Origin of the sequence: Streptomyces sp. LUP47B (genome assembly GCF_001746295.1) — a bacterium.
Lineage (GTDB): Bacteria > Actinomycetota > Actinomycetes > Streptomycetales > Streptomycetaceae > Streptomyces.
In genome coordinates this window covers 1374059-1430090 of the sequence record NZ_MJAH01000001.1, presented here as the reverse complement: position 1 = coordinate 1430090, position 56032 = coordinate 1374059, and the positions used below count along the sequence as shown (strand labels likewise).

At 71.9% G+C, this 56032-nt stretch carries 52 protein-coding genes and 1 pseudogene (2 of these 53 cut by a window edge); 29 read left to right on the top strand and 24 right to left on the bottom strand.

The window, feature by feature from the left end:
- On the top strand, nt 1-985 hold the end of the coding sequence (locus tag BFN33_RS06380) for a glycosyl hydrolase (protein ID WP_069758801.1). 2972 nt of this gene lie to the left of the window's left edge; only the last 985 of its 3957 coding nucleotides appear in the window; the start codon falls outside the window, past its left edge; the stop codon is at nt 983-985.
- Here the strand turns inward: BFN33_RS06380 and BFN33_RS06375 are convergent.
- Nucleotides 968-1993 carry a LacI family DNA-binding transcriptional regulator gene (locus tag BFN33_RS06375; protein ID WP_069758800.1) on the bottom strand — a complete coding sequence of 342 codons (1026 nt, stop codon included), beginning with the start codon at nt 1991-1993 and terminating at the stop codon, nt 968-970. The genes BFN33_RS06380 and BFN33_RS06375 overlap by 18 nt on opposite strands.
- A 355-nt stretch (nt 1994-2348) precedes the next feature.
- On the opposite strand from BFN33_RS06375, the gene BFN33_RS06370 reads away from it, so the two are divergent.
- The 3 genes from BFN33_RS06370 (at nt 2349) to BFN33_RS06360 (ending at nt 5142) form a co-directional block, all read left to right on the top strand.
- On the top strand, nt 2349-2546 hold the full coding sequence (locus BFN33_RS06370; RefSeq protein ID WP_069758799.1) for a hypothetical protein: 198 nt from the start codon (nt 2349-2351) through the stop codon (nt 2544-2546).
- Between the two features lie 170 nt (nt 2547-2716).
- Nucleotides 2717-3505, top strand: coding sequence for a cyclase family protein (locus tag BFN33_RS06365; protein WP_069758975.1), 789 nt, complete (start codon nt 2717-2719; stop codon nt 3503-3505).
- The gene (locus BFN33_RS06360; RefSeq protein ID WP_069758798.1) at nt 3502-5142 is read left to right on the top strand and encodes a thiamine pyrophosphate-binding protein; all 1641 of its coding nucleotides are present in this window, start codon (nt 3502-3504) and stop codon (nt 5140-5142) included. Before BFN33_RS06365 ends, BFN33_RS06360 begins: the two co-directional genes overlap by 4 nt.
- A gap of 121 nt (nt 5143-5263) precedes the next feature.
- Here the strand turns inward: BFN33_RS06360 and BFN33_RS06355 are convergent, their stop codons facing one another.
- From BFN33_RS06355 to BFN33_RS06335, 5 genes are all read right to left on the bottom strand, one after another.
- Complete coding sequence (locus BFN33_RS06355) at nt 5264-6709, bottom strand: glyceraldehyde-3-phosphate dehydrogenase (RefSeq protein ID WP_069758797.1); 1446 nt, start codon at nt 6707-6709, stop codon at nt 5264-5266.
- Nucleotides 6710-6785: 76 nt separating this feature from the next.
- Nucleotides 6786-8015 (bottom strand): DegT/DnrJ/EryC1/StrS family aminotransferase, encoded by a 1230-nt coding sequence (locus BFN33_RS06350; protein ID WP_069758796.1) that lies wholly within the window; start codon nt 8013-8015, stop codon nt 6786-6788.
- Between the two features lie 92 nt (nt 8016-8107).
- Nucleotides 8108-9250: a GNAT family N-acetyltransferase gene (locus BFN33_RS06345; protein WP_069758795.1), complete on the bottom strand. Its 1143-nt coding sequence runs from the start codon at nt 9248-9250 to the stop codon at nt 8108-8110.
- A gap of 160 nt (nt 9251-9410) precedes the next feature.
- Entirely contained in the window at nt 9411-10058 is a 648-nt protein-coding gene (locus tag BFN33_RS06340; protein WP_069758794.1) for a response regulator transcription factor, read from the bottom strand.
- Nucleotides 10055-11269: a sensor histidine kinase gene (locus tag BFN33_RS06335; RefSeq protein ID WP_069758793.1), complete on the bottom strand. Its 1215-nt coding sequence runs from the start codon at nt 11267-11269 to the stop codon at nt 10055-10057. Before BFN33_RS06335 ends, BFN33_RS06340 begins: the two co-directional genes overlap by 4 nt.
- Nucleotides 11270-11428: 159 nt before the next feature.
- Between BFN33_RS06335 and BFN33_RS06330 the strand changes: the two genes are divergently transcribed.
- The 9 genes from BFN33_RS06330 (at nt 11429) to BFN33_RS06290 (ending at nt 19817) form a co-directional block, all read left to right on the top strand.
- Nucleotides 11429-12214 (top strand): class I SAM-dependent methyltransferase, encoded by a 786-nt coding sequence (locus BFN33_RS06330; protein ID WP_069758792.1) that lies wholly within the window; start codon nt 11429-11431, stop codon nt 12212-12214.
- Between the two features lie 233 nt (nt 12215-12447).
- Nucleotides 12448-13065 carry a TOPRIM nucleotidyl transferase/hydrolase domain-containing protein gene (locus BFN33_RS06325; protein WP_069758791.1) on the top strand — a complete coding sequence of 206 codons (618 nt, stop codon included), beginning with the start codon at nt 12448-12450 and terminating at the stop codon, nt 13063-13065.
- A gap of 227 nt (nt 13066-13292) precedes the next feature.
- The gene (locus tag BFN33_RS06320; protein WP_069758790.1) at nt 13293-14405 is read left to right on the top strand and encodes a Gfo/Idh/MocA family protein; all 1113 of its coding nucleotides are present in this window, start codon (nt 13293-13295) and stop codon (nt 14403-14405) included.
- The gene (locus BFN33_RS06315; protein WP_069758789.1) at nt 14402-15328 is read left to right on the top strand and encodes a PmoA family protein; all 927 of its coding nucleotides are present in this window, start codon (nt 14402-14404) and stop codon (nt 15326-15328) included. Before BFN33_RS06320 ends, BFN33_RS06315 begins: the two co-directional genes overlap by 4 nt.
- Nucleotides 15325-16074 carry a cupin gene (locus tag BFN33_RS06310; RefSeq protein WP_256122644.1) on the top strand — a complete coding sequence of 250 codons (750 nt, stop codon included), beginning with the start codon at nt 15325-15327 and terminating at the stop codon, nt 16072-16074. Before BFN33_RS06315 ends, BFN33_RS06310 begins: the two co-directional genes overlap by 4 nt.
- A gap of 71 nt (nt 16075-16145) precedes the next feature.
- On the top strand, nt 16146-17429 hold the full coding sequence (locus BFN33_RS06305) for an ABC transporter substrate-binding protein (protein ID WP_069758788.1): 1284 nt from the start codon (nt 16146-16148) through the stop codon (nt 17427-17429).
- Nucleotides 17426-18364 carry a carbohydrate ABC transporter permease gene (locus BFN33_RS06300; protein ID WP_069758787.1) on the top strand — a complete coding sequence of 313 codons (939 nt, stop codon included), beginning with the start codon at nt 17426-17428 and terminating at the stop codon, nt 18362-18364. Before BFN33_RS06305 ends, BFN33_RS06300 begins: the two co-directional genes overlap by 4 nt.
- On the top strand, nt 18361-19227 hold the full coding sequence (locus BFN33_RS06295) for a carbohydrate ABC transporter permease (RefSeq protein ID WP_069758786.1): 867 nt from the start codon (nt 18361-18363) through the stop codon (nt 19225-19227). Before BFN33_RS06300 ends, BFN33_RS06295 begins: the two co-directional genes overlap by 4 nt.
- Nucleotides 19224-19817, top strand: a complete 594-nt coding sequence (locus tag BFN33_RS06290; RefSeq protein ID WP_069758785.1) for a hypothetical protein — start codon at nt 19224-19226, stop codon at nt 19815-19817. The genes BFN33_RS06295 and BFN33_RS06290 overlap by 4 nt, the downstream gene beginning before the upstream one ends.
- Nucleotides 19818-20035: 218 nt before the next feature.
- On the opposite strand, the gene BFN33_RS06285 is transcribed toward BFN33_RS06290, so the two are convergent.
- Complete coding sequence (locus BFN33_RS06285; protein WP_069758784.1) at nt 20036-22276, bottom strand: cation-translocating P-type ATPase; 2241 nt, start codon at nt 22274-22276, stop codon at nt 20036-20038.
- A gap of 160 nt (nt 22277-22436) precedes the next feature.
- Here BFN33_RS06285 and BFN33_RS06280 point away from each other — a divergent pair, with 160 nt between their 5' ends.
- Nucleotides 22437-23414 (top strand): hypothetical protein, encoded by a 978-nt coding sequence (locus tag BFN33_RS06280; protein ID WP_069758783.1) that lies wholly within the window; start codon nt 22437-22439, stop codon nt 23412-23414.
- 157 nt (nt 23415-23571) lie between these two features.
- On the opposite strand, the gene BFN33_RS06275 is transcribed toward BFN33_RS06280, so the two are convergent.
- Both BFN33_RS06275 and BFN33_RS06270 read right to left on the bottom strand, forming a co-directional pair.
- Nucleotides 23572-24450: a PhzF family phenazine biosynthesis isomerase gene (locus tag BFN33_RS06275; RefSeq protein WP_069758782.1), complete on the bottom strand. Its 879-nt coding sequence runs from the start codon at nt 24448-24450 to the stop codon at nt 23572-23574.
- A gap of 36 nt (nt 24451-24486) precedes the next feature.
- The gene (locus BFN33_RS06270) at nt 24487-26307 is read right to left on the bottom strand and encodes a glycoside hydrolase family 15 protein (protein WP_069758781.1); all 1821 of its coding nucleotides are present in this window, start codon (nt 26305-26307) and stop codon (nt 24487-24489) included.
- Nucleotides 26308-26472: 165 nt separating this feature from the next.
- Here BFN33_RS06270 and BFN33_RS06265 point away from each other — a divergent pair, with 165 nt between their 5' ends.
- Together BFN33_RS06265 and BFN33_RS06260 are read left to right on the top strand one after the other, a co-directional pair.
- Nucleotides 26473-27357 (top strand): SIS domain-containing protein, encoded by an 885-nt coding sequence (locus tag BFN33_RS06265; RefSeq protein ID WP_069758780.1) that lies wholly within the window; start codon nt 26473-26475, stop codon nt 27355-27357.
- An 8-nt stretch (nt 27358-27365) separates the two neighbouring features.
- Nucleotides 27366-28217: a class II fructose-bisphosphate aldolase gene (locus tag BFN33_RS06260; protein ID WP_069758779.1), complete on the top strand. Its 852-nt coding sequence runs from the start codon at nt 27366-27368 to the stop codon at nt 28215-28217.
- On the opposite strand, the gene BFN33_RS06255 is transcribed toward BFN33_RS06260, so the two are convergent.
- Both BFN33_RS06255 and BFN33_RS06250 read right to left on the bottom strand, forming a co-directional pair.
- Nucleotides 28195-28971 carry a class I SAM-dependent methyltransferase gene (locus tag BFN33_RS06255; protein ID WP_069758778.1) on the bottom strand — a complete coding sequence of 259 codons (777 nt, stop codon included), beginning with the start codon at nt 28969-28971 and terminating at the stop codon, nt 28195-28197. The genes BFN33_RS06260 and BFN33_RS06255 overlap by 23 nt on opposite strands.
- Nucleotides 28964-30106: a methyltransferase gene (locus tag BFN33_RS06250; protein WP_069758777.1), complete on the bottom strand. Its 1143-nt coding sequence runs from the start codon at nt 30104-30106 to the stop codon at nt 28964-28966. The genes BFN33_RS06255 and BFN33_RS06250 overlap by 8 nt, the downstream gene beginning before the upstream one ends.
- A 68-nt stretch (nt 30107-30174) precedes the next feature.
- Between BFN33_RS06250 and BFN33_RS06245 the strand changes: the two genes are divergently transcribed.
- From BFN33_RS06245 to BFN33_RS06225, 5 genes and pseudogenes are all read left to right on the top strand, one after another.
- The gene (locus BFN33_RS06245; RefSeq protein WP_069758776.1) at nt 30175-30816 is read left to right on the top strand and encodes an alpha-ketoglutarate-dependent dioxygenase AlkB; all 642 of its coding nucleotides are present in this window, start codon (nt 30175-30177) and stop codon (nt 30814-30816) included.
- A 36-nt stretch (nt 30817-30852) separates the two neighbouring features.
- Nucleotides 30853-32097 (top strand): ROK family protein, encoded by a 1245-nt coding sequence (locus BFN33_RS06240; protein ID WP_069758775.1) that lies wholly within the window; start codon nt 30853-30855, stop codon nt 32095-32097.
- On the top strand, nt 32090-32812 hold the full coding sequence (locus BFN33_RS06235; protein ID WP_069758774.1) for an NUDIX domain-containing protein: 723 nt from the start codon (nt 32090-32092) through the stop codon (nt 32810-32812). The genes BFN33_RS06240 and BFN33_RS06235 overlap by 8 nt, the downstream gene beginning before the upstream one ends.
- Before the next feature lies 1 nt (nt 32813).
- Nucleotides 32814-33263 carry an RpiB/LacA/LacB family sugar-phosphate isomerase gene (locus BFN33_RS06230; RefSeq protein WP_069758773.1) on the top strand — a complete coding sequence of 150 codons (450 nt, stop codon included), beginning with the start codon at nt 32814-32816 and terminating at the stop codon, nt 33261-33263.
- 114 nt (nt 33264-33377) lie between these two features.
- Nucleotides 33378-33662 (top strand): annotated as a pseudogene (locus BFN33_RS06225) (SMI1/KNR4 family protein); the annotation flags it as partial.
- Between the two features lie 6 nt (nt 33663-33668).
- Here the strand turns inward: BFN33_RS06225 and BFN33_RS06220 are convergent.
- The 3 genes from BFN33_RS06220 to BFN33_RS06210 all read right to left on the bottom strand — a co-directional run bounded on the left by BFN33_RS06220 (nt 33669) and on the right by BFN33_RS06210 (nt 35855).
- A complete protein-coding gene (locus BFN33_RS06220) occupies nt 33669-34592 on the bottom strand; it encodes a phosphotriesterase (RefSeq protein ID WP_069758772.1) in 924 nt (307 codons plus the stop codon).
- Nucleotides 34586-35170, bottom strand: a complete 585-nt coding sequence (locus tag BFN33_RS06215; protein ID WP_069758771.1) for a DUF4865 family protein — start codon at nt 35168-35170, stop codon at nt 34586-34588. The genes BFN33_RS06220 and BFN33_RS06215 overlap by 7 nt, the downstream gene beginning before the upstream one ends.
- Before the next feature lie 106 nt (nt 35171-35276).
- Nucleotides 35277-35855 carry a TetR/AcrR family transcriptional regulator gene (locus BFN33_RS06210; RefSeq protein WP_069758770.1) on the bottom strand — a complete coding sequence of 193 codons (579 nt, stop codon included), beginning with the start codon at nt 35853-35855 and terminating at the stop codon, nt 35277-35279.
- 140 nt (nt 35856-35995) lie between these two features.
- On the opposite strand from BFN33_RS06210, the gene BFN33_RS06205 reads away from it, so the two are divergent.
- Genes BFN33_RS06205 through BFN33_RS06195 form a run of 3 tightly spaced genes read left to right on the top strand, consistent with a single transcriptional unit; the run spans nt 35996 to nt 39602 of the window.
- A complete protein-coding gene (locus tag BFN33_RS06205) occupies nt 35996-36289 on the top strand; it encodes an SHOCT domain-containing protein (RefSeq protein WP_069758769.1) in 294 nt (97 codons plus the stop codon).
- Nucleotides 36286-37044, top strand: a complete 759-nt coding sequence (locus BFN33_RS06200) for an ABC transporter ATP-binding protein (protein ID WP_069758768.1) — start codon at nt 36286-36288, stop codon at nt 37042-37044. Before BFN33_RS06205 ends, BFN33_RS06200 begins: the two co-directional genes overlap by 4 nt.
- Complete coding sequence (locus BFN33_RS06195) at nt 37041-39602, top strand: ABC transporter permease (protein WP_069758767.1); 2562 nt, start codon at nt 37041-37043, stop codon at nt 39600-39602. Before BFN33_RS06200 ends, BFN33_RS06195 begins: the two co-directional genes overlap by 4 nt.
- A 152-nt stretch (nt 39603-39754) precedes the next feature.
- Here BFN33_RS06195 and BFN33_RS06190 read toward each other — a convergent pair whose 3' ends face one another.
- Together BFN33_RS06190 and BFN33_RS06185 are read right to left on the bottom strand one after the other, a co-directional pair.
- Nucleotides 39755-40276 (bottom strand): ATP-binding protein, encoded by a 522-nt coding sequence (locus BFN33_RS06190; RefSeq protein WP_069758766.1) that lies wholly within the window; start codon nt 40274-40276, stop codon nt 39755-39757.
- Between the two features lie 186 nt (nt 40277-40462).
- Entirely contained in the window at nt 40463-40786 is a 324-nt protein-coding gene (locus tag BFN33_RS06185; RefSeq protein WP_069758765.1) for a hypothetical protein, read from the bottom strand.
- A gap of 348 nt (nt 40787-41134) precedes the next feature.
- Between BFN33_RS06185 and BFN33_RS06180 the strand changes: the two genes are divergently transcribed.
- On the top strand, nt 41135-42280 hold the full coding sequence (locus BFN33_RS06180; RefSeq protein WP_069758764.1) for a PLP-dependent cysteine synthase family protein: 1146 nt from the start codon (nt 41135-41137) through the stop codon (nt 42278-42280).
- A gap of 575 nt (nt 42281-42855) precedes the next feature.
- On the opposite strand, the gene BFN33_RS06175 is transcribed toward BFN33_RS06180, so the two are convergent.
- A complete protein-coding gene (locus BFN33_RS06175; RefSeq protein WP_069758763.1) occupies nt 42856-43335 on the bottom strand; it encodes an SRPBCC family protein in 480 nt (159 codons plus the stop codon).
- A 51-nt stretch (nt 43336-43386) separates the two neighbouring features.
- Complete coding sequence (locus tag BFN33_RS06170; protein WP_069758762.1) at nt 43387-44217, bottom strand: DeoR/GlpR family DNA-binding transcription regulator; 831 nt, start codon at nt 44215-44217, stop codon at nt 43387-43389.
- Nucleotides 44218-44525: 308 nt separating this feature from the next.
- Between BFN33_RS06170 and BFN33_RS06165 the strand changes: the two genes are divergently transcribed.
- The gene (locus BFN33_RS06165) at nt 44526-46844 is read left to right on the top strand and encodes a hypothetical protein (protein ID WP_176742324.1); all 2319 of its coding nucleotides are present in this window, start codon (nt 44526-44528) and stop codon (nt 46842-46844) included.
- On the opposite strand, the gene BFN33_RS06160 is transcribed toward BFN33_RS06165, so the two are convergent.
- From BFN33_RS06160 to BFN33_RS06145, 4 genes are all read right to left on the bottom strand, one after another.
- The gene (locus tag BFN33_RS06160) at nt 46814-49249 is read right to left on the bottom strand and encodes a right-handed parallel beta-helix repeat-containing protein (RefSeq protein ID WP_069758760.1); all 2436 of its coding nucleotides are present in this window, start codon (nt 49247-49249) and stop codon (nt 46814-46816) included. The two genes, BFN33_RS06165 and BFN33_RS06160, sit on opposite strands and share 31 nt — an antisense overlap.
- Before the next feature lie 111 nt (nt 49250-49360).
- Nucleotides 49361-49966, bottom strand: a complete 606-nt coding sequence (locus BFN33_RS06155; protein ID WP_069758973.1) for a hypothetical protein — start codon at nt 49964-49966, stop codon at nt 49361-49363.
- 220 nt (nt 49967-50186) lie between these two features.
- Nucleotides 50187-51014 carry an MOSC domain-containing protein gene (locus BFN33_RS06150; RefSeq protein WP_069758759.1) on the bottom strand — a complete coding sequence of 276 codons (828 nt, stop codon included), beginning with the start codon at nt 51012-51014 and terminating at the stop codon, nt 50187-50189.
- 42 nt (nt 51015-51056) lie between these two features.
- Nucleotides 51057-51497: a DUF6643 family protein gene (locus BFN33_RS06145; RefSeq protein ID WP_069758758.1), complete on the bottom strand. Its 441-nt coding sequence runs from the start codon at nt 51495-51497 to the stop codon at nt 51057-51059.
- 296 nt (nt 51498-51793) lie between these two features.
- On the opposite strand from BFN33_RS06145, the gene BFN33_RS06140 reads away from it, so the two are divergent.
- Complete coding sequence (locus BFN33_RS06140; protein WP_069758757.1) at nt 51794-52999, top strand: TerD family protein; 1206 nt, start codon at nt 51794-51796, stop codon at nt 52997-52999.
- Nucleotides 53000-53003: 4 nt separating this feature from the next.
- Here the strand turns inward: BFN33_RS06140 and BFN33_RS06135 are convergent, their stop codons facing one another.
- Nucleotides 53004-54200: a glycosyltransferase gene (locus tag BFN33_RS06135; RefSeq protein ID WP_069758971.1), complete on the bottom strand. Its 1197-nt coding sequence runs from the start codon at nt 54198-54200 to the stop codon at nt 53004-53006.
- Between the two features lie 39 nt (nt 54201-54239).
- On the opposite strand from BFN33_RS06135, the gene BFN33_RS06130 reads away from it, so the two are divergent.
- Nucleotides 54240-55028, top strand: a complete 789-nt coding sequence (locus tag BFN33_RS06130; protein ID WP_069758756.1) for a glutamate racemase — start codon at nt 54240-54242, stop codon at nt 55026-55028.
- 90 nt (nt 55029-55118) lie between these two features.
- On the top strand, nt 55119-55667 hold the full coding sequence (locus tag BFN33_RS06125; RefSeq protein ID WP_069758755.1) for a hypothetical protein: 549 nt from the start codon (nt 55119-55121) through the stop codon (nt 55665-55667).
- 15 nt (nt 55668-55682) lie between these two features.
- On the opposite strand, the gene BFN33_RS06120 is transcribed toward BFN33_RS06125, so the two are convergent.
- Nucleotides 55683-56032, bottom strand: partial view of an O-antigen ligase gene (locus BFN33_RS06120; RefSeq protein ID WP_069758972.1) — the 3' end only. Its footprint extends 679 nt past the window's final position; the window shows 350 of its 1029 coding nt (coding positions 680-1029); its start codon lies off the right edge, out of view; the stop codon is at nt 55683-55685.

Genomic DNA, 56032 nt, shown 5'->3' with positions numbered 1-56032 from the left:
GACCGTCCTGCTCGACGGAGCCGTCGTGGCACGGCAGGAGAAGGTGGAGTACTACGAGTCCGACTGGGGCGCGGTACCGATGTTCTTCCGGCACGAACTGACGCTGAGCGGCGGCGATCACGTCCTCGACGTCGTGGCCGACAGCGTCGACGCGCGGGACGGCGTCTGTGTCGACCTCGTGGCGGGCACGACCGCCCTGGTCAGCGGCCCGGGTTGGGCGGCCGGGACGGGGGAGTGGAGCGGGCTGACCATCGAACACACGGGCCGGTGGGGGGAGTTGCAGCACTGCGGCGCGGCGGTACGGCCGCACCCGCTGCCCGAGGCCGAGTGGCTCGCCGGTGCTCCGGTGCTCGGGTCCGCCGTACTGCCGCTGCGGTCCACCGACGACCTCCGGGAGGTCGAGCAGCGCTTCCGGTTCGTCGTACCGGCGGGGACCGTGTCGCTTGACCTGCCAGTGACGCTTCCCGCACGAGTGAGGATCAGCGGCGGCCCTGAACTTCCCCTCGACGGAGATGAACTGACGCTCGATCAACCCCTGGCCGTGGCGACCGAGTTCGAAGTCGTCACCGCCGCGACGGCCGTTCTGCGCGGTGGCTCCGCCTGGCGGGGGCCGGTGCGGGTGCGCACCGTACCCGCACCCATGCCGCTGGGGGAGTGGGGTGAGCTGGGCCTGGGCGGTTGGAGCGGAGGCGTGACCTATGCGCGGACGCTGGAGGTGCCGGCCGGGCCGGATCCGGTACTGGACCTGGGGAGAGTGCGCGGCAGCGTCGCGGTGTGCGTCGACGGTGAGCTCGTCGGCGAGGCGTTCTGCGCGCCGTACCGCTTCGAGCTGCGTGGGACCGCCGGGCGTACCGTCCGCCTCGAAGTGACCGTCCACAACACGCTGGCGCCGTATCTCGCCGAAGCCACGCCGACCGCCTGGGCATTCCCCTCCCAGCTTCCCTCGGGCCTGCTGGGGCCGGTGACGCTAGAAAGGCGCGTCTGAGGAAGCCCGGGTGGAGTCCCGCATGACCAGCCCCGGCGCGAACACCCGTGCCTCGTGGGCGTGCTCCGCCCGGGCCTCCACCTCGTCCAGGAGCATCTCCACGGCCGCCCGGCCGAGCTCCTCGACCGGCTGACGGACCGTCGTCAGGGTCGTGCCCACGAAGCTGGCGATGTCCAGGTCGCCGTAACCGACCACCTGGACGTCCTCCGGGATCTTCACGCCGCGTTCGCCCAGCGCCCGGCACAGACCCGCCGCGAGGAAGTCGTTGGTGCAGAACACCCCGTCGGGCAACTCGTTGAGGCTGTGGGCTATTTCGCTGCCGTACGCCACCGTCATCTCCTCGGCGACGATCTGGTCGAGACGGGCCTCGCGCCGGGTGCGCACGGCCTGCCGGGCGCCCTGGTAGCGGTCGGCGCACTGACGGATCGTGCGCTCGCCGTTCACGACGAGGACGTCGCGCGCCCCGCGGTCCAGGAGGTGCTGCACGGCGATGCGGCCGCCGGCGATGTCGTCGACGGAGACCGAACAGCCCTCCTGGGCGGGCATCGCACGGTCCGCGAGCACCAGCGGGATACCGCGCTCGCGCAGCCGGGACAGCCGGGTGGGGTCGGCGCTGAGCGGCACCACCACCGCGCCGACCGCCCGCTGTTCGACGAGCATGGTGAAGTAGCCCTGCTCCCGCTCCGGTGCGTCCCCGCTGTCGCACAGGACGAGGGAGTAGCCGTGTTCGTACGCCGCGTCCGCGGCGCCGCGCGCGATGCGCGAGTAGAAGGAGTTGGCCACGTCCGGCAGGACCAGGCCGATCGACGAGGAATGCCCGGTACGCAGCCCGGCGGCTCCCGGGTGGGGGACGTAGTCGAGGGCGGCGACCGCGTCACGGACCCGCTCGGCGGTGCGCGCGTTGACCCGCTCGGGCCGGTTCAGGACGTTCGACACCGTGGAGACCGAGACCCCGGCGGCGGCCGCGACGTCCTGGATACGGGCGGGGCGAACCGAAATGGCGTCCACCCCCTCGCTGTTCCCCATGGGCGACGCAAGTCTACCCCGGCCGCGGTTAAAACGTTTTCCGTACCAGGGGCCGACTGGGTCGGCATCGAAAATCCGGCGAACCTGCACACCGTGGGCTCTTTGGTGGTGGAGTGTCCGTCTTCGGAACCGCACAGCGATGGAGGGCCGGTCACTGCGCCAGCAAATTCCGTGAAGGAACCGGCGGATCGGGTGACCATGTTGCGACGTCGGTGAAGCCGGGAACGGGAACGGCCTGGGGAGCGCGTCAGACTGACTGGCCGTGTTCATGCCCGGCGTGCTTCCATCCGGTGTCCCTCCTCCTCGAGGATTGCTCATGCGAAAGGAACCGCGCGCCATGAACGTCGCCCCCCACCTCGTAGCGGCCGAGATCGACGACGCCGACCTGGACAACGTCTCCGGCGGTGTCGCCGCCGCGACCTCTGCCGGTCTGCACCTCCAGGTGGCTCAGCTCGAGGTCTGCGCCGACGCCGACGCCTTCGTCTCCACCGAGGGCATCGCGGCGAGCGTCAACGCCCACGCCGGCGTCAACTGACCGAACACCTCCCAACGGGCCCCGGAGAGGACGATCCGGGGCCCGTCGTGGTCCCTGGGCCGCACCGGCGCAGCACCGGGGTGGGATCGCCGGACACGGTGCGCCAAGCCGGGCCCCGACCGGAGGGTCGGTGACATGCTGTCGGTCCCGGAGTGTTCCAGGAGGCCCTCATGCACGAGCAGCCGTCACTTCTCGCCGCGCTGGTGTCCGCCCTGCGGGCCGATTCGATCGAAGTCGTCGATCTCACCTCACCGTTGTCGTCGTCCACACCCGTGATCCAGCTTCCGCCGGAGTTCGGCCAGACGGCCGTCTTCGAGCTGGAGGAGATCAGCCGGTACGACGACCGCGGCCCGGCCTGGTACTGGAACAACTTCCGCAGCGGCGAGCACACCGGCACCCACTTCGACGCCCCGAACCACTGGGTGACCGGACGGGACCTCGCCGACGTGGCCTCCGTCCCGGCCCAGCGGCTGATCGCCCCCGCCGCCGTACTGGACTTCACCGCCGAGGTGGCCAAGGACCCCGACTTCCTCGTGGAAGTGGATCACGTCAAGGCCTGGGAGGAGCACAACGGACCGCTGCCGGACGGCGGTTGGCTGCTGTTGCGCACCGGCTGGGACGCCCGCTCACATTCCCAGGAGGCCTTCCTCAACGCCGACGAGAACGGTCCCCACACTCCCGGCCTGTCCCCGCAGTGCGCCCGCTGGGTGGCCGAGGAGTCGCCCGTGATCGGCCTCGGTGTCGAGACGGTCGGCACGGACGCCGGGCGCGGGCACTCCTTCGACCCGGCGTTCCCCTGCCACTCCCATCTGATGGGTAGCGGCAAGTACGGCCTCACCCAGCTCCAGAACCTGGCCGCGCTGCCCGCGACCGGCAGTGTCGTGGTCGCGGGACCCCTGTCCATCGTCGCGGGCTCCGGCGCGCCCGCGCGCGTGCTGGCCCTCGTGGAGCGGTCATGAAGGTCGCGGAGGCCGTCGGACGGGCCCTGTGCGCGGCGGGTGTCGAGCAGGTCTTCGGCGTCGTGGGGTCCGGCAACTTCCATCTGACCAACGCCATGGTCGCGGCGGGCGCCCGTTTCGTCGCCGCCCGTCACGAGGGCGGCGCGGCGACGATGGCCGACGCGTACGCGCGCGTGAGCGGCACGGTGGCCGCGGTGAGCGTCCACCAGGGGCCCGGGCTCACCAACGCGATGACGGGGATCGCCGAGGCGGCCAAGAGCCGCACACCGCTCGTCGTGGTGGCGGCCGAGGTGACCCGGCCGACCTCCAACTTCTATGTCGACCAGGAGGCGTTGGGGGCGGCGGTGGGCGCGGTCCCGATGCGGGTCGCGTCACCCGAGGACGCCGTAGGACAGGCGTGCGCGGCGGTGCGGCGGGCCCTGCACGAACGACGCACGGTGCTCCTCAACGTCCCCCTGGACGTACAGGCGTCGGACGTCCCCGACGATGCCCTCGCCCAGGCCGCACCGCCACCGCGGCGACCGGCGGTCGAGCCGTCCGCCGACGAAGTGGCGGCTCTGACCCAGGTGCTGGAGCGGGCCCGGCGGCCGGTCTTCGTCGCCGGACGCGGTGCGCGCTCACCCGGGGCCCGGGACGCCCTCGAAGCCCTCGCCGAACGCTGCGGGGCCCTGCTGGCGACCTCCGCCGTGGCGCGTGGGCTGTTCCACGACAACACCTGGTCGCTCGACGTGTCCGGCGGCTTCGCCTCGCCCCTCGCGGCCGAACTCATCGGCGGGGCCGACCTGATCGTCGGCTGGGGCTGCGCGCTGAACATGTGGACCATGCGGCACGGCGCCTTGATCGGTGCGGACACGACCGTCGTGCAGGTCGACGACGACCCCTCCGCACTCGGCGCGCACCGGAAGCTGCACCTCGGGGTCACCGGCGATGTCGAACTCACCGCGCGGCACGCCCTGGCGGCCCCCGGCGGGAGACGGCAGGGCCTGCGGACGCCCGACATCGCGGAGGCCGTGGCCACGAGGGTGCGCTGGCGTGACGTGCCGTACGACGACACGAGCACCCGTGACCGGATCGACCCCCGCACGCTCAGCATCGCGCTCGACGACATCCTCCCCGCGGAGCGGGTGATCGGCGTCGACTCCGGGAACTTCATGGGGCACCCGAGCATGTTCCTGTCGGTGCCCGACCAGGACGGCTTCTGCTTCACGCAGGCCTACCAGTCGATCGGCCTCGGTCTCGCCACCGCGATCGGCGCGGCCCTGGCCCGTCCGGACCGGCTGCCGGTGGCCGCGCTCGGCGACGGCGGGGCGTTGATGGGCGCCGCCGACCTGGACACGGTACGGCGGCTCGGGCTCCCCATGGTCGTCGTCGTGTACAACGACGACGCCTACGGAGCGGAGGTGCACCACTTCGGCCCCGACGGACACCCGCTCGACACCGTCGAGTTCCCGCCGACGGACATCGCGGCCGTGGCCCGCGGTTACGGCTTCGAGGGGGTGACCGTGCACACGCGCGCGGATCTGAAGGCCGTGGAGGACTGGGTCGCCGGGCCACGGTCCGTCCCGCTGCTGATCGACGCCAAGGTGGTCCGGGACCGTGGGGCGTGGTGGCTGGAGGAGGCGTTCCGGGGGCATTAGGGCCCGGAAAAGCAGGAGCGGGATCACCCCTCGCCGTGCCGGCCTGGCGGACCGTACGACCCCGTACCGGGAACGACGGCGCTGACCGAGCCGGTACCGGGGGCCTGTGGACGTGCCGGGATCAGACCGCCGGCGCCGGATACGTCGGGTACTCCACGCCGGTCACGTGCTGTACGACGCGGACCACCTGGCAGGAGTAGCCGAACTCGTTGTCGTACCAGAGGTAGAGGATCGCGTTGTCGCCGTCGACCTTGGTGGCGCCGGCGTCGACGATCGAGGAGTGGCGCGAGCCGATGAAGTCGCTGGAGACCGCGTCGGGGGCCGTGGTGAAGTCGATCTGGCGCTTGAGCGGGGAGGTCAGCGAGACGTCCCTCAGGTGGTCGAGGACCTCCTCGCGGGTGGTCTCACGGCCCAGGCGCAGGCTCAGGATCGCGATGGAGACGTCCGGTACCGGGACCCGGATCGAGCTGCCGGTGATCGGCGCCTTGAGGTCGGGCAGCGCCTTGGCGACGGCGGAAGCGGCGCCCGTCTCCGTGATGACCATGTTGAGCGGCGCCGAACGGCCCCGGCGGTCGGCCTTGTGGTAGTTGTCCAGCAGGTTCTGGTCGTTGGTGAACGAGTGGACCGTCTCCACGTGGCCGCGCAGCACGCCGTACTCGTCGGCCATCGCCTTCAGCGGCGGCACGATCGCGTTGGTGGTGCAGGACGCGCAGGAGAGGATCTGCTCGTCCGGCTTGATCGTGTCGTGGTTGACGCCGTGCACGATGTTGGGGACGTCGCCCTTGCCCGGCGCGGTCAGAACGACCTTGTCGATGCCGGGGCGCAGATGCTGGGAGAGGCCCTCGCGGTCGCGCCACTTGCCGGTGTTGTCGATGAGGATGGCGTTGTTGATGCCGTACGCCGTGTAGTCGACCTCGGAGGGGTCGTTCGCGTAGATCACCTTGATGGTGTTGCCGTTGGCGATGATCGCGCTCTCGGCCTCGTCGACGGTGATCGTGCCCTGGATCTGGCCGTGGATGGAGTCCCGGCGCAGCAGTGAGGCGCGCTTGATGATGTCCTGGTCGCCGCCCCCGCGGACCACGATCGCGCGCAGCCTGAGGCCGTTGCCGGAGCCCGCCTTCTCGATCAGCAGCCGGGCCACCAGGCGGCCGATGCGGCCGAAGCCGTAGAGGACGACGTCCCGCGGCTCACGGCGGTCGATCTTGTTGCCGCCCGTCGCGCCGGCCACGGCCTCGGCGGTGAACTCGGCCACCGACAGCCCTCGGTCGTCGGCCTGGTGGATCTCGGCGAGCCGGCCGATGTCGATCTGCGAGGGGCCGAGGTCCAGCGTCGTGAGCGCCTGGACGAAGGGCAGCGTGTCGGTGACGGAGAGCTCCTCACCGGCGATCTGCCGGGCGAACCGGTGGGTCTTGAGGATGCTGACCACCGACTTGTTCACCAGGGAACGGCTGTGCAGCAGAACCGTGACGTCCCGCTCCCTGTGCAGCCTCCCGATCATCGGGATCATCGATTCCGCGATCTCCTCGCGGTTCTTCCAGTCGGTGAACGAGTCGTCCTTGACAGTCACAGAATTCTCTTTCGAGCTAGGCGGCGCTCATATGCTAACCCCCTGATGTTTTGATCGATCGCCGGGGTGCCACAGCTCACTGCCCCAGCAAACGGGGCGGGGTGACGTCCGGAACCGGCCGCAGCAGTGAGGGGTGCGCGTCGGCCACCCGTTCCTTCGTGAAGGCGCGCACGATCCTGCGCGCCAGCAGCGGATCGGCCGGGAGCGTGTGCGCGGCGAACCAGCGGGCGGGCGCCGGATCGGGGGAGGGTTCGACGAACTCCGCACCCGCGTAGTCGTCCAGCGGCGGGTCGTAGATGTAGCCGCAGACCACGTCGTGCCGCACCAGCCGCTGGACGAGGGAATCGCGGTCGTGGACCAGGAGCGGCACCCGGAACAGGGGGAGGGGCCCCTCGTGCGCCGTCAGGTCGCGCAGCGCCGGCGAGGCCCACGGCGTGCCCGCAAGCAGGGCGACCCCGGCCCTGCGCCGGGCCAGGTCCTCGTCGAGCCGGGCCATCCGCAGCTTCAGCTGGCCGCGGACCAGCGAGCCGTGCCGGGAACGGTAGCCGTGCAGATCGACACGGACCCACCGCTCGTAGGCGGTCAGGCTCGGTGCCTCCCGCGCGGAGGCGGCGAGCCGTGGCGCGCGCAGGTCCATCCGGAACGCGTCGCGTTCCAGCAGCCCCAGACGCTCCATGGTCCGCCACACCGGGCGCACCAGATGGAGCGACCGGACGGCGGACCGGGCCAGCGGGCGCAGGGTCGTGGCCAGGTCCTCGCGCAGCCGGCCGGGGGTCAGGAGATCGTCCCGCAGCAGCTCCAGCTCCCGTCGCGTGCGCGCGTCCTCGACGGCGAGGAAACCGCCCGCCATCCCGGCCACGTGCTTGGACAGGCTGAACGCCGCCGCCCTGCCGAAGGTCCCGACCGGCCGTCCGGCCACATGGCTGCCGATCGCGTGCGCCGCGTCCTCGAACAGCGGGATCCCCAACTGCTCGCAGCGGCGCCGCAGTTCGAGAACCCGGTCGGGCACGCCGTACAGGTTGGTGGTCAGGACCGCGTCCACGTTGCGCCAGGTCGACTCCGGTACGGCGGCCGGGTCGATGTTGCCGTCCCACACGGACACGGGGGCCTGCACGGGGCGCAGCCCGGCCGCGAGGACCACGAACAGGATCACGTCGTCGTTCACCGGTGACATCAGCACCCTCGCGCCCGGCCGGCACCAGCGCCTGAGCGCCAGGTACAGGGCCAGCCGGGCCGAGGGCGTGTAGACGCACTCGCGTCCCAGTCGCCGGGTCATCGTCTCGGACAGCCGCGAGCCATAGGGCATCGGCACCCCTTGTGTCGATGGGCCACGGAAGGACCGTGGAGGAGAACACGCGTCGGCGCCACCTCCCTCGCGAACCGGAGGTGGCGGGCTCGTCAGCTCGCCGGCGGTCCCGCGCTGTCGGAGTCCGAGCGGTGCCCGGAGGTGCGCAGGGTGCCGACGGTCTTCAGGAGACGGTCGGCGGGCTCGCGCAGGGCCGGATGGGCGTTGACCGTGTTGCGCAGACCCCGCACGGGCCGGCGCCACAGACGGTGTGCCGTCGCGACCGGATGGCGACGGGTGGCGAATCCTTCCGCCACGCGCAGCTCACGGGTCTTGAGCCAGTCCTTCCACTCCTTGTCGCCGCGCCCCATGTCCATGAGCCGCGCCCCGCGCCGGCCCGCCGCCTCGGCCATCCGCAGATGCATGATCAGACCGGGGGAGTAGTAGCGCAGCTCGGGGTCGTACGCGGTGAACCAGGGGGCGAACACCGTGCGCGAGGTCGGCCCGAAGTGCGCGGCCACCGGCCGGTCACCGGCGTACACCACCGAAAGGAGCCCGGTGAAGTGCTCCTCGCGGACCTGGAAGAGGTCCTCCACCAGGCTGACGATCCACGGCCGCGCGAACCGGTCCATCCGGCCCGTCCGGCGGTACTGGGCGGACTTCCACTGCATGAGGGTGCGCAGCGCCCCCGGGTCGCGCTCGTCGAACACGAACCGCATCTCACCCAGGTCGCGCGTGAGCCGGCGTTCCTTCTTGAGGGTCGTCTTGGCGAGCCCCGGGTACGCGCCGCGCAGCCACTCCGGGTAACTGTCGCTGCCGACCTTGAGATCGATCACCGGGGAGGCGAACGTGCCGGTGACGTAGGGGGCGAAGGGCGTCTGCTCCTCGACGAGGTGGTCGAACTCGAACACCGAGAGCCGGCACGCCTTCAGCAGCGCCCGGGCGTCCCAGGTGACCCCGGGGCGGTGCACGAGGCCCTGGCAGTCGGAGAGTCCGAGTCCGATGGCACGGCCGACGCCGAAGGAACCCCGTTCGTACGGGAGGAAGCCCACGGCCTCTCCGCGCTGGTGCAGCACCGCCACCCGGGCGCCACCGCGGCGGTGTCTGCCGATCCCGGCCGCGAACTCCGGTGCCAGGAACGGGTTGGCGTACTCGGGCGACTCGTCCATCGCCCGGTGCCAGGCCTCGCGGAGCGAGGTGCCGAGCTCTTCGGGTCTGTGGATCGTTATGTCCGTGTCACTGCTCATGGATCGCATGGGCGACCGTTCCCCCCAATTCCCCCCACGACGCGGCGTCCGCGTCCCGCCGATCGAAATGTCGGCAAGGACCAAACGTCGCCAAACAGTACGCATGCTGTCAAGGGTGTCTGCCGTAACGGAAGAGTGCGGATCGGATACTCCTGGTTCCCGCGCCCGGTCAAGGCAGCAGCCGTCGTTCCTTGGCGACGGCCACCGCGCCCGCCCGGGTCTCGACGCCCAACTTGCCGTAGATCCGGCCAAGATGGGTCTTGACCGTCGCCTCGCTGATGAACAGGGCCCGGGCGATCTCCCGGTTTCCGAGGCCACGGGCGAGCTGCGCGAGGATCTCGTGCTCGCGGGCGGACAGGGCGGGGTGCGGGCTCCGCAGCCGGGTCAGCAGCCGGTCGGCCACCGGGGCGGACAGCGTGCTGCGGCCGGACGCGGCGTCGCGGATCGCCGTGAACAACTCCTCCGGCTGCTCGGCCTTGAGGAGATAACCGGTGGCGCCCGCCTCGATGGCCCGGGTGATGTCGGCGTCCGTGTCGAACATGGTGAGCACCAGCACGCGGGGACCCCCAGAGCCTCCCGCCGTCAACTGCCGGATGGCCGTCACCCCGTCCATGCCGTCGTCCAGTTGAAGATCCATCAGTACGACATCGGGGCCCAGGTGGGCCGCCATGGCGAGCGCCTCCTCACCGGTGGCCGCCTCCCCGACCACGTCGATGCCGTCCGCGCTGGCCAGCAGAGCCCGCAGTCCGGCCCGTACGACGGCATGGTCGTCGCAGAGCAGGAGCCGGACGGGGGACGAGGGCGGCGGTGTACTCACAGGGCGGCCTCCTCGACGACGAGCGGGACGGTGAGCGGGACGGCCACCGACACCACGGTGCCCTCTCCCGGCGTGGACTCCACGGTGAGCCCGCCACCGGCCTGGCGGGCCCGGATCCGCATGGCGGGAAGCCCGTGTCCACGCGTCGACGACCCGGACCCGGGGGCCTCGGCCCGCTCGAACCCCCGCCCGTTGTCCGCGACGTCCAGCGAGACCTGATCGTCCAGCCACGTCAACGTGAGCGCGGCCCGGGTCGCCGCCGCATGCTCCCGTACGTTGGCCAGCGCGCCCTGGGCGATCCGCACCAGCGCCGCCGCCACCCGCTCCGGCAGCGGACCCGGATCCCCCTCGAGCCGGAACTCCACGGTCAGCCCCGGACCGCTCTCACGCCGGGCGAGGGCACCGAGGGCCTCGGCGAGGGAACGCTCGGCGAGGTCCGCGGGAGCAAGGTCGTGCACGAAGCGGCGGGCCTCGGCGAGGCTGTGCGAGGTGATCTCCGCCGCCGCCCGGACATGGTCACGGGCCGCGTCCCGGTCCGAGCCCCACACCCGCTCCGCGGCCTGGAGCAGCATCCGCTGACTGGACAGCCCCTGCGCGAGGGTGTCGTGGATCTCCGCGGACAGCCGCTGGCGCTCCGCCAGGACACCGGCCCGCCGTTCGGTGGCCGCGAGTTCGTGCCGGGTGCGCACCAAGTCCTCGATCAGCAGGCGCTGCCGGGCCCCCTGCCGCTGCAGATGCACCAGTACGGCGGTGGCGACCGCGGCGACGGCCGGCGGGGCCACGACCATGTTCGGATTGAGCGGCCCGTCGGCCACCCGTATCTCCGAGACCACGACCAGCGCGGTGAGCACGGCCGCCACGGGCACCGCGATCCTCGGCGGCAACGCGTGCAGACCGGCGAACAACAGGGGCATCACACACCAGGTGGCGCTCGGCGCGAGGGCCAGCAGGACGACCCAGACGGCGGTGACCGAGCCCAGCCAGACCAGATGGCGCCGGGTGGGCGGCAGTCCCGGGCGGGGCGGCGGGGCCACCAGATGTCCGAGGACGTACAGCACACAGAAGAAGGCGAACAGCGCCACCACCCAGCCGGTGCGCGCTCCGCCCTGATCGCGGGTCAGGAAGCGGGCGAACGACGAGCCGAGCAGCAGGAAGAACGCGCCGTGCACGATCGCGCCCAGCCAGCGCTCGTCCGGATCGGAGTGGTTCATCCTCCGTGTCTAACGTGCCGGACGCAGGATCGCATCAACCGATCGGCTGACATGCCGGTCGCCCGAACCGCTCGGCAGCGGGAGCCCGTTGGCCGAGCCGGAGGCCCGGTCTCCGCGTCGAGGCTGGCAGCAGAGCGACGACCTGCGAAAGGCCTCACGATGCCCGCCAAGAACCTCACCGCCAACCGCGCCGCCCTCGGCCACCGCGTCGGCTACGCCCTGCGGCACCCCGACCGGGTGCCCCGCCATGTGGCCCGCGCCGCCCGCGACCTGTGGCTGCGCCGCCGGCACCCGGACCACATCTCCTACTACCGCGCGGTGATGCGCTCCGACACCCGGACCGACCCGGACGCGGCCGTCGGCAGCCGCAACCGGGAGCGCTGGCTGGCGCTCGGGGCGATGCAGTTCGACTACCTCCTCGGCCACGGGCTGCGCCCCGAGCACCGCATGCTGGAGATCGGCTGCGGCAACCTGCGCGGCGGCTGGCGGTTCATCCGCCACCTGGAGCCGGGGAATTACCACGGCATCGACATCTCGCCCGACATCCTCTTCGCCGCACAGGACACGATCGTCGACATGTCTCTTCAGAAGCGGCTGCCGAACCTCACCCCGGTGCGCGACCTGACGCTGCGGTTCCTGCCGGACGCCCACTTCGACGTCGTCCACGCGCACAGCGTCTTCTCGCACTCGCCGCTGCCGGTGATCGAGGAGTGTCTGGCCAACGTCGGCCGGGTGCTCGCCCCGGGCGGCTGGTTCGACTTCACCTTCGACCGCACCGAGGGCGAGGAGCACCACGTGCTCCGGGAGGACTTCTACTACCGCGTCGAGACGCTCGTCGGGCTGGCCGGGAAGCACGGTCTGTTGGCCCGGTTCATGGACGACTGGGAGGAACTCCCGCACGGCCAGTCCAAGATCCGGGTGACCCACGGGGAGGCGAGCAGGTGAGACGGGCGGAAACTGCCTGTCGGCGGGGGCGGTGAGGGCACAGATCCCTCATCCACGGTCCGGGTGATCCACGGCGACGCGAGCCGGTGAGGCCGGCGGAATTCGCCTGTCGGCGGGGCGGTGAGGGCGCAGACTCCTCTCATCCACGATCCGGGTGATCCACGGCGACGCGAGCCGGTGAGGCCGGCGGAAATTGCCTGTCGCCGGAGCCCGTGAGGGCACAGACTCCTCCCATGGCTGACATGGGGGAGTTCCGGGACGCGGTCACGGCGTGGGCGGCCGGTGGCCCCGGCGACCCGGCACGCGAACTGGCCGCACGGCTGTCCGTCCGGACCGTCGTCCTGCTGGAAGGGCCGAGCGACGCGGCGGCGGTCGACGCGCTGGCCGGGAGCCGGGACCGGGACCTGGCCGCCGAGGGGCTCTGCGTCCTGGCGATGGGCGGGGCGATGAGCGTCGGCCGCTTCGCGGGCCTGCTCGGCCCCTCGGGCCTGGGCCTGCGTCTGACGGGACTGTGCGACGAGAGGGAACGGCCTTTCTATGCCCGCGGCTGGGAGCGGGCCGGCGCGACACCGGACGGGTACTTCGTCTGCGCGGCGGACCTGGAGGACGAGCTCATCCGCGCGCTGGGTGTGGCACGGGTGAAGGAACTGGTGCGCGAGGAGGGCGATCTGCGGCCCCTGCAGACCTTCCTGTCCCAGCCCGCCCAGCAGGGCCGCACCGCTGAGCAGCAGCTGCGGCGCTTCCTCGGTACCAAGAAGGGACGCAAGATCCACTACGGCCGCGTCCTCGTCGAGGCGCTCGACCCCGACCGCGTACCCGCCCCGCTCGACGACCTGTTCGCGGCTCTCTGACCGGGGCTTTCGTGCACACCCGGAGCACCGGGAAGCGTGTGTGGAGGCGCACCCGCCGAATTACTTGAGTCAGGCAAGTGAACGAGCTGTGTGCGTGCCGTGTTCACCGATATCACCGCCCGGGGTCTTGTTAGGACAATCGCCGGGGATCTAGGGTCGACTCCGGGAGAGCAAGCGCTTTCCCCGCATGTCAGCGTCCCCTTGCCGGACGTCCGAGGAGGACCCGTATGCCCCGTCCAGCCCGCCGCCGCGTAGCCGTGGTCGGCACCGGCGCCATCGTCAGCGGCAGCCATCTGTCCGCGCTCAGGGCCCACGCCGAGCGCACGGAACTGGTCGCCGCCGTCGACGTGGACCAGGGCAGACTCGACGCCTTCCGGGAGCTCGCGGGCGGCGAGGTCGCCGGGTACACCTCCATGGCCGGGATGCTGGACGCCGTACGCCCCGACCTGGTCCTCATCGGCACCCCGCCGTCGCTGCACCGGGAGCAGACGGTGGCCGCCCTCAAGGCGGGCGCCTGGGTGCTGTGCGAGAAGCCGCTGACCCTGTCGCTCGCCGAGTACGACGAGATCGCGGCGGCCGAGGAGGCGTCCGGGGCCTACGCCTCCGTGGTCTTCCAGCACCGCTACGGCTCCGGCGCCGTCCACGCGCGCGAGCTGATCACGAGCGGCGAGCTGGGTGCCCCCCGCGTCGCGCACTGCCAGACCACCTGGTACCGGGACGCCGCCTACTACGCCGTACCGTGGCGCGGCACCTGGGCCAGTGAGGGCGGCGGCCCCACCATGGGCCACGGCATCCACCAGTACGACCTTCTCCTGCACCTGCTCGGCCCGTGGGCGGAGATCCGCGCGATGGCGGCCCGGCTGGTCCACGACACCGAGAGCGAGGACGTCTCCACGGCCCTCGTCCGGTTCGAGAACGGCGCCCTCGCCACCGTCGTCAACAGCGTGCTGTCACCCGACGAGGTGAGCCGCGTCCGCATCGACTGCGCCGACGCGACCGTCGAACTCACGCACCTGTACGGGCACCGCAACCAGGACTGGACCTACACCCCCGCCCCCCACGTGGCCGCCGACCGCGTCGACGCCTGGCGTACGCCCGCCGCCGACGTGCCCAGCTCGCACGCGGCCCAGCTCGGCGCGCTCCTCGACGCGTACGACAACGGTGTCAGGCCTCCCGGCAGCGGCGCCGACGCACGTGCCACCCTCGAGTTCGCCGCCGCGCTCTACAAGTCCGCGTTCACGGGCCGTCCCGTGCACGCCGGCGAGATCGCGCCGGGCGACCCCTTCTACCCGGCCATGCACGGCGACCACCCCCACTGGGCCCCCAAGGAGCGCGCATGAGCATCCGCGTCAGCCACGTCCACGGCGAGCACATCGCCGTCGAGGCGGCGAACGGCACGGAGATCCTCCGCTACGTCTACCGACCCGACCCCGAGGCCTTCGAGGCCCAGAAGCCCTACGCCCACCCGGTGCGCACCCTCGGCGGCCGCACGGTGACCGGCTACCGTCCCAACGACCACCGCTGGCACAAGGGCCTGCAGATGACCGCGAGTCATCTGTCGGGGCAGAACTTCTGGGGCGGCAACTGCTATGTGCACGGCCAGGGTTATCTGCCCCTGCCGGAGCGCGTCGGCTCGATGCGGCACGACGGCTTCACCGCGTTCACCGTCTCCGAGGCCCGGCTGGACGTCACCGAGGCGCTGACCTGGGTGGAGAACGGCGGCGAGGAGTGGGCCCGGGAAGAGCGGGGACTGGCCGTCCACTCGGTCGACGAGGCCGCCGGCTCCTGGGCGCTCGACTGGTCGATCCGGCTCACCAATCTGCGTGCCGAGCCCCTCGCCTTCGGTTCCCCCACCACCGCGGGCCGTGAGATGGCCGGTTACACCGGACTGCAGTGGCGCGGCCCCCGCGACTTCACCGGTGGCTCGGTCCTCGCCCCGGACACGGACGGCGACGCGGACAAGCTGATGGGCAGCCAGAGCCCCTGGCTCGCCTTCACCACCGAGCACGACGACGTGGACGCCCACTCCACGCTCGTCTTCGCGCACGCCCCCGAGAACCTCGACCCGCAGCACGCGATCCACGAGTCGCACTGGTTCGTGCGCTCCGAGCCCTTCCCGACGGTCGCGTTCTCCTGGGCGTTCTTCGAGGAGTTCGAGCTGCCGCCGGGGGAGTCCTTCGAATACCGCTACCGGCTGGTCGTGGCCGACGGCGCCTGGGACGAGGAACGCGTGTCCTCCTGTCTGGAAGGCCTGTCCTGGTGAAGCCCGGCCTTCCGCACCCGCTGCCGGGCGCCGTGGGCCTGTCCCACCTGAGCGCCTACGACTGGGAGGCCGCCGACGGCGTCTGCGGCGGCAGCCCGCATCTGCACCTGGTCTGCACGGAGGCCTACGTCGTCACCGGCGGCCGGGGCGCGGTGCAGACGCTCAGCCCCGACGGCTACCGGGAGATCCCCCTGGAGCCGGGCTCGATCGCCTGGTTCACCCCGGGCACCGTGCACCGTATGGTCCAGGGCGGCGATCTGCGCATCACCGTGCTGATGCAGAACAGCGGTCTGCCCGAGGCCGGGGACGCCGTCTTCACCTTCCCGCCGGAGGTGCTCGCCGACCCCTCGCGGTACGCCGAGGCCGCCCGGCTCCCATCCGGTACGGGACCGGAGACGGCCGCGGCCGCCCGCCGGCGCCGGGATCTCGCCGTCGAGGGCTACCTCGGCCTGCGCGAGGCACTGGTCGCGGGAGACAACGGCCCGTATCTGGAGTTCCAGCAAGCCGCCGCCCGCCTGGTAAGGGACAAGGTGCCCACCTGGCGCGAGCTGTGGCGGACCGGGGCCCTGGCCACCGCGGAGCGCACCGGCGCCCAGCTCGACGCGCTGGCGTCCGGCGAGCCGTCGTATCTGGGCGAGGCGACCGCCCACGAGGCCGCACCGACCCGGCTCGGCGGCTTCGGGATGTGCGGCCGACGCGACGAGTACAACCTGCCGGGGACGACGCTGCCCTACAGCGGCGAGTAACACCGCTTGTACTGGGGGGACTTCCGAGGGGGGCCGTAGAAAGTCCGAGGAAGGGATGAGGTGACCTCGGCATGCCCGGACACAGGACAAAGGGGTTCTGCGCTTCGGCCGTCGTACTCGCGCTCTGCGCGCTGGCGGCCGGCTGCGGGGGCTCCGGAGAATCGGTCGGCGGTGGCAAGGTCGTGCTCCGCTACACGTGGTGGGGCAACCCCGACCGCGCGGAGCGCACCGAACAGGCCGTCACCCTGTTCGAGAAACAGCACCCGAACATACAGGTGCAGACGTCGTTCTCGGGTTACGACGCCTACAAGCAGAAGCTCGCCGTCCAGGCCACGGGCGGCGACGCACCCGACGTGATGCAACTCGACTATCGCCAGATCGACCAGTACGCCTCCGGCGGGGTCCTGCTCGATCTGGCGAAGCAGAAGGACGTACTGCGCACCTCCGAGATCGACTCCGGGCTGCTCGCCACCGGACGCGTGGACGGCACCCAGTACGCGATCCCGCAGGGCCGGGGCACCGAGACCGTCGTCTACGACGTCAAGGCCTGGAAGGCCTCCGGGGTACCGCTCCCCGCGCAGGGATGGACCTGGGACGACTGGGCCCAGGCGGTGCGCGCGATCGAGGAGAGGACCGGTGAACCCGGCGCCACCGATCCCGGTCAGAGCGAGGACGCCTTCGAGGTGTGGCTGCGCGGACAGGGCAAGGCCCTCTACACCAAGGAGGGCGGACTGGGCTTCACCGCCGCCGACCTCACCAAGTGGTGGACCTTCACCGACCGGTTGAGGCGCGAGGGAGCCGTCTCCCCGGCCGAGCAGACCACCCAGCTCGACGGCTCCGTCGAGAACACCCCGCTGGGCCGCGGCAAGGCGGTCTCCGACACCAATTGGGACGCTCCGTCGAGCGGTTACCTCGCGATCATTCCGACGGGGATCGCGCTGGGGCCCATGCCGTCCGGCTCCGACGGCACGCCAGGGCAGTACTTCAAGCCGTCGATGTTCCTCGGTGTCTCCGCCCACACCGGCCACGCCGAGGCGGCCGCCCAGCTCGTCGACTTCCTCCTCAACGACCAGGACGCGGCGAAGATCCTCGGCGCCACCCGCGGCATCCCCGTCAACGAGACCATCCGCGAGGAGACCGCACCCCTCCTCAAGGACTTCGACAAGACCGTCGCCGACTACCAGGCCTCCCTGGAAGGGAAGCTGAAGGATCCGCCGCAGGCCCCGCCCTCCGGGGACAACGCTCTTCAGAGCACCTTCCAGCGTGACTACGACCAGGTGTCCTACGAGCGCATGACGCCCCGCGAGGCGGCCGAGAACTACGTCACCGAGGCGAAGGCGGAGCTGAGGTCATGACCACCACCGCGATCCCGACAGGGGAGAAGCGCGCCACCGCCCCCACCACCAAGCGCCGAACCAGGCGCGAACGTCAGGGCGCAGCCTGGGTGTTCCTCTCCCCGTGGGTCCTCGGCGCGTGCGTCCTCACCCTGCTGCCGATGGCCGTCTCGCTGTACCTGTCCTTCACCGACTACAACCTCTTCGACCCGCCCCACTGGGTGGGCCTGCGCAACTACACGCAGATGTTCACCGAGGACCCGCGCTACTGGCGTTCCGTCACGACGACCCTGATGTACGTCGTCATAGCCGTGCCGCTCCAACTGGCGCTCGCGCTGGTCGTCGCGCTCGCCCTGAAGTCCATGAAACGCGGCAAGGCCTTCTACCGGTCCGCGTTCTACGCCCCCTCGCTGCTCGGCGCGTCCATGTCCATCGCCCTCGTCTGGCGTGCCGTCTTCAACGACGGCGGCACCGTGGACAACCTGTTCGGCACCGGCGGCTGGGTCAACAAGCCCGGCTGGGCGCTGCTGGCCGTCGCGCTGCTGACGGTGTGGCAGTTCGGGGCGCCGATGGTCATCTTCCTGGCGGGTCTGCAACAGATACCCGCCGAGCTCTACGAAGCGGCGGCCGTCGACGGGGCCGGGACATGGCGGCAGTTCCTGTCCGTCACCGTGCCCATGCTGTCCCCGGTGCTCTTCTTCAACCTGGTCCTCCAGACCATCCAGGCCTTCCAGGTCTTCACGCCCGCCTTCGCGGTGAGCGCGGGCAAGGGCGGCCCCGCCGACTCCACGCTCGTCTACACGATGTACCTCTACGACCGCGGCTTCGTCGCCTCCCACATGGGCTACGCCTCCGCCATGGCCTGGGTGCTGCTGCTCGTCATCGGCGTCGTCACGGCGGTGCTGTTCCGCACCTCGCGTTCCTGGGTCTTCTACGCGTCCGAGGGGGACCGATGACCTCCGTATCAACTGCCGCCGCCCGCAAGCCCGTTCGCTGGGGGCGGGTCGCCCTGCACCTCGGCTGTCTGGCTGCCCTGCTTGTGATGCTCTACCCGCTGGCCTGGCTGCTCGCCACCTCGCTCAAGCCCGCCGACGAGGTGATCGCCAGCCTCGACCTGCTGCCCAGCCACCTGGAGTGGTCGAACTACGAGACCGCCTTCGAGGGCGTCAACGACGTCTCCGTCTGGCGGCTGCTGTCCAACTCGCTGTTGATCGCGGGAGGCGCGGTCCTCGGCAACGTGATCAGCTGCTCGCTCGCCGCCTACGCCTTCGCCCGGCTGCGCTTCCGTTTCCGTGGCCCGATGTTCGCCTTCATGATCGCCACGATCATGCTGCCGCACCACGCGATCCTGATCCCGCAGTACATCATCTTCAACAAGCTCGGCATGGTGAACACCTACTGGCCGCTGATCCTGCCCAAGTTCCTGGCCACGGAGGCGTTCTTCGTCTTCCTCATCGTGCAGTTCATGCGCGGTCTGCCGCGTGAGCTGGAGGAGGCCGCCCGCATCGACGGCTGCGGTCCCTTCCGCAGCTTCTTCCAGATCGTGCTGCCGCTGACCAGGCCCGCGCTGATCACCACGGCGATCTTCACCTTCATCTGGACCTGGAACGACTTCTTCACCCAGCTCATCTACCTCTTCGACCCGGACAAGTTCACGCTCACGCTCGCCCTCAGGTCATTCGTGGACGCCTCCAGCCAGTCGGCGTTCGGCCCCATGTTCGCGATGTCGGTGATCGCGCTGCTGCCGATCGTGCTGTTCTTCCTCGCCTTCCAGCGGTTCCTGGTGGAGGGCATGGCGAGCTCGGGACTCAAGGGATGAGCGGGATGCGTACTCGTGAACCGGGCGAGGTCTTCGGGCCCAGGATGACCCTGTTCGCCGACATGCTGAGCGTCGGCCTGGCAACGGCCCTGGTCTGCCTGCCCGTGGTGACGGCCCCGGCCGCGCTGTCCACGGCGTGCGCGGTCCTGCGCGGTGCGGGGGAGGGGCAACCGGCCACCGCGGGACGTTACTTCGCGGCGCTACGGCGTCGGCTGCGGGCCGGTGACCTGGCGGCGGGTGCCGTCGCCCTGGTCGGCGCGCTGCTGTTCCTGGCCGACCTGGCGCTCGCCGGGGCCGGGCTGCCCGGGGCGCCGCTGTTCGCGGTGATGGCCGCCGGCATTGGTGCGGTCGCCCTGGTGGTGGGTCTGCGGGCCTGCGCCCGCCCCGAGTCGCTCACCGACTGGCCGGCCGCCGTGCGGGAGGCCGCCCGGGACGCCGTACGGGATCTCGGCGGCAGCGCCCTGGTGCTGCTCGCCGTGGCCACGGCGGCCCTTTGTGCCTGGATGCTGGTGCCGCTGGCCTTCCTGGTGCCCGGACCGCTGGCGCTCGCGCTCACCGCGGTACAGGTCCGGCTCGCGGCCGGGCGGTGAAGGCGTTCGGTTGAGGGGCGGCTGGGCGGGAGCTCGTGGTTTCGGAGTGCCTGTTCGTCCGGTCGGCCGGGTGAGGCGGCTCGGAAGGACGGCGGCCGCAGGGAGGTGCGGTGTGCCTGGACCGTTCGGCGCTCGCGCTCACTGCTGTACATGTTCGGCTCGCGGCCTGGCGGGCAGGGGCTCCTGGTCTCGGAGTCCCTGCCCGCCGGCCGATCGGGTCAGGCGGCTCGGAACGACCGCAGCCGCAGCGAGTTGCCGACCACGAACACCGACGAGAACGCCATCGCCGCCCCCGCGAGCATCGGGTTGAGCAGTCCGGCCGCCGCCAGCGGCAGCGCGGCCACGTTGTAGGCGAAGGCCCAGAAGAGGTTGGACCGGATCGTCCCCAGGGTGCGGCGGGCGAGGCGGATGGCGTCCGCAGCCGCCCGCAGGTCGCCCCGGACGAGGGTCAGATCGCCCGCCTCGATCGCGGCGTCCGTGCCGGTGCCCATCGCCAGGCCCAGGTCGGCCTGCGCCAGCGCGGCCGCGTCGTTGACACCGTCACCGACCATCGCGACCGAACGGCCCTCCGCCTGAAGCCGCTTGACGACGTCGACCTTGTCCTGCGGCAGCACCTCGGCGATCACCTGCTCCGAGTCGATGCCGACCTCTCGGGCCACGGATTCGGCCACGGCCCGGTTGTCACCGGTCAGCAGGACCGGCGTGAGGCCGAGCGCGCGCAGGCGGACGATCGCCTCACGGCTGGTGTCCTTGACCGCGTCGGCGACCTCGAGCACGGCCCGCGCCTCGCCGTCCCAGGCGACCGCGATCGCCGTACGGCCGAGGGCTTCCGCCTCCGACTTGACCCGTCGCAGCTCCTCGGGCAGCTCCAAGGACCAGTCGGCGAGCAGGCGCTCGCGGCCGACGAGCACGGCGTGACCGTCGACGATGCCCTGCACACCGAGCCCCGGCACGTTCGCGAAGTCCTCCGGAGTGGGCAGAGAACCCAGCTTCTCCATCGCCCCGTCGGCGACCGCGCGGGCGACCGGGTGCTCCGACGCGTGCTCCAAAGCACCCGCGAGCCGCAGGACTTCGGCCTCGTCGGTACCGTCCGCCGGGTGCACGGCCAGCAGGGTCATCCGGCCCGTGGTGACGGTGCCGGTCTTGTCCAGGACCACGGTGTCCACCTTGCGGGTGGACTCCAGGACCTCGGGGCCCTTGATGAGGATGCCGAGTTGGGCGCCGCGCCCGGTCCCGACCAGCAGAGCGGTCGGCGTGGCGAGTCCGAGGGCGCACGGGCAGGCGATGATCAGTACGGCGACGGCGGCGGTGAACGCGGCGGCCGCATCGGCGCCGTTGCCGAGCCAGAAGCCCAGGGTGCCGAGGGCGAGCGCGATGACGACCGGCACGAACACCGCGGAGATCCGGTCCGCGAGCCGTTGAGCGGCCGCCTTGCCGTTCTGGGCGTCCTCGACCAGCTTGGCCATCCTGGCCAGTTGGGTGTCGGAGCCGACCCGGGTCGCCTCGACGACGAGGCGTCCGCCCGCGTTGAGGGTGGCGCCGGTGACGGAGTCTCCGGGGGCGACCTCCACCGGCACGGACTCACCCGTGAGCATCGAGGCGTCCACGGCGGAGGAGCCCTCGACGACGGTCCCGTCGGTCGCGATCTTCTCGCCGGGACGGACGAGGAAGCGGTCGCCGACCTTCGACTCCGTGATCGGGACGGTCTGTTCGTGCCCGCCCGAGTGCAGCACGGTGACGTCCTTCGCGCCCAGTTCCAGCAGCGCCTTCAGGGCCGCGCCCGCCTTGCGCTTGGAGCGGGCCTCGAAGTACCGCCCGGCCAGGATGAACGCGGTGACCCCGGCCGCGGCCTCCAGGTACAGGTTCCCGGTGCCGTCACCACGGGCGATCGTCAGCTCGAAGGGATGCTTCATACCCGGCATGCCCGCGGTCCCGAGGAACAGCGCCCACAGCGACCAGCCGAAGGCGGCCGTCGTGCCGACCGAGATCAGCGTGTCCATGGTGGCCGCGCCGTGCCGCGCATTGGTGAACGCCGCCTTGTGGAAGGGCCATCCGGCATACGTCACCACGGGCGCCGCCAATGTCAGGGACAGCCACTGCCAGTACTCGAACTGCAGCGCCGGGATCATCGCCATCGCGACGACGGGCACCGCCAGCAGCACGGCGGTCACCAACCGCTCGCGCAGGGAACGCAGTTCGTCGGGCTCTTCCTCGTCGGGTGCGGACGGCTCGGGTGGTTCCGGTTCCCGGGCCGTGTATCCGGTCTTCTCGACGGTCGCTATCAGGTCCTGGACCGAGACGCCGGCGTTGTGGGCGACCTTGGCCTTCTCGGTGGCGTAGTTGACGGTGGCGGTGACCCCGTCCATCCGGTTCAGCTTCTTCTCGATGCGCGCCGCGCACGAGGCGCAGGTCATGCCGCCGATGGCCAGCTCGGTCTCGGCTGCTGCGGTGGTGGTCATGGCTGCTCCTTGTAGATACGGGGTGGGGGTATGGAAGGTCGCGAGTCCTGTATACCCCCGGTGGGTATCTGAAGCAAGTTAATCGAGCGGTTGACTTGATACCCCCCAGGGGTATGGTGAAGTGCATCGAGAGCTGCACACCGACCCGGAGGAGCCGGCCATGCACGCTGGACTGAAGATCACCGCATTCGCCGCCGCACTGGCCGCGACGTTCGGCACCGCCTACGGCGTGGGCCAGGGCGTCGGCCCCGTGACCGAGGACGAGACACCCGCCCGCCATGACGCACACACGGAAGGCGGCGAGTCAGGACACTCGGGCCATGAGTCGCCCCCGCCCGGCGGCCTTCAGATCTCCGAGAACGGCTACACCCTCGACCTGCGGACCCCCCGCCTCGCGGCCGGACGCACCGCCGACCTCCGCTTCGCCATCCGGGGCGAAGACGGCCGTGCGGTCACAGCCTTCCGCCGGGAGCACGACAAGGAACTCCACCTCATCGTCGCCTCACGCGACCTGAACACCTACCGCCATCTGCACCCCACCCGGGCCGCCGACGGAACCTGGAGAATCCCCGTGTCGCTGCCCCGCGCGGGCGGCTACCGGGTCTTCGCCGACTTCACCCCCGAGAAGAAGGGCGCCGAGAACCTCACCCTCGGCGCGGATCTGGCCGTGTCGGGCACCTACGCGCCGCGGAACCTGCCGGCGCCGGACACCACGGCCACGACCGAGGGCTACGAGGTGAAGCTGGGCGGAGCCCTGCGCCCCGGTGCCGCCCGTGAGCTGAAGCTGACGGTCTCCCGTAACGGCAGGCCCGTCACCGATCTCCAGCCCTATCTCGGCGCGTACGGCCACCTGGTCGCCCTGCGCTCCGGCGACCTCGCCTACCTCCACGTCCACCCGGGCGGCGAACCCGGTGACGGCTCGACCGAGCCCGGCCCGGACATCTCCTTCACGGCCACGGCGCCCAGCAGCGGCACCTACCGGCTCTTCCTCGACTTCAAGCACGAGGGCAAGGTGCACACCGCCGCGTTCACGGTCCGGGCGGGCACGGCGGCGACGGAGGAAGAGGCTTCCGGACCGGCTCCCGGAGAGGTCTCAGAAGAGGCTTCCCATGAGTCTGCGGGCGAGCACGGCCACTGACCGCTCGGGGCGGACACAGATCCGGCGCAGCCGGGTGCGGTCTCGCCGGGGGCCTCACGGTCGAGGCGCAGAGCGCCGCCGTACGGATCACCACTGGGGCGGGCCCACCGTCGCCGGCCGCGGAGGCGAGCGCTCAGGTGCGAGCCCGCCCCGCGGCTCACTGGCCGATGAGAGCCCCCGCGCCCGCGACCCGGACACGGGGGTCGCCCGCGCGCAGGGTCACCGTGAGTTCGCCGGGACGGCCCAGGTCCTCGCCCTGGTGCAGGGTGAGGACGGCGTCCTCCGGGATCAGGCCGAGGTCACGGGCGTAGGCGCCGAACGCGGCGGCCGCGGCGCCCGTCGCGGGGTCCTCGACCACGCCGCCGACCGGGAACGGGTCACGGGCATGGAACACGGTGGCCGACTCCCGCCACACCAATTGGACGGTGGTCAGGTCCAGCCGGTGCATCAGGGTTTCGAGGCGCGGGAAGTCGTACGCCAGATCCGCGAGGCGTGCGCGCGTCGCCGCCGCGAGGACGAGATGGCGGGCGCCGGCGAACGCGATCCGGGGCGGAAACGCCGGGTCGAGATCGCCGGCCGGCCAGTCGAGCGCGGCGAGCGCCTCCGCGAGGTCGGCCTCGGCGACATCCTCGACGTGCGGCTCGACACTGGTGAGCGTGGCCCTGACCGTCCCGTCCTCCTCGCCCACCGACACGGGCACGGTGCCGGCCCGGGTGGCGAACACCAGCTCCCCGGGGCCGATCCGCTCGGCCAGCGCGACGGCGGTCGCGACGGTGGCGTGTCCGCAGAACGACACCTCGGCCTTGGGGCTGAAGTAACGGATGGTGAACGTCCGTCCCTCAGGGCCGTCCAGTCCCTCGGGGGGCGGGGTCAGGAACGCCGACTCCGAGTAACCGAGCTCGGCGGCGATGGCCAGCATGTCGTCGTCGTCCAGGGCGCCGGCGTCCAGGACGACACCGGCGGGGTTGCCGCCCTCGGGAGTGCTGGAGAAGGCGGTGTATCGCAGGACCTCGGGCCGCGGCGCGTTCGTCGTCATGCCGGCTGCAACGTGGGACCGGCCGACGGCTATTCCTCAGCCGAGGGCCCGGTCCAGGTTGAAGGCCGCGCTGATCAGGGCGAGATGGGTGAACGCCTGCGGGAAGTTGCCCTGTTGCTCACCGGTGTTGCTGATCTCCTCGGCGTACAGGCCCAGATGGTTGGCGTAGGTGAGCATCTTCTCGAAGGCCAGCCGCGCTTCGTCGATCCGGCCGGCGTGCACCATCGCCTCGACGTACCAGAACGAGCAGATGGAGAAGGTGCCCTCGTCCCCGCGCAGCCCGTCGGGGCTCGCCGTCGGGTCGTAGCGGTAGACGAGGGAGTCCGACACCAGCTCCTCGGTCAGTGCGTCCAGCGTGGACAGCCACTTGGGGTCGGTCGGCGCGATGAACTTGGTCAGCGGCATCATCAGCACGGCCGCGTCGAGGACATCGCCGTCCTCGTGCTGGACGAACGCCTGCCGGGTCTCCGACCAGCCCCGCTTCATGATCCGCCGGTAGATCGTGTCGCGGCACTCCCGCCAGCGGTTCAGGTCGGCGGGCAGCCCGCGCCGGTTGGCCATACGGATCGCCCGCTCGATCGCCACCCAGCACATCAGCCGCGAGTACAGGAAGTTCTTGCGGCCGCCGCGGGTCTCCCAGATCCCCTCGTCGGGCTGGTCCCAGTTCTCGCACACCCAGTCCACCAGCGCGGACACATCGTCCCACTGGTCGCTGGAGATGGGCTTGGCCCACTTGTCGTAGAGGTAGATCGAGTCGATCAGGGCGCCGTAGATGTCGAGCTGGAGCTGGTCGGCGGCGGCGTTGCCGACCCGGACCGGTGCGGAGCCCTGATGCCCTTCCAGATGGCCGAGTTCACGCTCCGTCAGATCGGTACGGCCGTCGATGCCGTACATGATCTGGAGCGGCCCGGAGGGCCCCTGGCCGTCCGGGCTGACGTGCCGGATGAGGAAGTCCATGAACGCCTCGGCCTCGCTGGTGAAGCCGAGCCGCAGCAGCGCGTACACGCAGAAGGCGGCGTCCCGCACCCACACGTACCGGTAGTCCCAGTTGCGCTCGCCGCCGAGCTGTTCGGGCAGGCTCGTCGTCGGCGCGGCCACGATGGCGCCGGTGGGCGCGTAGGTGAGCAGCTTGAGGGTGAGGGCGGAGCGGTGCACCATCTCCCGCCAGCGGCCCCGGTACTTGGAGGCGGACAGCCAGTGCCGCCAGTAGGAGACCGTGCTGTTGAACTGCTCCTCGGCCTCGGTGCGCGCGCACCGGCGCGGGGTCACCTCGCCGCCGACCTGGTCCAGCGCGAACACCGCGGACTCGCCCTCGGAGAGCTTGAAGTCGGCCCGGGCGTCCAGGCCTTGGGTCTCCAGCGGCACGGTCGCGGTCAGGCCCAGCGACAGCTTGGGGGTCTCGAAGACCGCGACGTCCCCGACCATGCGGAGCGTGTGCGGCTGGGCGCCGTAGTCGAAACGCGGGGCCACCCGGGTCCGGAACGGAATCGAGCCGCGCACGCACACCACCCGCCGGATCAGCCGGTGCCGCTCGGTCTCCACCGTGTCGCCGTCGACCGGCATGAAGTCCTGGACCTCGCCCACGCCGTCCTCGGTGTAGAACCGGGTGATCAGGACGTTGGTGTCGGGGAAGTAGAACTGCTTGGTCCGCGCCGGCACGGTCGCCGCGAGTTCGAAGCAGCCGCCGCGCTCCGCGTCCAGGATCGACGCGAAGACGCTCGGCGCGTCGAAGGACGGGCAGCAGTACCAGTCGATGGTGCCGTCGGTCCCGACCAGTGCCACGCTGCGCAGGTCGCCGATCAGACCGTGCTCGGCGATCGGCAGGTAGCCGGTGTGATCCCTGGGTGATCCGCTCATCGCAGCCTCCTGCGGATCAGCCTATGCAGGATCGACCGGAGTGTCAGGGGAACGGCCCTCGCACCGCGGGAAGACCAGCGCACCACTCCTGCGCATGAATGCTTGCTTGTGCTCGAAAGATGGCTATATCTTGCAAGAGCAATCAAAGTGACAGAGAGGTACGGCATGACTCATGTCGAGGACGAGCTGACCAGCCAGCCCGAGTGCTGGACCCGGGCGGCGGCGGAGGCCGCGGTGCACGCCCGCGCGCTTCCGGCGGCCGGGGAGCGGGTCGCGATCGTCGGATGCGGCACGTCGTACTTCATGGCGCAGGCCGTGGCGGCGCTGCGGGAGGGCTCGGGCCAGGGCGAGACCGACGCCTTCGCCGCGTCGGAGTTCCCGCACGGCCGCTCCTACGACCGCGTCGTCGCCCTCACCCGCTCCGGCACCACGACCGAAGTTCTGGAGCTGCTCGGGCACTTGAAGGGGCGCACCCCCACGACCGCCCTCACCGCCGACCCCGCCACCCCCGTCATGACCGCCGCCGACGAGGTCGTCGTCCTCGACTTCGCCGACGAACGCTCCGTCGTCCAGACGAGGTTCGCGACCACCGCCCTCACCCTGCTCCGCGCCCACCTGGGCCTGCACACCGACGCCGTCGTAGTTGACGCCCGCACCGCACTCATGACTCCCCTGCCCGAAGGCCTCGTCGAGTGCACGCAGTTCACCTTCCTCGGCCGGGGCTGGACGGTGGGGCTGGCCAACGAGGCCGGGCTGAAGATGCGCGAGGCCTCCCTCGCCTGGACCGAGGCCTACCCGGCGATGGAGTACCGGCACGGCCCCATCAGCATCACCACCCGGGGCACCGCCACCTGGATGCTCGGCACGGCACCCGAGGGGCTGGCCGACCAGGTCCGGGAGACCGGCGGACTGTGGGTGCCGGGCACCCTCGACCCCCTCGCCGAACTGATCCGCGTGCAGCGCCTGGCGGTCGCGGTCGCCGGGGCCCGCGGTCTCGACCCGGACCAGCCCCGCCACCTCACCCGCTCGGTGATCCTCGCCCGCCCCTAGGAGACGTCGTGCCCCTGGTCACCACCGGCGAACTCGTCACCCGCGCCGCCGCCACCCGCTCCGCCGTCGCCGCCTTCAACATCATCACCCTGGAACACGTCGAGGCCGTCCTCGCCGGCGCCGAGTCCCTGGACGCGCCCGTCGTCCTCCAGGTCAGTGAGAACGCCGTCAGGTTCCGCTACGGCCGCCTCCTCCCGCTCGCCCGCGCCGCCGCCGTCGCGGCCGAACGCGCCGCCGTTCCCGTCGCGTTGCACCTCGACCACGTCCAGAGCGACGACCTGCTGCGCCAGGCGGCCGACGCGGGTTTCGGCTCCGTGATGTACGACGCGGCCCACCTGCCCTACGCCGAGAACCTCGCCGCCACCCGGGCGGCGGCCGACTGGGCGCACTCCCAAGGGCTCTGGGTCGAGGCCGAGTTGGGGGAGGTGGGCGGGAAGCACGGCCGACCCCCGCTGGACGCCCACGCCCCCGGCGCCCGCACCGACCCCGCCGAGGCCCGCGCCTTCGTCACCGATGCCGGGGTGGACGCCCTCGCCGTGGCCGTCGGCAGCGCCCACGCGATGACCGAACGCACCGCCACCCTCGACCACGACCTGCTCAAACGCCTCGCCACCACCGTGGACGTCCCCCTCGTCCTGCACGGCTCCTCCGGAGTCCGCGACGACGAACTCACCGCGGCCGTCGCGGGCGGCATCGCCAAGGTCAACGTCGGCACCGCGCTGAACATCGCCATGACCGGCGCGATCCGGGAGTTCCTGGCGGCTCACCCCGAGGCGGTGGACTCGCGCAAGTACCTCGGGGTCGGGCGGGACGCCATGATCGAGGCGGCCCGGCGGATCATCCTGCTGCTCGGGCGGTGAGGACGGGCTGGTAGAACCCGCCGGCGGCCGGATCGTGCCACCGCACGTCGACGAAACCGGCCGCGGTCACGAACTCCGTCAGCTGTGAACGGGTCAGCGCCCAGGAGGTCGTACGGCGGACGCGGACGGCCCAGTCGTCCCCGCCGCCGGGCACGAGCTGGAAGTGCTCCTGGTCGTAGCGCTCGCCGTCCTCGTGCCAGTGCCACAGCTGGAAGGTGATCACCCGGCCGTCGGAGTTCTCGGAGACCTGCGGAGGCGGGGCCGCGGGCCTGGTACGGCGCATCTCGTCGTAGTCCCGAAGGGTGAGCAGCAACAGGCCGTCGTCCCGCAGCACCCGACGCATGTCCGCGAGCGCGGCCCCGACGTCCGAAGCCGTCAGCAGATGAGCCACGGAGTTGTCGGCGCAGACGACCACGTCGAAGACGTCCGGCGCGAACGGCAGCCGTCGCATGTCCGCGGCGGCGGCCGGCAACAGCGCCCCGCGAGCCGCGGCCTCCTGGGCGGCACGTGCGGCGGCCACCGGACTGAGATCGCTGCCGACGACCCGGTGCCCCGCGAGAGCCAGTCCGATCGCCTGGGTGCCGATGCCGCACGAGCAGTCCAGGACGCGCTGCGGCCCCGGCCCCAGGCCCTCCCGCACGAGCGCTCCGAGCACAGCCGCCTGACGCGCCATGCTGACGTCCCAGTCCGCGAAGATCCGGTGGTAGTCCGGAGCCAGCGCGTCGTAGAAGTCCCGCACCGAGGGATCAGACACCCGACTCCTTCACTGCCTTGAGAACCACGAACTTCGGCCCACCGGCGACCAGTTCACTGTTGCCGAACAGCTTCCGCAGCTTCACGTGATACCCGAGGTGGCGGTTCCCGACAACCCACAGTTCGCCGCCGGGCCGCAGCGCCCTGCGCGCACCGGCGAACATCCGCCAGGCCGTCGCGTCGGTCGTCGCCTGGTGGGAGTGGAAGGGCGGGTTGTTGAGGACGACGTCGACGCTGCCCTCCTGCACACCTGCCAGACCGTCCCCGACCCGGAACTCCGCATGTCCCGGCACACCGTTCGCCTTGTACGTCGCCTCGGCCGAGGCCACGGCCTGGAAGGACTCGTCGACGAACAGCACCTCGGCCTCGGGGTCGGCCAGGGCCACCGCCGTGCCGACGACGCCGTTGCCGCAGCCCAGGTCCACGATCCGCTGGGTACCCCGGCTCTTCGGGAGGTGCTGGAGGAAGAACCGGGTGCCGATGTCGAGCCGGTCCGCGCAGAAGACGCCCGCGTGATTGACGACGGCACGCCCGGAGGCGGCACCGATGCCGTCCGGGAGGGTGTAGCCGTACGGCCAGGGGTTGGCGGGCCGTTCGAGCGAGGGCTGCGGTGTGCAGAAGATGAGCCGGGCCTTCTTCTCGGCCAGCGAGGTGCGGGTCGGCCCGAGGATCCGCTCGAACAGCTGGAGTGTCGAGGTGTGGATCTCCTTCACCATGCCGGTGCCGACGACGAGCGTGCCCTCGTGCACCGCGGGCGCCAGCCGCAGCAGCTGGTCCTCCAGCAGCGCCAGGCTCTTCGGCACGCGCACCAGCAGGACGTCGACGCGGCCGGGCGGCGGGTCCTGTGTGGTGAGCAGCCGGACGGTGCCGGGCTCGACGCCGGCGCGTTCGAGGTTGGCGCGGGTCGCCTCCTGGCTGAGGAAGGAGTCGGTGATCTGGACCGGCCGGTGCGGCGCCAGCGCGGTGGCCAGCGCGCCCCAGCGGTCTCCGACCACCACGACCGTGCCGGACAGGGCCACGCCCTCCGCCGCGAGATGCCTCAGCAGATACTCGTCGGAGGCGTCCCAGGCGCGCAGCAGGTCACGCGGGTCCTCGGGGAAACGGGTGAGTGTCAGCTCGCCCCAGGGGGTCGTCATACGGTCGTCCATCGTGCGTCCAGGCTATCGGAGGCGCAGCTCAGGCCCGCTCGGGCAGGATGGAACCCATGGATGCCGAGCTGTTCCCCCGACCCCGAGCGGAGGTCGCGCCGGGTGCGGTGCACGTCCCGGACTGGCTGGAGCCGCGGCGGCAGCGCGACCTGCTGGACGCCTGCCGGGAGTGGGCCCGCCCGCCCGCCGGACTGCGCACGGTCCGCACCCCGGGCGGCGGCACGATGACCGCGCGGCAGGTCTGCCTCGGCCGCCACTGGTACCCGTACGGCTACGCCCCCACGGTCGTCGACGGCGACGGGGCACCAGTGAAGCCCTTCCCGCGCTGGCTGGGCGAGCTGGGCCGGGAAGCGGTGCGCGACGCACTCGGTCCGCAGGAGGTGTCGTACGACATCGCACTGATCAACTTCTATGACGGCGACGCCCGCATGGGCATGCACCGCGACAGCGACGAGAGGTCGGACGCTCCCGTGGTCTCCCTGAGCCTCGGCGACACCTGCGTCTTCCGCTTCGGCAACCCGGAGACCCGGACCCGGCCCTACACGGACATCGAACTGCGCAGTGGTGACCTGTTCGTGTTCGGCGGCCCGTCGAGACTCGCGTACCACGGGGTTCCCCGTGTGCATCCGGGCACCGCGCCGCCCGAGTTGGGGCTGACGGGACGGCTGAACATCACGCTGCGGGTCAGCGGGCTCTGAGCTCGATCGCGAACGGATCATGGGAGACTCGCCCTCATGAGCGGCAAGGCGGACCCCCGGCCGGCGGGGGAAGGAACCACCTCGAGGACGCGGCTGGACCGGGGGCGCGGTGCGCTCGGGCCCGCGTTGGAGCTCGTGCACACCGGCCGCGCGCCCACCCGGGCCGTGCTCACCGCCGAACTCGGGGTGACGCGGGCGACGGCGGGCGCGGTCGCCGCCGAGCTGGAGGCGCTCGGGCTGATCCGCGTCGACGCCCGGCCCACCGCGGCCGCCGGTTCGCAGGGCCGGCCCTCGCATCGCCTCGCGGTCGCCGAGGACGGTCCCGTCGTGCTGGCCGCGCAGGTCCACGCCGACGGCTTCCGGGCCGCCCTGGTCGGTCTGGGCGGCCGTATCGTCGCCACCGCCCCCGGCTGCGAGACGGTCGACGCCGACCCGGCGAAGGTCCTCAGCTCCGTCGTCGAGGCGGGCGCCGACCTGCTGCGCACCACCGGCAGACGCTGCGTCGGCGCCGGACTCGCCGTGCCGTCCGCGGTCGCCGAACCCGACGGCCTCGCCCTCAACCCCCTGCACCTCGCCTGGCCCGCGGGCGCCCCCGTCCGCCGAATCTTCGACGAGTGCGTGCGTGCCGCGGGCATCACCGGACCGGCCTTCGCGGCCAACGACGTCAACCTCGCCGCGCTAGCCGAGCACCGGCACGGCGCGGGCCGCGGTGCTCGGGACCTGCTGTGCGTGGCGACCGGACACCGGGGCGTGGGCGGCGCGCTGGTGCTCGACGGGCGTCTGCACACGGGGAGTTCGGGCCTGGCCCTGGAAGTCGGCCACCTCACCGTGAACCCCGAGGGCCGCCCCTGCCACTGCGGCAGCCGGGGCTGTCTGGACGTCGAGGCGGACCCGCTGGCGTTCCTCACGGCGGCGGGACTCGCCCCCGGCCCCGAGCTCTCCCTGCTCCAGCAGGCCAACGACCTCGTCCGGCACCACTACGACGATCCCGCCGTCCGCACCGCCGCCGAGGCCCTCATCGACCGCCTGGGCCTCGGTCTCGCCGGCCTGGTGAACATCCTCAACCCGGACCGGATCATCCTCGGCGGCCTTCACCGCACCCTGCTGGACGCCGACCCCGCGCGTCTGCGCGCCGTCGTCGCCGACCGCAGCCTGTGGGGGCAGAGCGGCGGCGTGCCCATCCTGGCCTGCACCCTCGACCACAACAGCCTGGTCGGGGCGGCCGAGTTGGCGTGGCAGCCGGTCCTCGACGATCCGCTGGGGGCACTGAGCCGTGGCTGACCTGCTGGAGGCCGGGGGACTCCGCCTGGTCGAGGTGGCGCCCCCGGTGGTCCCGGCCGAGCTGCGGACAGCCATGGACCGCGAGTGGGACGCGGCCGTCCTCGCCAACCCGGCCCTCTTCGACGGTCCGGTGGCGGTGTGCGCGGGCCTCTCGCGGGAGGCCCCGGACGGCCTGCTCGTCTCCTGGTCCCGGGTCACCTATCGCTACTTCGCCCTGCGCCGCGTCCCGGGCGCCACCGCCCCGCGGTCCCTCTTCGTCAGCGTGGTGCAGCCGGCGCACGACGGGCGCGTGCTGGTGGGCCGTATGTCCTCGTCCACCTCAGCGCCCGGCCGCTGGCAGTTCCCCGGCGGATCGGTGGAACCGCCCACCGGCGACGAGCCCCTGGACGAGCCCGCACTGCGCCGCCACGCGGCCGTGGAGCTGGCCGAGGAGACGGGCGTCGACGTCCCGGCCGCCGACCTCACCCGGTGCCTGGTGACGCACGGCGAGGACGGCCAGGTCGGTGTCCACTACCTGGCGCCGCCGTTGCCCGCCTCCTTCCTGCAGGACAGCTTCACGGCGCTGGTGGCCGCTGAGACGGCACGAGGACGCGCGTCGGAGTTCGACCGGCTCGCCTTCGTCGGCTCACCGGCCGACCTGCCGGACCTCGCCGGTCCGCACGTGGGCTACCTGGATCCCGTCGTCCGTTGGGCGAGCCGCCGAGTAGGCTCGTGACATGCGGATCTCCGTCTCCTCGGACATGGACGAACCAGTCGCGCGCACCCTGGTCGACGAACTGCGCGCGCGTGGCCACGAAGTGGTGCCGTACGGCGCCCTGAGCCCCGGCGCCGACCCCCAGTGGGCCGTCTGCTCCGAGGCCGCGGCCCGTGAGGTGGCCGCGGGGACGGCCGACCAGGCGGTCGTGTGCTGCTGGACCGGCACCGGCGCGTCCATCGCCGCGAACAAGGTCCCGGGCGTACGGGCCGCCCTGTGCACGGACGCCTACACGGCGGACGGCGCCCGCCGCTGGAACGACGCCAACGTCCTGGCCCTCAGCCTCCGCCTCACCTCCGAGCCACTCCTCAAGGAGATCCTCGACGCCTGGTTCACCGCCGAGGCGAGCGAGGACGCCGAGGACCGGGACAACGTGGCCCGGGTGGGACGCCTGGACGCCGACTGGGCCTAGCGGCGCGCGTCCGGTCAGGCGCTGAGCGGGCCGGCCACCTTCAGCTCCTCGTGGTCGATCAGCCACCGCACCGACTCCAGTACGGCGGTCTCCGGTTCGTGGCGCGGCGCGTAGCCGAGGAGGGTCCTCGTCGAGCAGCCCGTGGTGTTCCTGGGCTCGGAGGGCGAGCGCGGTGTGGTGGCGGCGAACCTGTCCGACTTCCTGTGGGTGCTCGCCGACGGCCTCGGGCCCTTGGAGGTCGTGGATTTCGAGCAGTACGAAGGCACTCCGAGCGAGACGCTGACCGCGCTCGCCGAACGCCACGCGACCACCTCGCGCCGCACCACCCGGGACATCGTCACCACCGCCCGGGCGGAGTTCCCGACCTTCTCCGAGGACATCGACGCGTTCTGCCGGTGAGCGGCGTCATGGCCGGCTCCACTCCACGGCCAGGGCTCGGCCGGGGTTGTCGGTGAGGATGCGCCGCACCAGTTCCTCACCCAGGTCGGCCGCGAGCCGCGGCCGCAACCGGCGCAGCAGAAACGGCATCCCCGGGCCGCCGTTGACCGAGCGGGCCGCCGCGGTCGTGGTGTCGCCGCCGAGCAGCAGTCGGTCGCCGTGCCCCGCGTCCGCGAGCTCCCGCACCGCGTCGGGCATGCGCCAGTCCGTGGCGTGGTTCGCGCGTGAGGGACCGTCGAAGGCGAGATAGCAGCCCGACGCCGCGGCCTGGCGGTGCGTTGTGAAGTCGGGGGAGCGGTTGAGGTGCCCGAGGATCACTCGCTGCGGCGGCACCCCCAACTCGCCGCACAGCAGCTCCAGTACGTCCAGTGCACCGGTCCCCAGCTCCAGGTGGACGGCTATCGGCGCCCCCGTCGCGTGATGCGCCTGCGCCGCCGCGGTCATCGTCCAGCGGGCGTGCGCGTCGAGCGCGTGGAAGCCGCCCGCCACCTTGATCAGCCCCGCGCGGACCCCCGACGGCCCGATGCCCTCGGTCAGTTCGGTGACGAACACGTCGGCCAGCCGGCCGCGCAGCCCGCCGAGTGTGGCGTCGTCGTAGTGGACGGCCTGGTGCAGCCCGGTCGCGGCGACGATCCGCACGCCGGTCTCCCGAGACAGCGCCGGCAGTTCGTCGGCCCGCCGCCCCAGCCCGTACGGCGTCCACTGCACCACGGCGCCACCGCCCTGCGCGGCGAACGCCGTCAGCTCGGCCCGCGCCGCCGAGACACTCCGCAGCTCCTGCCCGGGCAGTTGGCGGCTGCCGAAGAACAGGTGGTCGTGCGCGTCGCACACGCCGAGCTCCTCGGCGGGGACGTCCCCGGCGACCGTACGGACCGCGACCGCGCTCACCACTGACGCCCCCGCGGCAGCTGTTCCCGTCCCGGCGCCGACACGTGCAGCACCTCGAACAGGTCACCGTCCGCCTTCGGTGATGCGTGCGCCCACAGCGAGAAGTGCACGAGCTCCCAGCGGGCCGTGTCCACAGCGGCCGCCGCGAACACGGCACCGTCCTCCCCGGCCAGCCGCTCGGTCTCCTCCACCGCTTCCACCATCACGTCCCCCAACTCCACTCCCTCGGGCACCGGTTGACGCCTGCGGACCGCGGACCTGGCTGGTGGGCCTACGGCGCCGCCCTCCTCGTACGACAGACCTGTCCACTGCCGCACCGACGGCCGCCCGAAATCGTTGCTGAGCCGCTGGAAAGCGCCTCCCCAGAGGAAGGTGTTCATGCCCGCCACGCTGTCCCAGAGGTAGAAGGGGGCGTACTGGTTGACGGGCGAACCGTTCACCCCGCGCTCGCGCATCAGGTACGTCTTGAAGCCGAGCCCGTCCCAGTCGTCCAGCAGATGCCCGATCCGGGCCACCCGGGCGCGGATGACGGCCATGTCGTAGTCGGCGGGCAGGGTGAGCTCGTACTGCATGGCGTGCATCGGATGCCTCCTCAGGCGGAGTGGTCCTCGGGGACGACGTGCGCCCCAGGCGGCGGTCGTGCCGTCGTCGACGACCGCGAGATGCGTCAGCGCGCGGGTCGCTTCCTCACGGCGATGGTGGGGTGAGCAGTGAGAGCAGACCCCGCAAGCCCATGTCGAACGCGGCGGGCGAGCCGGACGCACGGGCGAGGACATAGCCGCCCTGGACCGTCGCGAGAACGGTCGCCGCGATCTCCTCACCGTCCAGCCAGGACGCGAACTGGCCCTGTTCCTTGCCCTCTTCGACGATCCCGGCGATACGCTCCCGGATCCAGTCGATCGTCTCGTCGACGGGCGCGCGCAGTTCGTCGCTGGCGATGACGTCCGGATCCATCGTGAGCCGGCCGATCGGGCACCCGCGCAGCACGTCCCGCTCGCGCCGCAGATACGCCGCGACGCGCTCGTACGGAGTGCCGGGCCCGCCGAGTACTTCCTCCGCGGTAGCCCGCAAGTCCTCGGCGGTCCGCCGGATCGCGGCCAGTGCGAGGTCGGGCTTGCCCTTGAAGTGGTGGTACATGCTGCCCTGGCCGGCCCCCGCGCGCTCCAGGATCGCCTTGGGGCTGGTCCCCACATAGCCGCGCTCCCACAGGAGCTCACGGGTGGACTCGATCAGTCGGTCCGAGGTGCTCATGCACGCACTGTACATACTAGTAGTTACAGAAGTCGAGCCCTTCTCGTACTCCCCGGGAGGTATCCGCGGTGCCGCTGTCCGTACGACGACCCGGCCCCCTCTCCCGAGCCAGTCTCGAGTCATCACGGCAGGACCCATCAAGGAGATGACTCAAGATGCAGACACTCGCGAACTGGGACGGCGGCCCCGGCCCGTGGATCCTCTTCTTCCCGCTGATCTGGGCGGCCGTCGTGCTCGGCGTCGTCACCGTCCTGCGCCGCGCCGTCTGGCGCGGGCGCCGTGGACCGTGGCGCGCCATGGCCGACGCCGGCCCCTCCGGCGACTCACCCATCGCCATGCTCGGCCGCCGCTTCGCCGCGGGTGAGATCGACGAGGACGAGTACTGGCGCCGGCTGTCCGTCCTGGACGAGCAGTTCGGCCGTACGGCGGGCAAGGGCGGTGCGGCATGACCGCCACGACCGTCTCGACGAGGACGCTGCCGGCCGCCCGGGTGGTCGACGCCGTGAAGGTGTACGGTAGCGGCGACACCGGCGTGCGGGCCCTGGACGGGGTGAGCGTCGACTTTCCGGCCGGCCGCTTCACCGCGATCATGGGCCCCTCGGGCTCCGGCAAATCCACCCTCATGCACTGCGCGGCCGGCCTCGACACGCTCACCGAGGGCGCCTCCTACATCGGCGACACCGACCTCGGCTCGCTCGACGACCGCCGTCTGACCCTGCTGCGCCGGGACCGCGTCGGCTTCGTCTTCCAGGCGTTCAACCTGGTGCCGACGCTGACCGTCGAGGAGAACATCAGGCTGCCGCTGGACCTCGCGGGAGGCAAGGGCGACCCGGAGTGGATCGACGCCCTGATCGAGGTCGTCGGCCTGCGCGACCGGCTCCGGCACCGGCCGGCCGAGCTGTCCGGCGGACAGCAGCAACGCGTCGCCGTGGCCCGGGCGTTCGCCGGCCGACCGGACGTCGTCTTCGCCGACGAGCCCACCGGGAACCTCGACTCCCGCTCCGGCGGCGAGGTCCTCGGCCTCCTCGGCAGGACCGTGCGGCAGACGGCCCGCACGGTCGTCATGGTCACCCACGACCCGGTCGCCGCCGCCCACGCCGACGAGGTCGTCTTCCTCGCCGACGGGCGCCTGGTGGACCGTATGGCATCCCCCACCGCCGACCGGGTCCTGGACCGCCTGAAGGCCTTCGAGGTGCCCTCATGAACGCCTCCGTACGGCTGAGCATGTCCTCCCTGCGCGCCCACAAGCGGCGCTTCGCGGGGACCTTCCTCGCGGTGTTCCTCGGTGTGGCGTTCCTCGCCGGGACGCTCGTCATGGGCGACACGCTCCGCGCCGGCTTCGACACCATGTTCGGCAACGCGACCAGCGGCACCGACGCCGTGGTCCGCAGTGCCGGGGCCATCACCACGCCGGGGGAGAGCCAGGGGGTGCGCGAGCCGGTCGACACCGATCTGGTCAGGACCGTCGAGCAGGTCCCCGGTGTCGCGGCGGCCGCCCCCGACATCCAGGGCGCGGGCCAGCTGATCGGCGCCGACGGCAAGCCCATCGGCGGGCAGGGCCCACCCACCGTGGCCGGCAACTGGATCGACGACCCCGAGCTCAACCCGTACCGACTCGCCGAAGGACGGGCACCGAAGAAGTCCGGCGAGGTCGTCGTCAACCGCGGCACCGCCGACCGGGGCCATCTGAAGATCGGCGACACGACGGTCCTGCGTACGCCCGACCCCGTCGAGGTGACGATCGTCGGCCTCGCGACCTTCGGCGGCGAGGACGGCATGGCCCAGGTGACCTTCACCGGCATGACGGTGTCCGACGCCGAGAAGTACCTCACGGCCGGGCCCGGGGAGGCGTCGAGCATCCAGGTGCGCGCGGGCCCGGGCGTCGGTCAGCAGGAGCTCGTCGACCGGCTGACCCCCGTGCTGCCCAGGGGTGTCGAGGCCATCACCGGTCAGGAGTCGACCCAAGAGAACACCGACATGATCTCCAGCCAGTTCCTGGACATCTTCACGACCTTCCTGCTGGTCTTCTCGGGCGTGGCCCTCCTGGTCGCCACCTTCTCCATCCACAACACCTTCGCCATCGTCGTGGCCCAACGCACCCGTGAGAACGCCCTGTTGCGAGCCCTCGGCGCCTCCCGCCGTCAGGTCACGGCAGCCACCCTGACCGAGGCGAGCGTGGTCGCGGTGACCGCGTCGGCCGCGGGTCTCGCGGGCGGCATCGGCATCGCTGCCGGGCTCCAAGTCCTGTTCCCGGCGATCGGATTCCCCTTCCCCGAGGGCGACTTGGTGATCGGCGTGCTGTCAATGGTGCTGCCGCTGGCGGTCGGTGTCATCGTCTGCCTGGGCTCCGCGCTGCTGCCCGCCGTACGCGCGGGCCGCACCGCACCGCTCGCCGCACTGCGCGAGACGGCCGTCGACCAGTCGGGCGCATCCCGTCTCCGAGCGGTCGTCGGCGGGGGACTGGCGGCGCTCGCGGTGGCCGTGACGCTCACCGGCGTCCTGGTCTCGCCGTCCCTCTGGCTCGCCGGAGCCGGTTCCGTAACGGCGCTGGCCGCGTTCGTGGTCCTCGGCCCGGTCGCCTCCACGACTGCCGTGCGGGTCATCGGTGGCCCCCTCGACCGGCTCCGCGGCGTCACCGGCTCCCTCGCCCGGCGCAACGCCCTGCGCAGCCCCAGGCGGACGGCCGCCACCGCGAGCGCGCTGATGATCGGCGTGGCCGTGGTCTGCCTGTTCACGGTGTTCGGAGCGTCCCTGAAGGCCACCATGGACCAGACCGTGTCCCGGTCTTTTGCGGGCGATGTCGCCGTCAGCACCCCCTCGTTCGGCGCGGGCGGCAGCGGCCTCAGCCCACGGCTCGCCGGAGCGGTCCAGCGACTGCCCGAGGTGGACACGGCGGTGGGCCTCGGTCGCGGTGTCGCCGAAGTCGACGGCAAGGGGCGGGCCTTGACCGTCACCGACCCGCTCGCACTGGAGCGCACCTTCGATCTCGGCACGGTCCGGGGCTCCCTGAGCGACCTCGGCACCGACGGCATCGCCATCACCGAGAAGGAAGCGGAGAAGCAGGGCCTCACGACCGGCGACAAGGCCCGGCTCACCTTCACCGACGGCGCGCGGAACACCTTCACGGTCCGCGCGGTCTACGGGCAGTCCGAGCTGGCGGGGGACTACGTCATCACCCGCGCGGCCTGGGCCCCGCACCGAACCCAGGACTCCGACACGCTCGTCGCGGTCTCCTTCAAGGACGGTGTGAGCACGGGCGCGGGCAAGGCGGCCGTGGAGAGGGTGGCGGCGCGGTACGGCGATCCCGAGGTGCAGACCCGCGACGAGTACGCGCAGTCCTCGGCCGGCGGCATCGACATGATGCTCACGCTGGTCTACGCGCTGCTCGCCCTCGCGGTCCTCATCGCGCTGCTGGGCATCGCCAACACACTGACGCTGGCGATCCACGAACGCACCCGCGAACTGGGCCTGCTGAGGGCCGTGGGCCAGACCCGGTCCCAGCTCCGGGCCATGGTCCGCTGGGAGTCGGTCCTGGTCGCCGCCTTCGGCACGGTCGGCGGACTCGCCCTCGGCGCCTTCCTCGGCTGGGTTCTGGTCAAGGCCTCGGACGGCGCGAGCGACAGCGCCTTCGCCTTCGCGATGCCACCCCTGCAACTCACGGTGGTGGCCCTGGTGGGCCTCGCCGCGGGAGCCCTCGCGGGCCTGCGCCCGGCCCGGCGCGCGGCCCGACTGGACGTACTGCGGGCGATCGCCACCGAGTGACGGGCAAGGGCCCGTGGCTGAGCCGGAGGGGCGCGCCGGTGCCGGGACGACGAACGCGTGCGGGCCCGAAGGGCTGAGCACGATCGTCGACCCGGCACCGCTGGAGGTGCGCGGGCGCGAGCGAGCGAAAAGAAGGAGTCGTCACCGCCCGGTCAGCCGGCAACGGCGGACCGGGCGGGAGCGTGTTCGGGCCTGCGGCCTTCGACCCGCACCTCGGCGTACCGGAGCGCGGTCTTGTCAAGGACGGTCCGCCGCTGGGGCCGCGCGGCGGAGGGTGTCGGCAGTGTGAACCACACGGCCTTTCCCGACTCGCCGTCCGGCCGCACGCCCCAGCTCTCGCTGACCGCGGCGACCATCGCGAGCCCTCGCCCGCACGTGGCGAGCGGCTCGGTGTCCTTGAGGTCGGCCACGACCGGCAGACGCGGGTCGTGGTCGTGCACCGAGACCGTGAGCCGGTCGAGCAGCAGCTCGATCTCCACGGTGCACGTCTTGTCGGGCTGGGCATGGCGGTGGACGTTGGTCAAAAGCTCCGTCACACCGAGCACGGCCCGGTCGATGAGGGGATCCATATGCCAGTAGCGCAACTGCGCAGAAAGGATTCTGCGGACCTGGCCGATCCGCGACGGCAGGGCTTGAAGCTCCACCGTGCAGTGCCTGCTCGGATAACTGATCACGGCTGCGACTCCCCGACGTGAGGTCCGGAAGAACACGGAGTTCGGATCGATCCAGCAGGTGCCTGCGTGAAAACGGCCGCCTGCTGTCGTGCCCGGCGGGCTGGTTCGCAGCGTGATCGCCGGTTAACCCAGAGTGATGTGAGATCAGCGTGACTCAGGAGGTGGGATACCGCAACTCGCGGTGATTCAGCGGCTACGACCCGCAGCCCTGCGTACGGCCTCGATGAACCGGCGTGCGGCGGGCGGCCCCGGTTCGCCCGGAGCGGGGTCGTGCTCGCCCAGGGTCAGCAGATACCGGTTGCCGTTGAGGTCAGCGAGGGCTCGGTCGTCCGCCGCGAACCAGGGCTTGGAGGCGCGCACCGCCTGTACGGGCGCGCTGTCGATCTCGCTGCCGTAACTGGTGAGCAGTTCCAGTCTGCCGTCGTTGATCCGGACCTGACCGGCCCGGGTGAGCGAGCGCAGCCTCTTCCCGATCCGCACGCCCGTAGCCGTGAACTCCGGCTCCGCCATGCCGCCCCGCCCCCTTGTGCGCGTGGGTGTGCCGGCCCGTGGCTCCCGTTTGGGCCGAGAGCCGGCTCCTGTCGTGATCCAGTGTGCGCCCCCGTGCGAGACATCCGTCCCGTCCGGTGCAGTCTGCCCGCCACGGGCGTCCAGCACCAGTGCGCATGACATCTCGCCGGGGGCGCCCGGAGCACTCGTCCGAATGCGCCCCCGTGGCCGCCTTCCGATGTGACCCCAGGGGTGTCTTTGGGGCTCTCAAAGGTGTGTTTATGCAGGTGAGAAGCGTGCGGAAGGTGTCTATGATCGAGCCATCGGCCGCGCGACGCGCCGTCGGCGCGAAGTGTTAGGAGCCCCGCCGTGAGCACCCCTCAGCAGACCCGGACCGGCGAAACCCTCGATGTCGACCGCAGCGACACCGGCTATCGCGGCTGGCTGAAAGAAGCCGTCCGCAAGGTCCAGGCCGACGCCAACCGCTCGGCCGACACACATCTTCTGCGCTTCCCGCTCCCGGAGATGTGGGGCATCGACCTGTACCTCAAGGACGAGTCGACCCACCCGACCGGCAGCCTCAAGCACCGGCTCGCCCGTTCGCTCTTCCTCTACGGCCTGTGCAATGGCTGGATCCGGCGGGGCCGCCCGGTGATCGAGGCGTCCAGCGGCTCGACTGCCGTGTCCGAGGCGTACTTCGCGAAGCTGATCGGTGTGCCCTTCATCGCGGTCATGCCGCGCACGACGAGCGCCGAGAAGATCCGCCTCATCGAGTTCCACGGCGGCCGGTGCCACTTCGTCGACGACCCGCGCACGATGTACGAGGAGTCGGCCCGTCTCGCGGTGGAGACCGGCGGCCACTACATGGACCAGTTCACCTACGCGGAACGGGCCACGGACTGGCGCGGCAACAACAACATCGCCGAATCCATCTTCCGCCAACTGGAGTTGGAGCGTTTCCCGGAGCCCGCGTGGATCGTCGCCACGGCCGGCACCGGCGGCACCTCGGCGACCATCGCCCGGTACGTCCACTACATGCAGCACGACACCCGCATCTGTGTGGCCGATCCGGAGAACTCCTGTTTCTTCGAGGGCTGGACCACCGGCGATCCGGACGTCACGTGCGACTGCGGTTCGCGCATCGAGGGCATCGGCCGGCCGCGCATGGAGCCGAGCTTCGTGCCCGGGGCGATCGACCGCATGATGAAGGTCCCGGACGCGGCCAGCGTGGCCGCCGTGCGCGCCCTGGAGCGGGCCATCGGCCGCAGGGCGGGCGGCTCGACCGGCACCGGACTGTGGAGCGCGCTGAAGATCATCGCCGAGATGGTGGCCGAAGGACGCCAGGGGAGCGTCGTCACCCTGCTCTGCGACCCCGGCGACCGGTACCTGGACAAGTACTACTCGGACGCATGGCTGGCCGAGCAGAGCCTGGACATCGAGCCGTACACGACGGCGATCGCAGCACTGCTGCAGACGGGGGTGTGGCCCGGCCAGGTCTCTCCCGACAGCCACTAGCGTCTACGTCCGCCTCGAGCGGGCCACACGCGGCCCATCGGCGTGGTGCTTCTGTGGGCGGAGCGGGGTGGGGGTCGGCGAGCGGTGAGCCTTCACGGGTGCTGCCGCTCCGATCGCACCGGGGGTGCCCGGGCGCGGTGCTTCTGTGGGCCGAGCCGGGTGGGTGGCCGGTCGAGTGGTGAGCCCTTGCGGGTACTGCGCTCCGATTGCACCGGGGACGCCCGGGTGTGGTGCTTCTGCGGGTGGAGCCGGGTGGGGGGTCGGCGAGCGGTGAGCCTTCACGGGTGCTGCCGCTCCGATCGCATCAGGGCGCCTGGGCGTGGTGCTTCTGTGGGCCGAGCCGGGTGGGTGGCTGGTCGATCGGTGCGCCCTTGCGGGTACTGCGCACCGGGGGCGCCCGGGCGTGGTGCTTCTGTGGGCGGAGCCGGGTGGGCGGCCGGTCGAGCGGTGAGCCCTCACGGACGCCCGGCTCAGGGCGCCTCGGGCGTACTGCTTCTGTCGGCCGAGCCCGATAGCCGACCGTACGAGAGGTTGGCCCTCACGGCACGCCCCTCCGATCGCCCAGGACGCCCCGGCTAGGACCCCTGCGTCGCGAGCCGCCGGTCCAGGGTGCGGACCGCGTCCCGGAAGGCCCGTCCCAGGCCGGCGCGCCCGAGCCTCGCGACGAGGCGGAAGGCCGCCGTGCCGTCCACGGCGAACGTCCAGCGCACGTGGGTGCCCGCCCCGGCGGGGGTGAGCCGCCACTCCTCGGCGATGGCGCGGGCACCGGGAGCGTTGGCCACGTCGACGCGGTAGGCGTACAGTTCGGGCGCCTTCGCCGCGAGGACCGTCTCCTGGAAGCGCCCGCCGCCCTTGAGGTGGATCTCCCGGGTCGAACCGTCCCCGGTCGAACGGGCCAGCGTCACCGCGGAGAACCATTCCTCCCACCCCGGTACGTCCTCGGCGAGCGCCCGGTGAACGTCCTCCGGCGGGGCGGACATCTGCTGGGCGAACACCAGCCGTACCGGCGCGGTCCCGATGAAGTCGAGCCCCACCTCACGCAGTTGGTGAACCATGGACACACCCCCTGGCCTCGAACGGGAAGTGTCACCCTAACTGACGGCCAGTCAGCTGTCTGTATCGTCGACGGACTCACCGGCCACGACCAGCCGCCGCAGATGCTCGGAGACCTCCGCGCGCGCCCCGGCCGGCAGCCCCGCGTCCGTGACCAGCGTGTCGACCTGCTCCAGCGAGGCGAACGAACTCAGGCCCACCGTGCCCCACTTGGTGTGGTCGGCGACCACCACGACCCGCCGCGCCGACTGCACGAGACGCCGGTTGGTCTCGGCCTCCGCGAGGTTCGGCGTCGACAGTCCGGCCTCGACCGATATCCCGTGCACACCGAGGAAGAGCACGTCGAAGTGGAGCGCCCCGATCGCCTGGTCGGCCACCGGGCCCACCAGCGAGTCGGACGGGGTGCGCACACCGCCGGTCAGTACGACGGTGGCCGCGCCCTGACGGGGCCCCGTGGTGCGCTGCGCCGCGTGGAACACGTCGGCGACCCGCACCGAGTTCGTGACGACGGTCAGATCGGGCACATCGAGCAGATGGTGGGCCAGCGCGAACGTCGTCGTACCGCCCGACAGCGCGATCGCGGTGCCCGGAGCGACCAGCTCCGCCGCCGACCGCGCGATGTCCTCCTTGGCGGTCAGCTCCAGACCCGACTTCGCCTCGAAGCCCGGCTCGTGGGTGCTCGCCTCGACCACCGGGACGGCGCCGCCGTGCACCTTCTCCAGCACACCCTGGCGGGCCAGCGCGTCCAGATCACGCCGTACCGTCATGTCCGACACGCCGAGCTTGCGGGTCAGCTCGTTGACGCGCACCCCGCCTCGGCGCCGGACCTCGTCCAGGATCAGGGCGCGCCGCTGCTCCGCGAGGAGGTTCTGATTCTCACTCACGTACGCTCCGGTCCTTTCGCCTGCCGTCCGACATGCCCTGCGCACCCTCTCCCACAAGCACATTTTGCCCGACCCTGGCGCGCGGGAGGTCCCATACTCGCACGGGCCCCGGCGGGGAGTGCCACCGACCGCCCCGACGCGCTCCTGCCACCGGGGTGACACCCGGGCGCCGGCCGTCACCCGGATCGGGGAGATTCCGTGACGAGGGGTGTGCGCATCGCGCAGACCGGAGATCCTTGTGCCCGCACGGACAGATGCCGACAGCGCGTCACGGGGGAAGTGCGACAACAGTGGAACGTGTCACGACCATGGGCGGGGACGGCTCGGCCGCCCGGCCAGAAGAATCCGGAACCGCCCTCGAGCTCCTGGTCCACGGAGTGGGCGGCACCACGCCGGAGAAGATGCTCGACGATCCGCGCACGGTGCGGATCACCGGCGACGACATCGCGGCCGTCTTCCGGCGCGCCGACGACGTCGACGCCGAGAAGGGACAGCGCGACGGCCGTACCGGCCCGGTGCCCGAGGCGTACGTCTGGTGCAACCTGACCTCCGGCAACGGCACCCGCGCCCTGTGGCTGCTGTTACTGCCGTTCATGGTGGTCAACCTCGCCCACTGGATGCGCCCCACCGCACGCGGCCGCAAAAAGACCGTGCGTCTCTACGGCCTGCTGGTACGGCTCGCCGGTCTGACCCTGACGGTTCTGCTGGTCGCCGCCGCCTGCGAGGTCGCCCTGGACCTCGCGGCCTGGCAGTGCGCGGGCACACGCGCGTGTGCCGAGTCGCACTCCTGGCTGGGCTTCCTGTCGCCCGACATCTCCGACGACGGCTGGTGGAGCAGGCCGGGCCGGCGCCTCGCGCTCGCGGCCCTGGTCCCGGCGGCGCTCACCGGCCTCCTCTGGTACCTGTCCCACCGCACCTGGAGCGCCTACGAGTCGCAACAGCCCATGTCCCGCGAGGGCGGGCCGGAGGCGGACGACGGCCGCACCGCGCTCGGCCGGCCGGGCTTCTGGTACGGCCGCCGTCTGGTCGCCCGCCTGCGTGCTGCGCACACCGCCGCGGGCCTGCTGACGATCGCCGCGGCGGTCAGTTCCACGGCGGCCCGCTTCGACCGCGAACCGGGCGGCCCCGCACTGCTCGACACGCTCGGCCGGGTCCTGGAGGCCGGTCTCGTCGCCGCCGGGGTCGCCGTCGTCTGGGTGGTGTGCCGCCGCGGCCGCAGCGAGAGGTATCTCGACCGGCAACTCGACCAGCACCTCGTACGACGTCTGCCGCTCGCCGCGCTCGTCCTGCTCGCCCTCGCCGCGGTGTACGCCGGGTGGGCGCGGCCCGGGTGGGAGTCGCACGGCAGGCTGGCGGGGGACGCCACCTTCGGCGGCATCGCCTTCGTACAGGGCCTGCTGATCATCGCCCTGGCCGTGGTCGCCCACCTGCTGTACCGCACGCATCCCGACCCCCGCGCCGCGATGCGGGGCCTCGGCGGACCGGCCGTGGCGATGCTGGCCTGCGCCCTCGGCGGTGTGATGTCCGGCGGGGTGTCGCAGCGCGTGGCGGACTGGCTGGACGGTACCGGCGCGACCATCCTCGGGCCGCCGGTCCTGCTGACCTGGCAGGCCTCGGTGATCCCGCTGGTCCTCGTCGTGCTGCTGGGGCACTGCGCCTGGCTCGGCCGGCGCACCTTGCGCTCCGAACGGGACCAACTGGGCACGGTGGAAAGCGAGTACCCCGCCGAGCCCAGGGACGCGGCACGGACCCGCCGCATCGCCCGCACCCGCGCGATGGCGGCGCTGACGGACCGGGGGCCCCGTCTGGTCGGGGTGACATCGGCCAGCACCCTGCTCCTCGGCGCCGGAGCGCTCGTGGGCGCTCTGACCTCCCATCAGACACCCGGCAAGGCCGCCGAGGGGGCGTACGCCTTCGTCGAGAGCGCCGCCGAGACCGCGCAGGCCCTCGGCTCCTGGCTGATCGGACTCGGCTTCATCCTGTTCGTCACCTGGGGCCGCCGCGCCTACAAGGACCCCTCCGCGCGCCGGACCATCGGCATCCTCTGGGACGTGGGCACCTTCTGGCCGCGCGCCGCCCACCCCTTCGCCCCGCCCTGCTACGCCGAGCGTGCCGTACCGGACCTGACCTGGCGGATCGCCACCTGGACCCGGGCCACGCGGGGCCGACTGGTCATCTCCGGCCACTCCCAGGGGAGCGTGCTCGCGGCCGCCGCGGCCTGGCAGCTGGAGCCGGCGGTCCGCAAGCGGGTCGCCCTGCTGACCTACGGTTCCCCGCTGGAGCGCCTCTACGGCCGCTGGTTCCCGGCCCACTTCGGTCCGGCCGCGCTCACCGCGCTGCACCACGACGTGGACTGCTGGCGCAACCTCTACCGGCTCACCGACCCCATCGGCGGGCCGGTCCGGCTGCCCGGCGACTGCGGTCCCGAGGTGGACCGGGAACCCCTGAAGGACCCGCTCGCCTACGGCCGTACCGATCTGCATCCGCTGCCCGCGCAGATCCTGGGCCACTCCGACTATCAGGCCGATCCGGTCTTCGCCGAGGAGCGGGCGAAACTGCTGGGCCGGCTGCAGCCGGACGTACCGGGCCCGCGGTCTCAGGACGACTCGGGCAGATCCTCGGCGTAGAGCAGGGTCAGGTCGTCCGTGGTCGGGTCGTCCACCTGGGCGACCCGGCTCGCGTGCCGCTCCACCATCGCCTCGAAGGTCTGGCGCGCGGTACGGCCGTTGCCGAAGGCGGGGCCCTTGGGCAGCACCGTGAAGTACTTCAGCAGAGCCTGAGCGGCGCCCGGTGCCAGCCGGTACTCGTGCTCCTCGGCCTGCTGCTCCACGATGCTGAGGAGTTCCTCGGGGTTGTAGTCGCTGAAGGTGATGGTCCGTGAGAAGCGGGACGCCACACCCGGGTTGACCGACAGGAACCGCTCCATCTCGGCGGTGTAGCCCGCGACGATCACCACGACCGACTCGCGGTGGTCCTCCATCAGCTTCACCAGTGTGTCGATGGCCTCCTTGCCGAAGTCCCGGCCCGAGTCCTCCGGCGACAGCGCGTACGCCTCGTCGATGAACAGCACTCCGCCGCGCGCCTTGTCGAAGGCCTCCTGGGTGCGGATCGCGGTGGAACCGATGTGCTCGCCGACCAGGTCGACGCGGGACACCTCGACGAGATGGCCCTTCTCCAGGACACCGAGGGAGGCGAGGATCTCGCCGTAGAGCCGGGCGACCGTCGTCTTGCCGGTGCCGGGGGAGCCGGTGAACACCAGATGGCGCTTGACGGACGCCGCCTTGAGGCCCGCCTGCCGGCGGCGCCGGCCCACCTCGATCATGTCGGTGAGCGCCCGCACCTCGCGCTTGACGCTGTCCAGGCCCACCAGCGCGTCGAGTTCGCCGAGAACGGCCTTCGAGGTGCGCGAGGGTTTCTCCGGCTCCGCCGGAAGCACCAGCGGCTCCTGCTCGGTGATCCGCTGCCCCGGGATCGCACCGAGCAGCCCGGTCGAGAGGGAGTCGGTCTGTACGGCGGTCTCGCGGGCCGCGGGCGGGGTCAGGCCCCCGCTCTCGTCGCTGGTGCAGTCCTCGACGACGGGACCCGCGCCGGCGGCCGCGTCCGGGGCGTCCGCGAACTCGTAACCCCCGCGCGCGCAGCGCTCGGTGCGGCACTTCTTGAGCGTCGTACGGCAGCCGTCTATCACATGGAAGCCGTACCCGCCGCTGCCCGTCACCCGGCAGTTCAGGAAGCTGCCGCGGCCGCCCGCCGACACGTAGAAGCCCGCCTCGGCGGGGGAGTCGACCGTGCAGCGCTCGATCGTCGGGTCGGCGCCCTTGGTGACGATCACGCCGGTCTGGGTGGCGTCCACGGTGCAGTTGTTGAGGGTGCCGCCGCTGCCGTGGTCGCGGAACCAGGCGCCGGTCGCCGCGTCCCGGATCCGGCAGTCGTCGAGCTGCGCGGTGGCGCCGTCACTCACCGACACGGCCGTGTTGCGGACCTGGGAGATGTCGCTGTCGACGACGTCCGCGCGGGAGCCGCGGTCCAGGACGAACAGGGCGTCCGGCACGTCGTGCACCCGGCAGGAGTCGAGCACGGCGGTGGCGCCGTCGCTGACCCAGACGGCCGGGTAGTCGCCGGTGCTGTCGAAGATCTCGCACTGGTTGGCGTCCACGCGGGTGCCCGGGTCCCACACCGACAGGCCGTTGCGGCCGAACTGACGGACCGTCGTGCGGGTCAGGGTGAGCACCGAGCGGGAGCGCAGATCGACCGCGTTCTCCGGGATGTCGTGGATACGGCAGTCGGCGAGGGTCAGCACCGCGTCGGTGTCGAGTGTGACGCCGTCGGCGGTGGTGCGGTGCACATCGCAGTCGGTGAGGTGGGCGGTGGCCCGGCCGGTGATCTGCACGCCGCTGCCGCGGACCTCGTAGACCTCGCAACCCACGGCCTCCAGCGCGGAGTTCTCGCCGGTGGCCGCCAGTCCCGCGCCGGAGGTGTGGTGGACCCGGCAGCGCTCCAGGCGCGGGTGGGCGCCGCCGCGCACCGAGACGCCGGACTGGCCGGCCGCCACGATCTCGCACTCCTCGAAGACCCCACCCGCGCCGTCCAGTACGGCGATGCCGATGCCGGCCGGGTTGTCGACGGTGCAGCGCCGCACGGTCGGGCGGGCTCCGCCGCGGACCTCGATACCGGCCGCGGACCGGGTGACGACCCGGATGTCGGCGAGTTCCGGGGTGCCCTCCTCGACGAGCAGGGCGGGCGCGGCGGCGTCCTGGCCCTCCACGTGCAGGTCCTGCACCACGGCGGAGGCGCGTACCGTCAGCGGCACCCCGTCCAGGGGCGCGATGCGCACGGAGCCGGGCGATCCTTCGGGGCCGCGCAGGGTCACCGCCCGCTGCACGACGAGGTTCTCCCGGTAGGTGCCGGGCGCGACCGTGAGCACGTCGCCGTCGGCCGCGGCCTCCAGGGCGGCGGCGAGGGACGCGTACTCACCTGTGCGGCGCCGCCACCGCGATGTACCGGTGTGCGTCACCTGGACCGTGCCCTGTGCCATGGCGTTGCTGTGCCCCCACCTCGACGTACGCGGGTTTGTGCTGCCGAAGAACCTCGGCCGGTCCACCGTAGCGTGCGCGCGGGTGGTGGGTTGACCAGAGCCGTAAGGCCGTCAACTGCCGGTGCCGGTGCGGCCCCAGTCCGGGCCCGCGCGGTCCCAGGCCTGGTCCCAACGGGCGTACCGGCGACGGACCATGCGCCAGACGGCGAGCCGCCTGCCGCCCTCGATCAGGCCCGCGGTCAGCAGTGCCGCCCCTGTGCCCGCGAGGACTGCGTGCGTGGTGGCAGTCGCGGAGTCCAGCGGCCGGGCGGCTATGCGTCCGTGGAGGTCGGTCCACAGGCTGAAGTGGTCTCCGCGGTGCGGGGTCTGGAGCGCGGCCAGCACCGTGCCCTTGTGCGTGCTGCCGTCCGGCGCGGTCCAGTCGGCCACGACCCGGCTGCGCACGTCCCGCCCCGAGGCGGCCTCGGGGTCGGCGTCCAGCGGCGAGCGGTCCAGTTTGCGGATCACGGTCGCCGTCACCATCCGGCGGGAATCCTGCTGTTCGCGGACCGACCGCTGCAGCGCGTCCTGGGCCACACCCCCGGTGACGGACCCGATCACCGGTCCGACGACCAGGATCAGCAGCAGGGCCAGCAGGCCCACCCAGGCCTCGGCCAGGTCGGTCCCGCGGCGCAGCGGGTTGCGCCGCCAACGCCAGAGTCCGCTGATCGCTCGCACCGTCCGCACCCCCCTTCCCGCTCCGTGATAACCCCCGGCGGAGTCGTTCACGCGCGGGACCGGCCGAAGAGAGAGCGAAATCACCTGCGGCCGGGTCCTCTCATGAACTCCTCATGAAAGTCCCAACGTGCGGGCACCCGGGCGGTGTTCCCGTGGCCGGGGCCCGGGTCGATCTTTGACGGAACTTTGTCCGCCGCAGCCGCGTCGAGCCGCTGCCCGTCTATTCGAGGATCCTGACCGGGTCGCCGACCCCGATCGTGCCGCGGGACCGGGGCACGAGATTCTGTCCGAAGGCGAGCTTGCCGCCGAGGCGGCGGTGCCGGCCCAGGGTGTGCAGGGGCTCCTTGCCGCGGACGGCAGCGGCCTGGTCGGTGGTGGTCACCACGCATCGCCCGCACATCTTGGCCACCCGGAAGGTCACGTCCCCGATCGCGAGGAGCGACCAGTCGTCCTCGGCCCAGGCGTCGGTGCCGCCCACGACGACGTTCGGCCGGAAGCGGTTCATGGGCAGGGGGCCCTCGGCCGCGTGCGGGCCCTCGGCGATCAGGGAGTTGAGGGCGTCGAGGGAGGCCGCGGAGGCGAGCAGCAGCGGATATCCGTCGGCGAAGGTGACGGTCTCGCCCGGCAGCGCGTACTCGGGTTCGACCGGGCGGCGGGTGGCGGGGTCGTCCATGTGGACGAGGCGGGTCCGGGCGCCGAGGTACTCGCTGCACCACGCGTGCGCGGCCGCGTCGGCGGCGGGTACCCCTTCGACCTTGTCCCCGAAGATGTCCAGCGTGATGGTCCCGGCCGGCTCGGGAACCGGCACGGTCAGCGGATCCATGCCGGGCGCGGACAGAACGACGCCGCCGCCGGGCAACAGCTCGGCGGCGGCCAGTGCGAGGCGCGGCTGCTGTCGTTGTGTGACGACCTTTCCCCCGTCGTCGACCAGGGCCCAGCGCCGGTCCCCGGCCAGCCCCCAGGGCTCCACCTCGGCCTCCCGGGGTGCCAGACCCCGGAACGCCTTGACCGGATGGACGTGGATCGACAGCAGCTGCGCATTCCCCATGAGGCCATCGTGCCAGGCGGCACCGACAGCCCGGGAGGGGAATCAGTACCCGCGGTACTGCTGGTTGTTGTACGGGTCCTGGTAGGGAGCCGCCGGAGCGGGCCGGGGAGCCGCGGGGCGCATCGCCTCGTAGCCCGTGCCCATGCCGGGGCCGGCCTGACGCGGTTGCTGCTGTTGCTGCCCGGGATAACCACGGGGCGCGGCGGCCTGCTGCGGGATGTACGCCCCGGGCGCCTGCTGCAGCGGAGAGGGCTGCTGCGCCTGCGGGTAGCTGTAGGAGGAGTAGGAGGGACCCGCGGGAAGAGCGGGCAGCCCGGACGGAAGCGCGGGCAGGTTGCTCGCCGGGACGTCGTACGCGGCAGGGACCCGGATCGGGGCGATCTGCGGGGTGCCCCGCTCGGCCACGAGCGAGTCGTAGATCGGAGTGTCCGGGAAGGAGGCGGAGTAGTAGCCGCCGCCATAAGTGGAGCGGGGGGAGGTCATGGCAATAAGTTAAGCCCACGATGTGCTGGTTGGGGAGACCGATAAGAGGGTTGTTTTCCGTGTCGGCAGTGACGTGGGATCCCCAATGCGAGCGAACTCGGCAAAAAAGGACGCCAATCCAGGTCCCATCCGTGTAAAGGCCGAGTTCCCAGAGGGTTACCGAGGGTTGACCGGCGATCTTCCTGTCCGTGGGATGGGTGTTCGGTGCCCCGGGGGAATAGGTTGAGCGCGTAGAACTCGAAGGACCTCCGGGGCGCGTCCTGGACTGCCGACATCTGATGGGGGCGGACATGTCAATGTCGAAAGGGTCGAACGCTCCGGTGCCCACGACGGCACTGCGCGTCGAATTGGGCTGGCGCTCGGGACCGGGAGTCCCCGACGCGGATGCCTCGGCACTGCTGCTCGTCGGCGGAAAGGTCCGCTCCGACGCCGACTTCGTCTTCTACAACCAGCCGCAGCACTCCTCTGGAGCCGTCCGCCACGAGGGCAAACGGACCGACGGCGGCCGGGTGACCGACACACTGCTCGTCGACCTCACGCGCGTGGAGCCGTCGGTGGAGACCGTCGTACTCGCCGCCTCCGCCGACGGAGGGACCTTCGCCCGGATCCCGGACCTCTATGTCGAAGTACGGGACGCCGCTCAGGAAACAGTGGCGGCGCGGTTCGACAGCGCGGGTGCGACAGTAGAAACCGCTTTCGTTCTCGGGGAGTTCTATCGCCGTCAGGGCGCCTGGAAGTTCCGTGCCGTCGGTCAGGGCTATGACAGCGGACTGGAAGGTCTGGCAACGGACTTCGGTATCACCGTGGACGAACCCCAGCAGGCAGCACCCATGGCCCCGCCGCCCGCCCCACCTGCGCAACCAGTCCGCCTCTCCAAGGTCACGCTGACCAAGTCGGCGCCTTCGGTCTCCCTCGCCAAACAGGGCGGCACCTCGGGCGCGATGCGTGTGAACCTCAACTGGCAAGTCCGTAAACAGTTCTCGGGCTGGGGCAGCAAGCGCGGTCGCGCGGTGGCCATGCACGCCGACCTCGACCTCGACCTGTGCGCCCTCTACGAACTCGCCGACGGCCGCAAGGGAGTCGTACAGGCGCTGGGCAACGCCTATGGAGCCCTGCACCAGCCGCCGTACATCCACCTCGACGGCGACGACCGCACCGGTGCCCTCGCGAGCGGCGAGAACCTCACCGTGAACCTCGACCACAAGCGGGACTTCCGGCGCATCCTGGTCTTCGTGACCATCTACGAGGGGGCGCGTTCCTTCGCCGACCTGCACGCCACGGTCACCCTCCAGCCGCAGCACGGCGCCCCGATCGACTTCTCCCTCGACGAGTGCACCGTGCCCTCGACCGTGTGCGCGCTGGCCCTGATCACCAACACCGGCGACGACCTGGTCGTCCAGCGCGAGGCCCGCTATCTGGTGCCCGACCGCGGGGTGAGCCCGCAGCGGACGGTGGACCAGGTCTACGGCTGGGGCATGAACTGGACACCGGGCCGCAAGTGAGGCCTCACCCCTCCTCGCCGGCGACGGCGTCCGGGCGCGCGTAGGTGCGGCCCTTCCAGGCCGCGCCGCGACCCCGGTAGTGCTGCACCGCCGAGTCGACCGTCATCAGGAGATAGAGGAACGCGGTGAACGGCAGCAGGGGTGCGAGCCACACCGGCTGCCGGTAGTAGCGGAGCATAGGGACGTACGTCCCCGTCATGACCAGCCACGCGAGCGCACCGGACACCACCGTCGCCGTACTCCCCGCAGCCAGACCTGTGAGGACGGCGACGGGCGGCACGAGATAGACCAGCGCGAGCCCGGCCACCGTTCCGAGCAGCAGCAGGGGGTTGTGGCGGAGCTGGGCGTAGGCGCTGCGCGACACCATCCGCCACAGGTCGTGCAGCCGGGGATAGGGGCGCACGCTGTCCACCCGCTCGGCGAGGCCCAGCCAGATGTGGCCGCCCACGCCCTTGACGGCCCGCGCGAGGGCCACGTCGTCGATGACGGCCTGCCGGATGGCGTCCGGGATCCGCGCCCGCTCGGCGGTCTCGGCGCGCAGCAGGACGCAGCCGCCCGCCGCGGCCGCCGTCCGAGCCCCCTTCCTGCCGATCCGGCGGAACGGATACAGCTGCGCGAAGAAGTAGACGAACGCCGGCACCACGAGCCGCTCCCACAGGCTCTCCACCCGCAGCCGGGCCATCTGCGAGACGACGTCGAAGCCCCCGGCGTGCGCGGCGGCCACCAGCCGCCGCAGGCTGTCCGGCTCGTGGGCGATGTCGGCGTCCGTCAGCAGCAGGTACTCGGGATCACGCGCGCGTGCCAGGCCGATACCGTGGCGCACCGCCCAGAGCTTGCCCGTCCACCCCGCCGGCGGCTCGCCCGGCGAGGACACGGTCAACGGCAGCCCGCCCCGCAGACGCGCCAGCTCGCGGGCCAGCTCCCCGGTGCCGTCCGTGCTGCCGTCGTCGACGAGGAAGACCTCCGCCCGGCCCGGATAGTCCTGGGCCAGGAGAGAGGGAAGACTCGCGGGCAGTACCTCGGCCTCGTCGCGAGCCGGCACCACCACACCCACCGAGGGCCAGACCCGCGGATCCCGCTCCGGCGGCAGTCTCACATCCGTGCGCCAGAAGAAGCCCTGGCAGAGCAGCAGCCACAGCCAGGCGGCGAGGGATACGGCGGCGGTCCACGCGATGGCGCTCACGCGCGCAGTCTGCCCCACGGGACCGGCGCCCAAGGGCACATCGTCTATCGTGGCCGGGTGAAGATCGCGCTCCTGGACTCCGGAATCGGCCTGCTGGCGGCCACCGCCGCGGTACGGCGACTGCGCCCCGACGCCGATCTCGTGCTCTCCCTCGACCCCGACGGCATGCCGTGGGGCCCCCGGACGCCGGACGACATCATCGGGCGCGCTCTGAACCTCGCCGAGGCCGCCGCCGCCCACGGGCCCGAGGCCCTGATCATCGGCTGCAACACCGCCACCGTGCACGCCCTGGCCGCGCTGCGCGCCCGCCTCGAACCGGAGCTGCCGGTCATCGGCACCGTTCCCGCGATCAAGCCCGCGGCGTCCGGCGGCCGCCCCTTCGCCGTCTGGGCGACGCCCGCCACCACCGGCAGCCCCTACCAGCGCGGTCTCATCGAGGAGTTCGCCGACGGGGTGCCGGCCACCGAGGTGCCCTGCCACGGCCTCGCCGAGGCGGTGGAGCACGCCGACGAGGCCGCCATCGACGCCGCCGTCGCCGCGGCCGCCGCCCTGACCCCCGAGGACGTGACGACCGTCGTCCTGGGCTGCACCCACTACGAACTGGTCGCCGAGCGCATCCGTGCCGCCGTACAGCGTCCCGGCCGTCCGCCACTCGTCCTGCTCGGCTCCGCCGGAGCGGTCGCCGCCCAGGCGTTGCGCCGGATCGGCGAGCAGCCCGCGCCCGAGGCCGCGGCCACCGGCACCCTCACGGTGCTGCTGAGCGGACGTGAGGGAAGCGCCCTGCCCGCGCCCGCCCTGGCCTACGCGGAAGGCCGGCTCCTGCGCACGGCCGCACCCGCCCGCTGACCGCCGCGGACGGCCGGGGAGCCCCCGTCCGGAGCAGTCACTCTCCGCGACGAGGTACCCGCACGGCGAAACCTGAGTAACCTCATATGCATGAGGGACCACCCCCACGGCGAGCAGACCTCGCACCACACCGACGTCTGGACCGGTCGCGCCTCCAACCGGGTCCAGTGGCTCTTGGCGCTCGGCGGCGCCGCGATCGTGGCGCTCGGCGTCGAGCTCGCCGTCGACTCGGCGTGGACCTCGGGCGTCGCCCCGCTGGTCATGTCCGTGGTCGGCTGCATCGCGGCCGGACTGCTGGTCCTCTTCCTCACGCTCGGCTTCGTCCATGTGGCCCTCAAGGTCGACATGGAGTGCCTGGAGGTGCGCTGCGGCCACATCGGTGTGCCGCGTCGGCGGATCCCGCTGGCGCATGTCGCCGGTGCCGAGTTCGCGCCCCACGTCAACCCGCGCCAGTGGGGCGGCTGGGGCTACCGGTGGCGGCCCGAGAAGGGCACCGCGGTAGTCGTACGCCGTGGTGAGGGTGTGGTCCTCCAACTGTGGGACGGGCACACGTTCACGATCACCGTGGACGACGCGGAGTCCGCCGTACGCATCATCCGCGACCGGCTGCGGCCGGGCGCCACGAGTCCGCGACGCTGAGTCCGGGCCGATCGGTCACTGCGGGGCCTGTTCCTCGGCGAGCGGGTGGGCCGTCGCCAGACCCGCCAGGAGCCCCGCGCCCACCGACACCATCGTGAAGCTCAGCGCGTTGCCCACCGAGGCGATCGCCGCCAGCGCCGTCAGGGCCGCGCCCGCGGTGAGGACGACAGGCGTGGGGCGGGGAGAGCGCCACAGCGCGTACAGCAGCCAGCAGAAGGCCGCCCCCAGCAGAAGTGCCCCGACCAGGCCCTGCTCGGCGGCCATCTGAAGCGGTGCCGAGTGAGGTTTTCCGTCGGGCGGCAGTGACTGGGCCGCCGTCGTGCTGAGCTCGCCGAAGCGGCCTGGCCCCACCCCGAGGGCGGTGT

Excerpts from the sequence above, each read along its gene's own strand:
- BFN33_RS06160 (WP_069758760.1), bottom strand. The coding sequence starts at position 49,249 with ATGGCACAGGGCACGGTCCAGGTGACGCACACCGGTACATCGCGGTGG.
- BFN33_RS06305 (WP_069758788.1), top strand. The coding sequence starts at position 16,146 with ATGCCCGGACACAGGACAAAGGGGTTCTGCGCTTCGGCCGTCGTACTC.
- BFN33_RS06360 (WP_069758798.1), top strand. The coding sequence starts at position 3,502 with ATGAAGGTCGCGGAGGCCGTCGGACGGGCCCTGTGCGCGGCGGGTGTC.
- BFN33_RS06315 (WP_069758789.1), top strand. The coding sequence starts at position 14,402 with ATGAGCATCCGCGTCAGCCACGTCCACGGCGAGCACATCGCCGTCGAG.
- BFN33_RS06165 (WP_176742324.1), top strand. The coding sequence starts at position 44,526 with ATGGGCGGGGACGGCTCGGCCGCCCGGCCAGAAGAATCCGGAACCGCC.
- BFN33_RS06290 (WP_069758785.1), top strand. The coding sequence starts at position 19,224 with ATGAGCGGGATGCGTACTCGTGAACCGGGCGAGGTCTTCGGGCCCAGG.
- BFN33_RS06365 (WP_069758975.1), top strand. The coding sequence starts at position 2,717 with ATGCACGAGCAGCCGTCACTTCTCGCCGCGCTGGTGTCCGCCCTGCGG.
- BFN33_RS06185 (WP_069758765.1), bottom strand. The coding sequence starts at position 40,786 with ATGGCGGAGCCGGAGTTCACGGCTACGGGCGTGCGGATCGGGAAGAGG.
- BFN33_RS06200 (WP_069758768.1), top strand. The coding sequence starts at position 36,286 with ATGACCGCCACGACCGTCTCGACGAGGACGCTGCCGGCCGCCCGGGTG.
- BFN33_RS06205 (WP_069758769.1), top strand. The coding sequence starts at position 35,996 with ATGCAGACACTCGCGAACTGGGACGGCGGCCCCGGCCCGTGGATCCTC.
- BFN33_RS06195 (WP_069758767.1), top strand. The coding sequence starts at position 37,041 with ATGAACGCCTCCGTACGGCTGAGCATGTCCTCCCTGCGCGCCCACAAG.
- BFN33_RS06300 (WP_069758787.1), top strand. The coding sequence starts at position 17,426 with ATGACCACCACCGCGATCCCGACAGGGGAGAAGCGCGCCACCGCCCCC.
- BFN33_RS06275 (WP_069758782.1), bottom strand. The coding sequence starts at position 24,450 with ATGACGACGAACGCGCCGCGGCCCGAGGTCCTGCGATACACCGCCTTC.
- BFN33_RS06285 (WP_069758784.1), bottom strand. The coding sequence starts at position 22,276 with ATGACCACCACCGCAGCAGCCGAGACCGAGCTGGCCATCGGCGGCATG.
- BFN33_RS06330 (WP_069758792.1), top strand. The coding sequence starts at position 11,429 with ATGCCCGCCAAGAACCTCACCGCCAACCGCGCCGCCCTCGGCCACCGC.
- BFN33_RS06175 (WP_069758763.1), bottom strand. The coding sequence starts at position 43,335 with ATGGTTCACCAACTGCGTGAGGTGGGGCTCGACTTCATCGGGACCGCG.
- BFN33_RS06320 (WP_069758790.1), top strand. The coding sequence starts at position 13,293 with ATGCCCCGTCCAGCCCGCCGCCGCGTAGCCGTGGTCGGCACCGGCGCC.
- BFN33_RS06145 (WP_069758758.1), bottom strand. The coding sequence starts at position 51,497 with ATGACCTCCCCCCGCTCCACTTATGGCGGCGGCTACTACTCCGCCTCC.
- BFN33_RS06250 (WP_069758777.1), bottom strand. The coding sequence starts at position 30,106 with ATGACGACCCCCTGGGGCGAGCTGACACTCACCCGTTTCCCCGAGGAC.
- BFN33_RS06370 (WP_069758799.1), top strand. The coding sequence starts at position 2,349 with ATGAACGTCGCCCCCCACCTCGTAGCGGCCGAGATCGACGACGCCGAC.
- BFN33_RS06325 (WP_069758791.1), top strand. The coding sequence starts at position 12,448 with ATGGCTGACATGGGGGAGTTCCGGGACGCGGTCACGGCGTGGGCGGCC.
- BFN33_RS06240 (WP_069758775.1), top strand. The coding sequence starts at position 30,853 with ATGAGCGGCAAGGCGGACCCCCGGCCGGCGGGGGAAGGAACCACCTCG.
- BFN33_RS06210 (WP_069758770.1), bottom strand. The coding sequence starts at position 35,855 with ATGTACAGTGCGTGCATGAGCACCTCGGACCGACTGATCGAGTCCACC.
- BFN33_RS06335 (WP_069758793.1), bottom strand. The coding sequence starts at position 11,269 with ATGAACCACTCCGATCCGGACGAGCGCTGGCTGGGCGCGATCGTGCAC.
- BFN33_RS06215 (WP_069758771.1), bottom strand. The coding sequence starts at position 35,170 with ATGCACGCCATGCAGTACGAGCTCACCCTGCCCGCCGACTACGACATG.
- BFN33_RS06230 (WP_069758773.1), top strand. The coding sequence starts at position 32,814 with ATGCGGATCTCCGTCTCCTCGGACATGGACGAACCAGTCGCGCGCACC.
- BFN33_RS06265 (WP_069758780.1), top strand. The coding sequence starts at position 26,473 with ATGACTCATGTCGAGGACGAGCTGACCAGCCAGCCCGAGTGCTGGACC.
- BFN33_RS06140 (WP_069758757.1), top strand. The coding sequence starts at position 51,794 with ATGTCGAAAGGGTCGAACGCTCCGGTGCCCACGACGGCACTGCGCGTC.
- BFN33_RS06150 (WP_069758759.1), bottom strand. The coding sequence starts at position 51,014 with ATGGGGAATGCGCAGCTGCTGTCGATCCACGTCCATCCGGTCAAGGCG.
- BFN33_RS06345 (WP_069758795.1), bottom strand. The coding sequence starts at position 9,250 with ATGCGATCCATGAGCAGTGACACGGACATAACGATCCACAGACCCGAA.
- BFN33_RS06245 (WP_069758776.1), top strand. The coding sequence starts at position 30,175 with ATGGATGCCGAGCTGTTCCCCCGACCCCGAGCGGAGGTCGCGCCGGGT.
- BFN33_RS06270 (WP_069758781.1), bottom strand. The coding sequence starts at position 26,307 with ATGAGCGGATCACCCAGGGATCACACCGGCTACCTGCCGATCGCCGAG.
- BFN33_RS06125 (WP_069758755.1), top strand. The coding sequence starts at position 55,119 with ATGAGGGACCACCCCCACGGCGAGCAGACCTCGCACCACACCGACGTC.
- BFN33_RS06350 (WP_069758796.1), bottom strand. The coding sequence starts at position 8,015 with ATGCCCTATGGCTCGCGGCTGTCCGAGACGATGACCCGGCGACTGGGA.
- BFN33_RS06280 (WP_069758783.1), top strand. The coding sequence starts at position 22,437 with ATGCACGCTGGACTGAAGATCACCGCATTCGCCGCCGCACTGGCCGCG.
- BFN33_RS06295 (WP_069758786.1), top strand. The coding sequence starts at position 18,361 with ATGACCTCCGTATCAACTGCCGCCGCCCGCAAGCCCGTTCGCTGGGGG.